This window comes from Siccirubricoccus phaeus (genome assembly GCF_008360935.1).
Taxonomy (GTDB): domain Bacteria; phylum Pseudomonadota; class Alphaproteobacteria; order Acetobacterales; family Acetobacteraceae; genus Siccirubricoccus; species Siccirubricoccus phaeus.
The window spans coordinates 166,110-212,184 of record NZ_SRXO01000011.1 but is presented as its reverse complement, the minus strand read 5'-3'; the positions used below and the strand labels follow the sequence as shown (position 1 = coordinate 212,184).

At 73.2% G+C, this 46,075-nt stretch carries 35 protein-coding genes (1 of these 35 running past the window's edge); 11 read left to right on the top strand and 24 right to left on the bottom strand.

All coding sequences use genetic code 11. The annotated features are described in order from the left end of the window. Positions 1–196: 196 nt before the first annotated feature. Positions 197–790, bottom strand: coding sequence for an ABC transporter substrate-binding protein (locus tag E5N76_RS16945; protein WP_149538489.1), 594 nt, complete (start codon positions 788–790; stop codon positions 197–199). A 116-nt stretch (positions 791–906) separates the two neighbouring features. On the opposite strand from E5N76_RS16945, the gene hpnA reads away from it, so the two are divergent. The 7 genes from hpnA to E5N76_RS16910 all read left to right on the top strand — a co-directional run bounded on the left by hpnA (position 907) and on the right by E5N76_RS16910 (position 9,544). Further along, positions 907–1,899, top strand: a complete 993-nt coding sequence (gene hpnA / locus E5N76_RS16940; protein WP_149538488.1) for a hopanoid-associated sugar epimerase — start codon at positions 907–909, stop codon at positions 1,897–1,899. Beyond that, entirely contained in the window at positions 1,896–3,236 is a 1,341-nt protein-coding gene (locus E5N76_RS16935) for a glycosyltransferase (RefSeq protein ID WP_235907742.1), read from the top strand. Before hpnA ends, E5N76_RS16935 begins: the two co-directional genes overlap by 4 nt. 45 nt (positions 3,237–3,281) lie before the next feature. Continuing rightward, positions 3,282–5,282 carry a squalene--hopene cyclase gene (gene shc, locus E5N76_RS16930; protein ID WP_149538512.1) on the top strand — a complete coding sequence of 667 codons (2,001 nt, stop codon included), beginning with the start codon at positions 3,282–3,284 and terminating at the stop codon, positions 5,280–5,282. 69 nt (positions 5,283–5,351) lie between these two features. Next, the gene (locus tag E5N76_RS16925; RefSeq protein ID WP_149538487.1) at positions 5,352–6,014 is read left to right on the top strand and encodes a phosphorylase family protein; all 663 of its coding nucleotides are present in this window, start codon (positions 5,352–5,354) and stop codon (positions 6,012–6,014) included. Between the two features lie 293 nt (positions 6,015–6,307). Then, on the top strand, positions 6,308–7,714 hold the full coding sequence (thrC, locus tag E5N76_RS16920; RefSeq protein ID WP_149538486.1) for a threonine synthase: 1,407 nt from the start codon (positions 6,308–6,310) through the stop codon (positions 7,712–7,714). Positions 7,715–7,746: 32 nt separating this feature from the next. After that, positions 7,747–8,220 (top strand): DUF29 domain-containing protein, encoded by a 474-nt coding sequence (locus tag E5N76_RS16915; protein ID WP_149538485.1) that lies wholly within the window; start codon positions 7,747–7,749, stop codon positions 8,218–8,220. 58 nt (positions 8,221–8,278) lie between these two features. Continuing rightward, positions 8,279–9,544: a M16 family metallopeptidase gene (locus tag E5N76_RS16910; protein WP_149538484.1), complete on the top strand. Its 1,266-nt coding sequence runs from the start codon at positions 8,279–8,281 to the stop codon at positions 9,542–9,544. Between the two features lie 389 nt (positions 9,545–9,933). Here the strand turns inward: E5N76_RS16910 and E5N76_RS30085 are convergent, their stop codons facing one another. Further along, positions 9,934–10,926 (bottom strand): glycosyltransferase family 2 protein, encoded by a 993-nt coding sequence (locus E5N76_RS30085; protein WP_149538483.1) that lies wholly within the window; start codon positions 10,924–10,926, stop codon positions 9,934–9,936. A 426-nt stretch (positions 10,927–11,352) separates the two neighbouring features. Between E5N76_RS30085 and E5N76_RS16900 the strand changes: the two genes are divergently transcribed. The 3 genes from E5N76_RS16900 to E5N76_RS16890 all read left to right on the top strand — a co-directional run bounded on the left by E5N76_RS16900 (position 11,353) and on the right by E5N76_RS16890 (position 17,116). Further along, on the top strand, positions 11,353–13,626 hold the full coding sequence (locus tag E5N76_RS16900) for a glycosyltransferase (RefSeq protein WP_149538482.1): 2,274 nt from the start codon (positions 11,353–11,355) through the stop codon (positions 13,624–13,626). Next, positions 13,626–14,852 (top strand): glycosyltransferase family 4 protein, encoded by a 1,227-nt coding sequence (locus tag E5N76_RS16895; protein WP_149538481.1) that lies wholly within the window; start codon positions 13,626–13,628, stop codon positions 14,850–14,852. Before E5N76_RS16900 ends, E5N76_RS16895 begins: the two co-directional genes overlap by 1 nt. 146 nt (positions 14,853–14,998) lie before the next feature. Beyond that, positions 14,999–17,116: a hypothetical protein gene (locus tag E5N76_RS16890; protein WP_149538480.1), complete on the top strand. Its 2,118-nt coding sequence runs from the start codon at positions 14,999–15,001 to the stop codon at positions 17,114–17,116. A gap of 542 nt (positions 17,117–17,658) precedes the next feature. Here E5N76_RS16890 and E5N76_RS16885 read toward each other — a convergent pair. The 14 genes from E5N76_RS16885 to E5N76_RS16820 form a co-directional block, all read right to left on the bottom strand. Next, positions 17,659–18,696 carry a Bug family tripartite tricarboxylate transporter substrate binding protein gene (locus E5N76_RS16885; RefSeq protein WP_149538479.1) on the bottom strand — a complete coding sequence of 346 codons (1,038 nt, stop codon included), beginning with the start codon at positions 18,694–18,696 and terminating at the stop codon, positions 17,659–17,661. A gap of 805 nt (positions 18,697–19,501) precedes the next feature. Beyond that, positions 19,502–20,116 (bottom strand): DUF1826 domain-containing protein, encoded by a 615-nt coding sequence (locus tag E5N76_RS16880; protein WP_149538478.1) that lies wholly within the window; start codon positions 20,114–20,116, stop codon positions 19,502–19,504. Next, complete coding sequence (radA, locus tag E5N76_RS16875) at positions 20,116–21,579, bottom strand: DNA repair protein RadA (protein WP_187830216.1); 1,464 nt, start codon at positions 21,577–21,579, stop codon at positions 20,116–20,118. Before radA ends, E5N76_RS16880 begins: the two co-directional genes overlap by 1 nt. Before the next feature lie 128 nt (positions 21,580–21,707). Then, on the bottom strand, positions 21,708–22,595 hold the full coding sequence (locus E5N76_RS16870) for a TauD/TfdA dioxygenase family protein (RefSeq protein WP_149538476.1): 888 nt from the start codon (positions 22,593–22,595) through the stop codon (positions 21,708–21,710). Positions 22,596–22,678: 83 nt separating this feature from the next. Next, positions 22,679–24,265 (bottom strand): ABC transporter substrate-binding protein, encoded by a 1,587-nt coding sequence (locus E5N76_RS16865; protein WP_149538475.1) that lies wholly within the window; start codon positions 24,263–24,265, stop codon positions 22,679–22,681. Positions 24,266–24,636: 371 nt separating this feature from the next. Then, complete coding sequence (locus E5N76_RS16860) at positions 24,637–25,971, bottom strand: ABC transporter substrate-binding protein (protein ID WP_149538474.1); 1,335 nt, start codon at positions 25,969–25,971, stop codon at positions 24,637–24,639. Positions 25,972–26,086: 115 nt separating this feature from the next. After that, a complete protein-coding gene (locus E5N76_RS16855) occupies positions 26,087–26,902 on the bottom strand; it encodes an ABC transporter ATP-binding protein (RefSeq protein WP_235907741.1) in 816 nt (271 codons plus the stop codon). Further along, positions 26,899–27,687: an MlaE family ABC transporter permease gene (locus E5N76_RS16850; protein WP_149538473.1), complete on the bottom strand. Its 789-nt coding sequence runs from the start codon at positions 27,685–27,687 to the stop codon at positions 26,899–26,901. Before E5N76_RS16850 ends, E5N76_RS16855 begins: the two co-directional genes overlap by 4 nt. Beyond that, on the bottom strand, positions 27,687–28,745 hold the full coding sequence (alr, locus tag E5N76_RS16845; protein ID WP_149538510.1) for an alanine racemase: 1,059 nt from the start codon (positions 28,743–28,745) through the stop codon (positions 27,687–27,689). Before alr ends, E5N76_RS16850 begins: the two co-directional genes overlap by 1 nt. A gap of 339 nt (positions 28,746–29,084) precedes the next feature. Then, positions 29,085–30,074, bottom strand: coding sequence for a tetraacyldisaccharide 4'-kinase (gene lpxK, locus E5N76_RS16840; protein WP_149538472.1), 990 nt, complete (start codon positions 30,072–30,074; stop codon positions 29,085–29,087). A 676-nt stretch (positions 30,075–30,750) separates the two neighbouring features. Next, positions 30,751–32,073: a 3-deoxy-D-manno-octulosonic acid transferase gene (locus E5N76_RS16835; protein WP_149538471.1), complete on the bottom strand. Its 1,323-nt coding sequence runs from the start codon at positions 32,071–32,073 to the stop codon at positions 30,751–30,753. Further along, positions 32,070–32,786 carry a lysophospholipid acyltransferase family protein gene (locus E5N76_RS16830; protein WP_149538470.1) on the bottom strand — a complete coding sequence of 239 codons (717 nt, stop codon included), beginning with the start codon at positions 32,784–32,786 and terminating at the stop codon, positions 32,070–32,072. Before E5N76_RS16830 ends, E5N76_RS16835 begins: the two co-directional genes overlap by 4 nt. Positions 32,787–33,256: 470 nt before the next feature. Then, positions 33,257–34,285 (bottom strand): glycosyltransferase family 4 protein, encoded by a 1,029-nt coding sequence (locus tag E5N76_RS16825; RefSeq protein WP_235907740.1) that lies wholly within the window; start codon positions 34,283–34,285, stop codon positions 33,257–33,259. A gap of 125 nt (positions 34,286–34,410) precedes the next feature. Further along, entirely contained in the window at positions 34,411–35,280 is an 870-nt protein-coding gene (locus E5N76_RS16820; protein WP_149538469.1) for a UDP-2,3-diacylglucosamine diphosphatase, read from the bottom strand. A 239-nt stretch (positions 35,281–35,519) separates the two neighbouring features. Here E5N76_RS16820 and E5N76_RS16815 point away from each other — a divergent pair, with 239 nt between their 5' ends. Further along, positions 35,520–36,395, top strand: a complete 876-nt coding sequence (locus E5N76_RS16815; protein WP_149538468.1) for a diacylglycerol/lipid kinase family protein — start codon at positions 35,520–35,522, stop codon at positions 36,393–36,395. Positions 36,396–36,613: 218 nt separating this feature from the next. Here E5N76_RS16815 and E5N76_RS16810 read toward each other — a convergent pair whose 3' ends face one another. The 8 genes from E5N76_RS16810 to prsR all read right to left on the bottom strand — a co-directional run. Next, positions 36,614–37,252 (bottom strand): phosphoribosylanthranilate isomerase, encoded by a 639-nt coding sequence (locus E5N76_RS16810; protein ID WP_149538467.1) that lies wholly within the window; start codon positions 37,250–37,252, stop codon positions 36,614–36,616. Beyond that, the gene (gene pyrF, locus E5N76_RS16805) at positions 37,249–37,962 is read right to left on the bottom strand and encodes an orotidine-5'-phosphate decarboxylase (protein WP_408021711.1); all 714 of its coding nucleotides are present in this window, start codon (positions 37,960–37,962) and stop codon (positions 37,249–37,251) included. The genes E5N76_RS16810 and pyrF overlap by 4 nt, the downstream gene beginning before the upstream one ends. A gap of 9 nt (positions 37,963–37,971) precedes the next feature. Beyond that, a complete protein-coding gene (locus E5N76_RS16800; protein ID WP_149538466.1) occupies positions 37,972–38,325 on the bottom strand; it encodes a LapA family protein in 354 nt (117 codons plus the stop codon). Between the two features lie 3 nt (positions 38,326–38,328). Continuing rightward, on the bottom strand, positions 38,329–38,646 hold the full coding sequence (ihfB, locus tag E5N76_RS16795; protein WP_149538465.1) for an integration host factor subunit beta: 318 nt from the start codon (positions 38,644–38,646) through the stop codon (positions 38,329–38,331). 21 nt (positions 38,647–38,667) lie between these two features. Then, positions 38,668–39,582 carry a signal peptide peptidase SppA gene (sppA, locus tag E5N76_RS16790; protein ID WP_149538464.1) on the bottom strand — a complete coding sequence of 305 codons (915 nt, stop codon included), beginning with the start codon at positions 39,580–39,582 and terminating at the stop codon, positions 38,668–38,670. A gap of 369 nt (positions 39,583–39,951) precedes the next feature. Further along, on the bottom strand, positions 39,952–41,670 hold the full coding sequence (gene rpsA / locus E5N76_RS16785) for a 30S ribosomal protein S1 (protein WP_149538463.1): 1,719 nt from the start codon (positions 41,668–41,670) through the stop codon (positions 39,952–39,954). Between the two features lie 733 nt (positions 41,671–42,403). Further along, positions 42,404–45,223: an XrtA/PEP-CTERM system TPR-repeat protein PrsT gene (gene prsT, locus E5N76_RS16780; RefSeq protein ID WP_187830215.1), complete on the bottom strand. Its 2,820-nt coding sequence runs from the start codon at positions 45,221–45,223 to the stop codon at positions 42,404–42,406. Positions 45,224–45,368: 145 nt separating this feature from the next. Further along, positions 45,369–46,075, bottom strand: the 3' portion of a protein-coding gene (gene prsR / locus E5N76_RS16775; RefSeq protein WP_149538461.1) for a PEP-CTERM-box response regulator transcription factor. The gene runs 691 nt beyond the window's last position; only the last 707 of its 1,398 coding nucleotides appear in the window; its start codon lies off the right edge, out of view; it ends in the stop codon at positions 45,369–45,371.

Genomic DNA, 46,075 nt, shown 5'->3' with positions numbered 1-46,075 from the left:
GCACGCTCACGCAGATCCTCGGAGTATGGCCGCATCCTGGCTGGCCTCCATCGCCCAGCCCAGAGCTTGAATCAGATCTCAGCCCGTTTCGGAACCCCCGATTCAGAGCAAACACAGCATGCTCTAGTGTTCAACCTGCCAACCAGGGGTCCGAAGCGTTGGCGGCAGCGCCGCCAAAGGGGCAAAGCCCCCATCTTCACCGCAACAACGCCGCGGTGCGCTGGCGCAGCTCCTCCAGCAGCCGCTCCGGCCCGCCCTCCCGCAGCAGGATGGTGAATTCGGCGCGGCGGCTGGCCAGCTCGCTCACCGAGCCGGTCAGGTAGATATCCACGATGCGCCAGGCGCCGCCGCCATCCCGTACCAGGTAGTTGAGCTGCACCGGCGCGTCGTTCGGCCGCTGCAATTGCGTGCGCACCAGCCGGTCGCCATTCGCCAGGGTCTGCTCGCCCTGGGTGACGAAGCGCTCCCCGCCATAGCCGTCGAAGCGGCTGGCATAGGTGGCGATGGACCAGTCGGCGAAGGCGCGGGCCAGCGCCTGCTGCAGCGGGGGCGCAATGCCGGTCCAGGCCGGGCCGATCGCGATGCGCGCCATGGCCGGCAGGTTGAAGGCCGCCTCCATCGCCGGCCGCAGCCGCGCCTCCCGCCCCTTCACGCCGAGGGCGCGGGCATTGCGCATCACCTCCAGCAAGGTCGCATGGAAGGCTTCCACCACCGCGGCCTGGGCATGCGCCGGCCGGAATGGCAGAAGGGAGAGGAAAAGCAGGGCGGGGAGGTCTCGGCGCAGTCGCATGACGGGGGCATAACATGCTGCCCATCGGCGCGCGATCAAGGCCGGGCTACTACACCGCCGGCATCGTTGCGCAGCCTGAATTGCCGGGCCTGGGCCGGCCGAAGAGCGGGAGATCCATGCCAGAGACCGTCATGCTCACCGGCGCCACCGGCTTCCTCGGTTCGGCCATCGCGCTGGCGCTGCGGGCGGAAGGCCATGCGGTGCGCGCCCTGGTGCGGGAAGGCACGCCGCGCGACGTGCTGCAGGGCGCGGCGGTGGAGTATGTCCCGGGCGACCTGACCGACGCCGCCTCCATCGCCGCCGCCCTGCGCGGCGCCGATACGGTCATCCACTGCGCCGCGGATTACCGCATCTTCGTCCCCGATCCGCGCCGCATGTGGGCGGTGAACGTCGCCGGGACGGAGGCGGTGATGCGCGCCGCCCTGGCCGCGGGCTGCCGCCGGGTGGTGCATGTCTCCTCCGTCGCCACGCTGAAGCCGCGGGCGGACCACCTGCCGGCGACGGAAGCCGATGCGGCGCTGCCGGAACAGACGATCGGCCCCTACAAGCGCAGCAAGACGGAGGCGGAGCGGCTGGTGCTGAAGCTGGTGGCGGAGGCGGGGCTGCCAGCCGTCATCGTCAACCCCTCCACCCCCATCGGCCCGCGCGACCGGCGGCCGACGCCGACCGGCCGCGTCATCCTGGAGGCGGCACGCGGCCGCATGCCGGCCTATGTCGATACCGGGCTGAACCTGGTGCATGTGGATGACGTGGCGCGGAGCTGCGTCGCCGCGCTGCAGCGGGGCAAGATCGGCGGGCGCTACATCCTCGGCGGGCAGGATGTGTCGCTGGCGGAGCTGCTGGGCCATATCGCCGCGCTGCAGGGCCGCCGCCGCCCGGTGCGGCTGCCGCGCGCGCCGCTCTGGCCGCTGGCCCTGGCTTCGGAGGGGCTGGCGCGGCTGACGGGGCGGGAGCCGATGCTGACGCGGGACGGGCTGCGGATGGCGAAGACGCCGATGTATTTCTCCTCCGCCAAGGCGGAGCGGGCGCTGGGCCATAGGGCGCGGCCCTGGCAGGCGGCGGTGGCGGAGGCCATCGCCTGGTTCCGCGGCGCGGGGATGCTGGCATGAGTCTGTGGCTGGGGCTGGCGGCGTTGCTGGCCTGGGCGGTGCTGCTGCTGGGCCGCGGCTTCTTCTGGCTGGCGCGGGACGATGATTCGGACGCCGCGGCGCTGCCCGTGCCGGCGGCCTGGCCCGCCGTGGTGGCGGTGGTGCCGGCGCGGGACGAGGCGGCGACCATCGGCGAGACGGTCCGCTCCCTGCTGGCGCAGGATTATCCAGGGGAATTCCGGCTGGTGGTGGTGGATGACCGCTCGACCGACGGGACGGGCGAGGTGGCGCGGGCGGCGGGGGATGAACGGCTGGCCGTGCTCCGCGGCGGGGCGCGCGAGCCGGGGTGGACGGGGAAGCTCTGGGCGCTGGAGCAGGGGGTGCGGTGGGTAGTGGCGGACTCGGCGGCCTCCGTCCGCTCGCCCGGCTCTCCGCCCTTGGCGGCGCCCGCGCCCCCGCCCCGTTGGACGCAGCGCGTCCACCCGCCCGCCAGCGAGGCAGCGGCAGACGCCTCCCTTCCCCGCCCTGCAGGGGAGGGTGGGGGTGGACATGCGGGTGGGGATGGACGGCCGGACGCCGGCTCCGCCGCACCCCCTCCCTACCTCCTCTTCACCGATGCCGATATCCGGCACGCGCCGGACAGCCTGCGCCGCCTGGTGCAGCGCGCCTTGGCCGGGCGCCTGGTCCTCGTCTCCCTGATGGCGAAGCTGCGCTGCGAAAGCCCGGCGGAGCGCTGGCTGATCCCCGCCTTCATCTTCTTCTTCCAGATGCTCTACCCCTTCCGCTGGGCCCGCGACCCTGCCGCCCGCACCGCCGCGGCAGCGGGCGGCTGCGTGCTGCTGGACCGTGCTGCCTTCGCGCGCGCCGGCGGCCTCGCCGGCATCCGCGGCGCGCTGATCGACGATTGCGCCCTGGCGGCCGAGATGAAGCGCCAGGGCCCGATCTGGGTCGGGCTGACGGAGCGGGTCGAGAGCCTCCGCCCCTACGAAACGGTGGGGCCGATCCGCCGCATGGTGGCGCGCACCGCCTATGCCCAGCTCCGTTACAACCCGCTGCTGCTGGCCGGCATGCTGCTGGCCCTGGCGCTGGTCTTCCTGGCGCCGCCGCTGCTGGCGCTGTTCGCCGGCGGCGCGCCGGCGCTGCTGGGGGCCGCCGCCTGGGCCGCCATGGTGCTGGCCTATGCCCCCACGCTGCGCCGTTTCGGACTATCTGCCGCGCGTGGCCTGGCCTTGCCAGGAATCGCCGCCGCCTATATGGCCTTCACCCTGAATTCGGCGCTGGCGGAATGGTGCGGCCGAGGCGGGATGTGGAAGGGCGAGGCGGGACCGCGCGCCGACCGCCCCGCCGGCCCGGGCTGAGTCTCCGCCGGCAGAGAGGACCTGACCGTGTCGCTGACCGAGGGGATGAGGGCGGCCGCCGGGACGCCGCTGGATGCGGCGATCGACCGGGCCACCGCGCATCTGCTGGGCCGCCAGCAGGCCGACGGGCATTGGGTGTTCGAGCTGGAGGCGGATGCCACCATCCCGGCCGAATACGTCATGCTGAAGCGCTTCTTCGGCCGCCACGACAAGGCGCAGGAAGCCCGCATCGGCCGCTATCTGCGCCGTGTCCAGGCGGAACAGGCGGCGCGCTGCGCCGGCGGCTGGCCGCTGTTCCATGGCGGAGCGCTGGATATTTCCTGCTCGGTAAAGGCCTATTTCGCCCTGCGGCTGATCGGCGACCCGGCGGATGCTCCGCACATGCGGCGGGCGCGGGAGGCGATCCTCGCCGCCGGCGGGGCGGAGAAATCCAACGTCTTCACCCGTGCCACCCTGGCGCTGTTCGGCCAGGTGCCCTGGCGCGCCGTGCCGGTGATGCCGCCCGAGATCGCCCTGCTGCCGCGCTGGTTCCCCTTCCACCTGAGCAAGGTCAGCTACTGGGCCCGCACCGTGCTGGTGCCGCTGACCGTGGTGATGGCGCGAAGGCCGCTGCCGGTGGCGCCGATCGGCGTCTCGCTGGGGGAGCTGTTCCGCACGCCGCCGGAGCAGGTGAAACGCTGGCCCGCCGGGCCGCATGCGGCCGAGCCCTGGAAGACCCTCTTCGCCGGGCTGGATGCGGTGCTGCAGCGGGCGCATGGCCTCTTCCCCCGCGCCACCCGCGCCCGCGCCGAGGCCAGGGCCGAAGCCTTCGTCACCGAAAGGCTGAATGGCGAGGACGGGCTCGGCGGCATCTACCCGGCCATGGCGAATGCCATCTGGATGTATCACTGCCTCGGCATCCCGGAGAGCGATCCGCGGGTCGTCACCGCCTGGCAGGCGGTGGAGAAGCTGGTCTGCGACCGGCCCGCCGGCGTTGCCGGCTCAGACGAATCCGGTGAGACTTACGTCCAGCCCTGCCTTTCCCCGGTCTGGGATACCAGCCTCGTCGCCCATGCCCTGCTGGAGACCGGCGCGCCCGAGGCGGCGGCGGCGGCCCGCCGCGGCCTGGACTGGCTGCTGGACCGCCAGGTGACCGATGTGGTCGGGGACTGGACGGAGTCCCGGCCCGGCCTCCGCCCCGGCGGCTGGGCCTTCCAATACGCCAACCCCCACTACCCGGATGTGGACGACACCGCCGCGGTGGTGCTGGCGCTGGACCGCGCCGCCAGGGAATGCGGCGAGGCCGATCCCCGCACCCCGCACGCCGTGGCGCGGGCGACGGAATGGATCCTCGGCATGCAGTCCAAGGGCGGCGGCTGGGGCGCCTTCGACGCCGACAACACCCATCACCACCTGAACTCCATCCCCTTCGCCGACCATGGCGCGCTGCTGGACCCGCCCACCGTCGATGTCTCCGGAAGGTGCCTGGCCATGCTGGCGCAGCTCGGCCACCCGGCCGAGAGCAAGCCGATGCAGGACGCCGTGGGCTACCTGCTGGCGGAGCAGGAGCCGAATGGCGCCTGGTACGGCCGCTGGGGGGTGAACTACGTCTATGGCACCTGGTCCGCGCTGACCGCGCTGAACGCCGCCGGCCTGCCGCACGACCACCCCGCCATGCGCCGGGCGGTGGAATGGCTGGCCCTGGCGCAGAACCCGGATGGCGGCTGGGGCGAGGATGGCGACACCTATCCCCGCCGCGGCGGCACCCGGGCCGATGCCGATCTCCGCATGGGGCCGAGCAGCGCCAGCCAGACCGCCTGGGCGCTGCTGGCCCTGCTGGCCGCCGGCGAATCGGACCACCCGGCGGTGGCCAGGGCCGAGGCCTGGCTGCTGCGCCACCAGGGCATGGATGGCGCCTGGCCGGAGCAGGATTATACCGGCACCGGCTTTCCCCGCGTTTTCTACCTGCGATATCACGGCTATGCGCGGCTCTTCCCGCTCTGGGCGCTGGCCCGGCTGCGCAAGATGCGGCAGAGCAACACGAAGCGCGTGATGCACGGCCTTTGAGCCGCCAGCCCTTCCGATCACCGGCATTGATGCCCTAGTGTGCGGCGCAGCATAACGGGAGGCGCCGCGATGACTCCGTCCGCCATCCTTGCCGTGGTGGGCATGCAGTCCGAAGCCCGGCTGCTGCCGCCGGGCATGCCGGTGGTGGTGAGCGGCGGCGACCCGCTGCGCCTGCCCGCTCTGCTGGAAGCGGCGCCGCGGCATATCCGGGCCGTGCTGAGCTTCGGCATCGCCGGCGGGCTGGACCCGGAATTGCTCTGCGGCGACCTGGTGGTGGCGACCCGGGTGCGCGGCCCGGGCGGAGCCTATGCGGCTCATCTCGGCTGGTCCGCGGCGCTGGCCCGGGCCTGCGGGGCGCGGCTGGGCATGGTGGCCGGGGCGCCGGCGGTGGTAGGGGAGGTGGCGCGGAAGCGCGCCCTGCACGCCGCGACGGGTGCCATGGTGGTGGATCTGGAAACCGAGGCGGCGGCGGCCTTCGCGGCGCGGCGCGGCCTGCCCTTCGCGGCGCTGCGGGCAGTGGCGGATACGGCGGAGGAGGTGCTGCCCGGAGCCGCGGCGGTGGGGCTGACCTCGGATGGCCGGCCGGCGGCGGGGCGCGTGGCGCTGGCGCTGCTGAAGCGACCGCGGGAGCTGCCGGCGCTGCTGACGGTGGCGAAGCGCAGCCGCATGGCGCTGGACGCGCTGGGCGGCGCGGCCAGGCGGGCGGGGCCGGGGCTGGGGCTCGCGGCGTGAAGGAATGGGGGCTCCGCCCCCATACCCCCGGCAGAGGGCGCTGCCCTCTGCACTCCCGCCGGGGCCAGGACCTGGCCCCGGACCCCGGTCCGAGTTTTGGGCCCGACAGTAGAACCTGCCGACTCACGGCGGGGTCGGGGGGAAGCCTTCCCCCAGGCGGAGGTGCAGGGTCGCGGGCACTGCCCGCGACGCCCTCCTGCTGAGGGTTTGGGGGCGAAGCCCCCACCCCTGGTTTCACCTTTGCCTCCCTCGCTGATTTCGCCCCGCCCCGATCTGCACTAGCTTCCGCCGCCATGCGCTATCTCAGCACCCGCGGCGAGGCCGCGCCCCGCGGCTTCGAGGACGTCCTGCTCGCCGGCCTGGCCGAGGATGGCGGGCTGTTCCTGCCCGCCGCCTGGCCGGTCCTCTCCCCCGCCGAATGGCGGGGGCTGCGCGGGCTGCCCTATCCGGAACTGGCCGCAAGGCTGATCCACCCCTTCGTCGGGGAGGAGGCGATGAGCCTCGCCACCCTGCGCGGCATGACAGAGGCCGCCTATTACGGCTTCGGCCACCCCGCCGTGGCGCCGCTGGTCCAGCTCGACCACCGCGCCTTCGCGCTGGAGCTGTTCCACGGCCCGACCTTGGCCTTCAAGGACATGGCGATGCAGCTTCTCGGCCGGCTGTTCGACCATGTGCTGGCGAAGCGCGGGGAGCGGGTGACGATCGTCGGCGCCACCTCCGGCGACACCGGCTCGGCGGCCATCGAGGCCTGCCGGGACCGCGAGGCGATCGACATCGTCATCCTCCACCCGGAGGGCCGCACCAGCGAGGTGCAGCGCCGGCAGATGACCACGGTGCTGGCGCCGAACGTCGCCAACCTCGCCATCCAGGGCAGCTTCGACGACTGCCAGGACCTGGTGAAGGCGATGTTCAACGACGCGCCCTTCCGCCGGGAGATGCAGCTTTCAGCGGTGAATTCCATCAACTGGGCGCGGATCGCGGCGCAGATCCCCTATTACGCCGCCGCCGCCCTGGCGCTCGGCGCCCCGGACCGGCCGGTGGGTTTCAGCGTGCCGACCGGCAATTTCGGCAATGTGCTGGCGGCCTGGGCGGTGCGGCAGATGGGGCTGCCGGTGGAGCGGCTGATCATCGGCAGCAACCGCAACGACATCCTGCACCGCTTCCTGGCGGCGAACGACATGACCATGCGGCCGGTGGAGCCGAGCCTTTCCCCCAGCATGGACATCCAGGTGAGCAGCAATTTCGAGCGCCTGCTGTTCGAGCTGCTGGGCCGCGACGGCGCCGCCACCCGCGCCACCATGGAACGCTTCCGGGCGGAGGGCCGCATGCCCGTGCCGGATGCCGCCTGGCGCAGGGCGGCCGCCCTGTTCCACGGCTTCACTCTGGACGATGCCGGGACGCTGGCGGAAATCCGCCGGCTATGGGAAGGCGCCGGCTACCTGGCGGACCCGCACACTGCCATCGGCACCGCCGCCGCCCGCGCCCTGGCGCCGGCCGACCACGCCATTCCGGTGGTGGTCGCCGCCACCGCCCATCCGGCGAAATTCCCGGATGCTGTGGAACAGGCCACCGGCCACCGCCCGCCCCTGCCCGCCCGACTGGCCGATCTGTACGAGCGCGAGGAGCGGTTCAGCCTGCTGCCCGCCGACCTGGCCCAGGTGGAAGGCTTCGTCCGGGCCCATGCCCGGCGGAATGCCTGAGGCGCGGCGGGCCGTGCTAAGCTTGCCCCGCCATGCCCGATGACCTCTACCGGACCGACATCGTCACCTGGTCCCGCCAGCAGGCGGAGCGCCTCCGCCGGCACGTGGCCGGGGAAAGGGTGAACGACCTCGACTGGGCGCATGTGATCGAGGAGATCGAGGATTTGGGTCTCTCCGAGATCGCCGCCGTCCGGTCGCTGCTGATCCAGGCCATGGTGCATGCGCTGAAGCTGGCGCGCTGGCCCGAAAGCCCGGCCCGCATGCATTGGAGCAGCGAGGCGGCAACCTTCCTGGAACAGGCGCAGGACCGCTACCGGCCCAGCATGGCCCAGCAGATCGAGGTGGAGCGCTGCTTCGCCCGCGCCCGCAGGGCCGTGCTGGCGATCGAGGGTGACACCCCCGCCCACCCTATCCCCGACCGCACCGACCTCACCCTCGCCCAGCTCATGGACGAAGCCGCCGATCTCCGCACCCTGATCGAGACCCTGGGCCGCGGCCCCGCCTGACCCCATATTACCGTTCCGCGGCACCCCCCGCCGCCCCTCCTCACGCACAAGGCTTTTCATGTCCGACGCCGTCCGCCTCACCCGCCTGCCCAATGGCCTCACCGTGGTCTCCGAGGTCATGCCGCGGGTGGAGACCGTCTCCTTCGGCGCCTATGTCGCCACCGGCACCCGCAACGAGACGGCGGCGGAGAACGGCGTCTCTCACTTCCTCGAACACATGGCCTTCAAGGGCACGGAGAAGCGGGACGCCGCCGCCATCGCGCGGGAGATCGAGAATGTCGGCGGCCATCTCAACGCCTACACGGCGCGGGAGAACACCGCCTATTACTGCAAGGTGCTGAAGGAGGACCTCCCCCTCGCCGCCGACATCATCGGCGACATCCTGACGCATTCCACCTTCGCGCCGGAGGAGCTGGAGCGCGAGCGCGGCGTCATCCTGCAGGAGATCGGCCAGGCCAACGACACGCCGGACGACATCGTCTTCGACCATTTCCAGATGACCGCCTATCCGGACCAGCCCATGGGCCGCCCGACCCTCGGCACCGAGGACGTCATCCGCGAGATGCAGCGGGAGACGCTGGTGGAGTACATGCGCCACCATTACGGCCCGGAGCGCATGGTGGTGGCCGCCGCCGGCGCCCTGGACCATGACCACCTGCTGGACCTGGTGCAGAAGCACTTCGCCGACCTGCCCCAGGTCGCCCCCGCCCCGCCGGAGGCCGCCCGCTATGTCGGCGGCGAGTTCCGCGAGGAGCGGGACCTCGACCAGGTGCATATCGTCCTCGGCTTCCCCGCCACCGGCTACAAGGACCGGCTGCACTACCCCTCCCTCCTGCTGAGCACGCTGCTCGGCGGCGGCATGTCCTCCCGGCTGTTCCAGGAGATCCGGGAGAAGCGCGGGCTGGTCTACTCCATCTATTCCTTCGCCCATCCCTTCCGCGACGGCGGCCTGTTCGCCGTCTATGCCGGGACCGGGGAGAAGGAGGCGGAGGAGCTGGTCCCCGTCACCTTGGAGGAGCTGCGCAAGGTGCAGGTGGATGTGACGCAGGAGGAGCTGGACCGCGCCAAGGCGCAATTCCGCGCCTCCCTGCTGATGTCCCTGGAAAGCACCGGCAGCCGGACGGAGCAGTTGGCGCGGCAGATCCAGGTGCATGGCCGCGTCATTCCGGTGGAGGAGACCAAGGCGAAGATCGCCGCCGTCACCATCGAGCAGGTGCAGGAAGCCGCCGCCGCCGCCTTCCGCGGCGCGCCGACCCTGGCGGCGCTGGGCCCGGCCGGCAAGGTGCCGGGCCTGCCGCTGATCATGGAGCGGCTGGCGGCCTGAGGCGATCGGGGGCTCCGCCCCCGACACCCCCGGCAGAGGGCTCTGCCCTCTGCACTCCCGCCGGGGAGGATACTCCTCCCCGGACCCCGGTCTGGGCTTCGGACCCGACGGCTGAACCCGCCGGCCAGGCGGAAAGCGCCTTGAATGCAATGTCCCCGGGGCGGGACATTCTTCATCCGCAGGGGGACGGCTAGAGCGGCTTCACGCTGACTGTGCAGCGCGAAACCGCTCTAGCTTATGGATTGTAGAGCAGATTCACGCCTCCGGGCGATGCCGCCCTCCGGCGATCTGCTCTAGCCGGTGCGCAACTCACGCCGGGGTCCGCGGGGGCAGTCCGCCCCCCGGCGGGGGTTGGCGGCGCTGCCGCCAATGGGCGGAGCCCCCATGCTCTACCCCCTCACCCTCCCCTTCAGCGTTCCGGCCACCAGCAGCGCCCCGGCCAGCGGCCCGCGCAGCGGCGCCGGCAACGCCGCGATGGCCGCCTTCAGCGCCGCCCGCCCCGGCAGCCGCCCCGGGCCCAGCAGCGCCCGGATTTCCTCCACCCCCGCGTAGTCCCGGCGCGCGAAGGCGGTGTCCAGTGCCGCCAGCCGGCGCTTCGCGATATCCGCCCGGATCAGCCCGGCCAGCGGTGCCAGGCTTGGCCGGGTGCGCAGCGCGTAGTCCAGGATGGCGGCATCGCCGAGATTCATCTTCTGCACGTCGCCGGAGAAATTCCCCGCATGCTTGCGCACCGCGACCGTCGGCTGCAGGGAGATGCCGATCGGCGGCTGTTCCGCCAGCAGCAGCGTGGTGGCGAAATCCATGCTCATCACCCGCCCCACCACCTCGTCCCAGCCGCCCAGGGCGCGGAACCGCGCCGCCTGCACCATGGTGGCGGAGGGGAAGAAGGGCGTGAAACCCACCATGCGCGCCACGATGGCTTGCCGGAACAGGCCGAAGCCGGGCTCCGGCCGCTCCATCCCCTCCCAGTAGCCCGGCGGGGCGGTGGCGAATTTATCCCCCTCCTCCAGCCCCCCTTCGCGCAGGATGCGGAAATTGCCGAAGGCGGCGGTCACCCCCGGCTCCAGCAGGAACAGCCGGCCGAGCCGCGCCAGATGGTCCGGCAGCCAGAGATCGTCGCTGTCGCAGAAGGCGACCAGCTCGCCCCGGGCGCGGCGCAGCCCGGTGTTCATCGCCACGTGCTGGCCGGAATTCGGGATGCCGAACCAGGTGATCCGCGGGCCGAAGCTTTCCAGCACCGCCTGGGTGCCGTCGGTGGAGCCGTCATCGACGACGATCACCTCTGCCGGCGGCTGCGACTGGCCGAGGACGCTCTCCAGCGTTTCGCCGATCAGCGCCGCGCGGTTGTAGCTGGGGATGACGACGCTGATGGCGGGCGGCATGGGCCGGGGCTCCCTCGCTCAGGCGCCGCGGCGGGCCGGGCCGCCGCCGATCCGCCGCCGCCGCACCATTCCGTCCTGCCGCATGCCGAATCCCGCCTCGCCCGCCGCCGCCCGCCCTGCCCCGGGCCGGACGGGCGCGCGACCAAGCCTCGCTCCGGCTTTTCCGCCCTGGCTGCGCCGGGCGCGCCAGATTAGAGCAGCCGCGGCCTGGCGGGAACGGCGATCGTTCCGGTCAGGCGGAGGCCGTTCCGGTCATAAAATTCCACAGCAGGTGCATGCTCTAGCCGCGCCCTTCGCCCAGGGCTAGAAGCCCTGTACCGCGAGCCGAACGAAGGCCGCAGCCGGGGCCCCACCGGCCCGGGGCCCGCCCGCCACCACCTTCCCGCCTGCCGGCCAGGCAGGCGACCAGCCGAGGAGAGGACGCGCGTGCCGAGCGGAACTTCCCTGGCGGAAGCCGCCACCCTCCCGGCCCAGGCCGAGGCCGTCCCGCGCCGGCTGCGAGTGCTGCACCTCTATCGCCGCTTCCACCCGGACTATACCGGGGACGGCATCTACTTCATGCGCCTCATCCCGCTGCTGCGGGCGCTGGGCAGCGAGCATGCGGTCCTCGCCTACGAGACCCGGCCGGCGGACGGGGCTGCCAGCGCGCTGCACCAGGGCGTCCCGGTCCACTACCTCGGCGCCCGGCCGGACCGGCGGGGCTGGCTGGCGCTGATGCGCTGGCTGCTGCTCCATCTCCGGCACTACGAGGTGCTGCACCTCCATTCCCATGTGGACCGCCACTGCGCCGCCTATCTGCTCGCCCGCCTGCTCGGCGTCCGGGTCATCTTCTCCTGCACGCTGAACGACAGCCCGACCGAGCTGCTGGAACAGTACCGCCCGCGCAACCGCGGGGTGATCCGCCTGCTGCTGCACGCCATCAGCGCCTATGTCGTCATCAGCCCGCAGCTCCTCCGCCGGGCGCTGGAGACCACGGGGCCGGCACGGCTGCGCTTCATCCCCCAGGGGGTGCAGCCCGGCCCGCGCCGCCGCCCCGGGGACCGGCTGGCGGCGCGCCAGGCCCTCGGCCTCGCGCCGGGGGACACGCTGCTGCTCAATGTCGGCTCCGTCTCCCGCCGCAAGAATATCGGCTTCCTGGTGGAGGCGCTGGCCGGCATCCCCGATCCCCGGGTCCGCCTCCTCGTCGTCGGCCCGGCGCTGGAGCCCGACTACTCGGCGGAGCTGGCGGCGGCGATCGCCGCGCATGGGCTGGGCGAGCGGGTGGTGCTGGCCGGCTTCCAGGCCGATCCGCGGCCCTGGTACCTGGCGGCCGACCTCTTCGTCTTCGCCTCCACCTCCGAGGGCTTCGGCAATGTCTTCCTGGAGGCGATGGACAGGAGCCTGCCCATCGTCACCTGCTTCCTGCCCGGCATCACCGATTTCATCATCGACCACGGCCGCACCGGCTTCCTCGCCGCGACGCAGGGGCAATTCGTCGCGGCGGTCGAGCGGCTGCGGGCCGACCCGGCGCTGGCCGCGCGCATCGGGGAGGCGGGGCGGGATTTCGTCGAGCGCAACCTGGACATGGCGCAGCTCGCCGCCCGCTACGCCGCGCTGTACCGGGACCCGGCCCAGGACCCGGCTGGGGCCGCAGCGCCGCCGCCCATCCCGGAGCTGCCGGTGCGGTTCAGCGGCGGGCTGGCCGCCGGCCCCGCCGCCATCGGCCTCAGGGAGGTGGACACGCCCCGCGACTGGCGCCCGCTGCTGCAGGTGGTGATCGACACCGAGGCGGATTTCGACTGGGACCGCGGCATCGCGACGGATACCGGCCGCGTCGTCTCCATCTCCGGCATCGAGGAAAGCTTCCCGCTCTTCGAACGGCTCGGCCTGCGCCCGACCCTGGTCATCGACCACCCGGTGGCGACGCATGCGGAGGGCGGGCGCATCGTCCGAAAGCTGGCGGCAGCGGGCTGCGAGGTGGGGGTGCACCTGCATAGCTGGACCACGCCGCCCATCGTCGAGCCGAAGGATGATTGGCACTCCTTCTCCGGCAATATCGGCGCCTGGCTGGAACGGCGGAAGCTGGAGACCCTGACCTGCCGCGTCGCCGAGCTGACCGGCCAGGCGCCGCGGATCTTCAAGGCCGGGCGCTACGGGCTCGGCGCCAATACCGTGGCGGCGCTGGAGGCGCTGGGCTTCGAGATCGATCTCAGCATCTGCCCCTGGTACGACTACTCCGCGCTCGGCGGGCCGGATTTCACCCGCTTCACCGCCCGGCCCGGCTGGTTCGGCAGCGGCGGCCGGATGCTTTCCCTGCCCACCACCGCGGCGCCGCTCGGCTGGCTGCATGGCCAGGCGGGGCGGGTGGCGCCGCTGCTGCGCAGCCGCCCCGGCAAGCGGCTGGGGCTGGACCGGCTGGCGGCCCGCGCCAACGCCTTCTACCCCATGCGCCTCTCGCCGGAGGGCGCCGAGCTGGCCCAGATGCGGCGCGTGGCGCGGCAGCTGCACGCGGGGGGGCTCCGGGTCTTCACCCTCAGCCTGCACAGCCCGACGCTGCAGGTGGGCAATACGCCCTATGTCCGCTCTGCGGCCGATCTCCGCGCCGTGCTCGGGCGGATCGAGGGGTTCTGCCGCTTCTTCCGGGAGGAGCTGGGCGGCGAGTTCACCACCCCTTCGGCGCTGCTGGCGAAGCTGCGCGCCCTGCGGGACGGGCCGGCGTGATGGCGGCGGAGAGGCTGCGGCTGCTGACCTTCAGCACGCTCTACCCCAACCCGGCACAGCCCAATCACGGCGTCTTCGTCGAGAACCGGCTGCGCCACCTGCTGGCCTCCGGGCAGGCGGAGAGCACGGTGCTGGCGCCGGTGCCCTGGTTCCCCGGGCATTGGCCGGCGGGCCGCGCGGTGCCGGCGGAGCGGGTGGGGCATGGCATCCGCGTGCTGCATCCGCGCTTCCTGGGGCCGCCCGGCATCGGGCTGTGGGCGAATGTCTGGACCCTGCACCGCGCCGCCCGGGCCGTGCTGCGGCGATTGCTGGCGGAAGGGCTGCGGCCGCAGGCGATCGACGCGCATTACCTCTACCCGGATGGCGTCGCGGCGGTGTGGCTGGGGCAGGAATTCGGCCTGCCGGTGGTCATCACCGGCCGCGGCTCGGACACCAGCCAATTGCCGAATTACCGCATACCGGGGCGGCTGATCCGGCAGGCCATCGCCGGCAGCGCGGCGCTGATCGCGGTGAGCGCGGCGCTGAAGGAGGGGCTGGTGGCGCTCGGCGCGCCGCCGGAGAAGGTGACGGTGCTGCGCAACGGCGTAGATCTGGCGCTGTTCCGCCCGCCGGCGGACCGTGCCGCGGCGCGGGCGGCGCTGGGGCTGGAGGGGCCGACGCTGCTCTCGGTGGGGCTGCTGATTCCGCGCAAGGGCCATCGCCTGATCATCGAGGCGCTGCGGGGGCTGCCGGAACACCGGCTGCTCATCGCCGGCGAGGGGCCGGAGCGCGGGGCGCTGGAGGCGCAGATCGCCCGGCTCGGCCTGGGCGGGCGGGTGCGGCTGCTGGGCGCCCGGCCGCATGCGGAGCTGCCGGCGCTGTACGGCGCGGCGGATGCGCTGGTGCTGGCCTCCGCGCGGGAGGGCTGGGCGAATGTGCTGCTGGAGGCGATGGCCTGCGGCACGCCCGCCATCGCCAGCCCCGCCTGGGGCAGCCGGGAGGCGATCGCGGCGCCGGAAGCAGGGCTGGTGCTGGCGGACGATTCGCCGGGCAGCATCGCCGCGGGGGTGCGGGCGCTGTTCGCCGCGCCGCCCTGCCGGGCGGCGACGCGGGCCTATGCCGAGGGGTTCGGGTGGGAGGCGACCACGGAGGGGCAATTGGCGCTGTTCCGGCGGGTTTTGAGGGAGGGCTCTGCCCTCCCTCAAGCTCCCACCCGCAAAGGGCCGAAGGGCCCTTGTGTCTTGTGAGTATGGTTAGGATGGGGCTTTGAACCCTTGAGTTTTGCGCCTCGACCGACGGGTCCGAGGCTCATGGTTTCCAAAGGCCCTTCGGCCTTTGGCGGGTGGAGCTCGAGGAGGGCAGAGCCCTCCTCGAACGGCCGAAGGAGCGCCCGATGCCCATAACCCGCCGCCACCTCCCGCTCCTCGCCAGCGCGCTCAGCCTGCCCGCCCAGGCCCAGGCCGCCACAGTCCGCCAGGTGGCGATGCCCTGCCCCAGCCGCCCCGGCGAGTTCCTCGGCATGGTGCTGGAGGGCAATGGCACCACCGCCGGGACCGCCCTGGTCTTCGGCCAGGCCTTCCGTCCCGGCGACCTGCCGCGGGACCGCGCCATCCATGCCCGCACCACCGCCGGCCAGGCCCTGCGCGCCCAGGCGGATGTGAAGACCCGGCACCCGGACGGCTCCGCCCGCTTCGCCGTGCTGAGCCTCGCCGCCCCGCCGCTTCGCCGCGGGGAGAAGCTCGGCGTCGTGCTTGCCGCCCGGCCGCCTGAGGCAGCACCCGCCCTCGACCTCGCCCGCCTCGCCGCGCCGCGCCGGCCGCTGGTGGAGATCGCCCCGCCCCAGGGGGCGCCCTGGCAGGCCGACCTCGCCGCCCTGCTGGCCGGGCTGCGCGGCGGCCCTGCGATATGGCAGGCCGGGCCGCTCGCCGCCCAGGCGCGCATCGCCGCCTGGGTGCCGCCCGCCGCCTGCGGCGGCGCCACCTCCCTGCGCCTGGTCGTGGACCTCGCCGCCCGGGCGGATGGCAGCCTGTGGCTGGATGTCTGGCTGCGCAACGACGCCACCATGCGGCCGGGCGGCGGCGATGCCGCCTATTCCCTGCGGGTGCTGGTGGATGGCCGGGAGGCGCTGCGGGCAGAAGGGCTGCGGCACCGGCTCTACACCGCCTGGGGCCGCCAGCTCCGGGTGCTGGCCGGGGCGTCGGCGCCGGCGCCGCCCTACCCCCGCCAGGATGCCGGCTACCTGGCGGAGGCCGGCGCCATCGCCCGCTACGACCTCTCCCTCGGGGTGGAGGAGGCGGTGCTGAGCCGCTACGCCGCCCTGCTCGCCGCCCCGGACTGGGCGCCGCCCTTCGGCAGCCGGGGCATCGCCCAGCGGATGGGCGCCACCGGGAACCGGCCGGATATCGGCCCCACCACGGAATACCAGGCGGCCTGGCTCATCTCCGGCGACCGCCGGGCCGCCGCGGTCTCGATCGGCCAGGCGGAGGCGGCGGGCAGCATCCCCTGGCACCATTGGGACCCGGAGGGCGGGGCGGATGGCCAGGGCGGCTGGCTGGAGCAGCGGCGCTGGCCGCGCCTCTGGACCGATCCCCGCGGCGGCCGCCCGCCCGGCGGGCTGCTGCAGCCCGTGCCCGCGGATACCGGCTGGCAGACCGATGCGGCACACCAGCCCGCCCTGGGCTTCATCCCCTTCCTGCTGACCGGGCGGCGCAGCGCGCTGGATGCACTGCAGGCCCAGGCGGCGTGGAACGTCATCGGCATCTGGCCCGGTGCCCGCCGGGCCCCGGGCGATCCGGGCGACGGCGCCATCATCCTGCAGAACCGCCAGGTGCGCGGCGCCGCCTGGGGAATGCGGGAGCTGGACCAGGCTGCCTGGATCGCCCCGGAGGACGACCCCCAGCAGGGCTATTTCCGCTGGCTGGCCGACCGCAATTGGGCCTGGCTGCGGGCCCGGCTGCCGGCCCTGACGGCCGAGCAGGGCGAGGCGCATGGCCGGCTGCCCGGGGAATATGGCGCGCCGGGCAACATGGCGCCCTGGCAACAGGACTACTTCACCACCTCCGCCGCGGCGGCGGCGCGCCGCGGCAACCCGGATGCGCTGGCCGTGCTGCGCTGGATGGAGAATTTCCTCGCCGGCCGGTTCCTCGCCGCCGGGCAAGGCTTCCCGCCGCATGACGGGGTTGCCTACAACCTCGCCGACAGCAGCCTCGGCCCCGGTGCCCGGGCGCTGCGGAGCTGGGCGGAGATCGGCGAGGCGAGCCGGGCCCGCGGCCTCTCCAATGGCGAGGGCTGGCGGCAGAGCGAGGGCTATTACGGCCGGCTCGGCCTGGCGAGCCTGGCCCTGTTGATGGAGACGCTCGGCTCCGCCCGGGCGGCGGCGGCCTATGCCTGGCTGAAAGCGGCCGGGGCGCCCTTCACCGATGCCACGGCCTTCGCCCGCACGCCGACGCTCAGCATCGTCCCGCGCGGGCAGCCGCTATCGCCGCGGGACGTGCCGCGCTGCGAAGGGTGATGGGCGCCGCCGCGGCGGCGCCGGCTGCCGGAAACGGTCGGGGCTTGCCCGCTGGACGCCTGCGTCCAACCCCCGGCCGGGATGGGCCGGTCCCGGGCCACGGCAGGAGTCCCGGCCCCGGTTGAACCTGCAGCCCGGTTCAGAGCGCGGGGGCGGAGCTCGAAGGCAGCGTCTGGAGCAATATCCGATCAGGTGGGATCACCTGATCGGAGGCTGCTCTAGTGTCCCGCTTCCGAAGTCCTGCGGACTTCGTTCTCGGGCCACTAGAGCGGGATCGGTTGAGCTGCGCTCACCCGCCCCGCTCTAGCTCTTTGTTCGGTCGCGTGATTCAGGGTTTCGGTCGATTCGACTTCAGCCGATCACGCTCTAGCTTTTGTTTTCAGTGGCCTGCTTGTCCGCTGCGTTCGCTGGAAATCCAGCGAACTTCGCGGGCAGGACACTAGAGCGTCTTCAGGCTGACTGCGCAGCGTGAAGACGCTCAATCTTATTGATGGCAGAGCAGATTCACGCCTCCGGGCGATTCCGCCCTCCGGCGATCTGCTCTAGCTCGGCCGCAGCCCGGCGCGCTCCGCCGCCGCGCGGGTCCACGCCGATTCCCGCACCAGGAAGGCGGCGAAGCCGGCCGGCGTCGCTTCCTCGCGGCTGGCCATGATGCTGCCCATCTCCTCGAAGCGCTTGCGCGTCGGCGGGTCCGCCACCGCCGCCGCCATGGCGTCGGCCAGCTTGGCCAGGATGTCGGGCGGCGTGCCCGTCGGCACCACCAGGCCCAGGAAGGCAGCGGCGCGGAAGCCGCGCACCCCCTGCTCCTCCATGGTGGGGATATCCGGTGCCACCGGCAGCCGCTCGGCGGAGCCGGCGCCGAGGATGCGGATCGCCCCCTCCCGGTGCAGCGGCAGGGCGGTGGAGATCTCGGTCATCCCGGCCTCCAGATTGCCCGCCACCAGGTCGGGCGCCATGGCGCCGCCGCTGCCATAGGGCACGTGCTGCAGCCCGGCGCCGGTCATGGCGTTGAAGGTCTCGATCGCCAGATGCGCCGTGCTGCCGGTGCCGGAGGAGCCGCAGGCGATCTGCCCCGGCTTCGCCTTGGCCAGCGCCAGCAGTTCCGCCAGATTCTGCGCCGGCACCGCCTTGTGCACCGCCAGCACGTTGGGCGTGCGCACGGCGAGGCCGAGCGGGGCGAAATCCCGCACCGGGTCATAGCCGAGATTGGCCTGGATGACGGGGTTCACCGCCAGCGGCCCGTTGCTGCCGAGCAGCAGGGAATAGCCGTCCGGCTTGGCCCGGGCGAAGGCGGTGGCGGCGACATTGCCGGCGGCGCCGGCGCGGTTCTCCACCACCACCGGCTGGCCCAGCACCTCGGAAAGCTTGGGGGCCAGCACCCGCCCTACCGTATCGGCATTGCCGCCCGGGGCGAAGGGCACGACGAGGCGGACGGGTCGGTCCGGGAAGCCGGCGGCGCGGGCCGGGTTAGGCAAGGTGAGCGCAGGCAAGGTGAGGGCGGGCAAGGTGAGGGCGGGCAAGGTGAGGGCGGGCAAGGTGAGGGCGGGCAAGGCAAGCAGCAGGCGGCGGGGCAAAGTCACAGCATTTCCTCCATCTGCCGGCGAAGATGCGGCAGGGGCCGCCCGGGCTCAAGGCGCCAGCGCCGCGGCGGCCGGGCGGGCCGTCGCAGGACGGCCCCGCGACGGCCGGACGCGACGCCGTGCCGCAAGACGCGCCTGATGCGCGCCCTCCCGGGCTCGCCGCATCAAACCCTGGAATGCCTTTGGAAAACGTGAATCGGGTGGGGGATATGGGGCCGTTCGGTCCAGGCTGGGGTGGCGCAGTCGGGGGTGACACGGCCCGAGTTCCGTGGCCCGGCTTGGCGCGGCCAGGGCGCCACGGCCGGGGCAGCACAGCCGGTGCTGACGCGGCCGGGGAGCACGGTTGCAAGTGGCACGACCACCGGTCGCACAGCCGGAGGTCACGCGGCCAGGGGTCCACGGCTGGCAGTGGCAGGAACATGCCGCGGCCTTGGGGGCGCCACGGCCGGGGCAGCACAGCCGGTGCTGACGCGGCCGGGGAGCACGGTTGCAAGTGGCACGACCACCGGTCGCACAGCCGGAGGTCACGCGGCCAGGCGGCCACGGCTGGCAGTGGCAGGGACATGCCGCGGCCTTGGGGGTGCCACGGCCAGGGCAGCACGGCCGGAGCTGACGCGGCCGGGGAGCACGGTTGCAAGTGGCACGACCACCGGTCGCACAGCCGGAGGTCACGCGGCCAGGGGTCCACGGCTGGCAGTGGCAGGGACATGCCGCGGCCTTGGGGGTGCCACGGCCAGGGCAGCACGGCCGGAGCTGACGCGGCCGGGGTCCCGTGACCAGGAGCCGTCACGCCGCCGGCCGCAGCCTATCCCCCGCCGCCCTGCTCCAGGCACAGCAGCAGGCGCGGCGGCGCGCCCGCGGCGTGGCCGGCATTGGCGGCGGGCTGGCCCGGGCAGGCGGGGCCTTTCAGCGCCCAGACGGTGCCGCGCGGCAGGCGCCGCACCGCGCCGGGGCCGCCGGCCTCCGGCGGCAGGCGCGCCGCCAGGCCGGGCCCGGCATAGGCGGCGAGCAGCCGGCAGCCCGCCGGCTGCACCGGCCAGCGCGGCGCGGCGCCGCCCGCCAGCGCCGCCAGGTGCAGCACGCCCTCGCCACCGCCCACCGCCATGGCGAAGAAGGCGCCGAGCACGGCGCAATTCGCCAGCAGATCGGGCGGCGCCGGCGCCGGCAGCAGCGGTGCCAGCATGGCCGCCGCGCCATTGCCGGCGAAGCGGCAGCTTCGGTGGAAGGGGCCGGCGGCCAGCAGCGCAGCCAGCAGGGGGGCGGTGACACCGGCCAGCCCGCCCGGCAGCGGGCGGTGCCAGAGCACCGCCGCAACCTCCGGCCGGCCGAGCTGCATCACCACCGCCGGCAGCGCGGCCGAGAGCAGCACGCCCTCGGGCGCCTCCCCCACCGGGGGCCTGTAGCTTTCGATCAGGAGCATCAGCCCGCCGGGCCGGCCTCCACGGCCTCGGCTTTCGCCGCGCCGGGCTTCGCAGCCTCGGCCCGGCCCGCCCGCCTTTCCGCCCGCGCCGCAAAGGGGGCGACGAGATCGGCGATATGGCCGATCTCGGTGGGCCGCAGCCCGTCCAGCGCCGCGGGCGCGCGGCCGCCGCGCGCCAGGCGCCGCGGCAGGGTGGCGGCGGTGAAGCCCAGCTTCTGCGCCTCGCGCAGCCGCGCCTCCGCCTGGCTCACCTGGCGGATTTCGCCGGACAGGCCGACCTCGCCGAAATAGACCATGCCCGGGTCCGTCGGCCGGTCGGTGGCGGCGGAGACCAGCGCGGCGGCAACCGCCAGATCGGCCGCCGGCTCGGCGATGCGCAAGCCGCCGGCGATGTTGAGATAGACGTCGTTCATGCCGAGCGTCATGCCGCAGCGCGCCTCCAGCACCGCCATCAGCATGGCGAGCCGCCCGGAATCCCAGCCCACCACCTGGCGGCGCGGGGAGCCGCCGGCGGAGGGCGCCAGCAGCGCCTGCACCTCCACCAGCACCGGCCTTGTGCCCTCGATGCCGGCGAAGACGGCGCTGCCGGCGACATTGCCGCGGCGCTCGGCGAGGAACAGGGCGGAGGGGTTCAGCACCTCCACCAGCCCGCGCTCCGTCATCTCGAAGACGCCGATCTCGTCGGTCGCGCCGAAGCGGTTCTTCACCGCGCGCAGGATGCGGAATTGGTGGCCGCGATCGCCTTCGAAATAGAGCGTGGCATCCACCATGTGCTCCAGCACCCGCGGGCCGGCGAGCGTGCCTTCCTTCGTCACATGCCCGACCAGGACAAGCGCGAAGCCACGCGACTTGGCCAGCCGGATCAGCTCGGCCGCGCAGGTGCGGACCTGGGCGACGGTGCCGGGGGCGCTGTCCAGCGCGTCCAGCCACAGGGTCTGGATGGAATCGATGATGACGAGGGCGGCCTCGCGCTCCTGCTCCAGGCTCGCCACGATGTCGCGCAGCGCCGTCGCGGCGGCGAGCGCCAGGGGGGCGGTCTCCAGGCCAAGGCGGCGGGCGCGCAGCCGCACCTGCTCCACCGCCTCCTCGCCCGAGATGTAGAGGGTGCGGCGGCCGGCCGTCGCGATGCGCGCCGCGGCCTGCAGCAGGATGGTGGATTTGCCGATGCCGGGATCGCCGCCGACCAGCACGGCGGAGGCGGGGACGATGCCGCCGCCCAGCACCCGGTCCAGCTCCGCGAGCTCGGTCGGGATGCGGGCGGGGGGCGGCGCCTCGCCCTGCAGGCCGACGAATTCCACCCGGCGCCCCCCGCCGGCGCGGGCGGCGGGGCCGGGGCCGCGCGGGGTTTCGACGGCTTCTTCGGAGAGGGTGTTCCACTCGCCGCAGCCATCGCAGCGGCCCTGCCATTTCGGGAAGACGGCGCCGCAGGCCTGGCAGACGTAACGGGTGCGGTCCTTGGCCAAGGCGGTCCCCCATGGACGAAAGGCGAACATCCCGGGTGTAGCGCAACGCCGCCGCCTTGTCCCGCGCCTTCGGCCCCCAGCGCCTGCACCTCCGCCCGGGGGGGACAACCCCCGACCCCGGCCTGAGTTCAGGCGGCTATCTGCTGCTCCAGCGTCGGCGCCACATCCATCAGGGTGACGCGGCGCATGTCGCGCGGATAGGTGTGGTCCTCATAGGGGCGGGCGCGGTGCATGGTGCTGCGGTTGTCCCACATCACAATGTCCCATTGCCGCCAGCGATGCGTGTAGACGAAGTGGCGCTGGGTCGCGAATTCCTCGAGCTGGCGGATCAGCGCCATCGCCTCCGGCACCGGCCAGCCATGGATGCGGCCGATATGGGAGGACAGATAGAGCGAGTGGCGCTGCGAGCGCGGATGCCAGCGCACCAGGCGCTGCGGCACCGGGGCGAAGTCGCGCCGCTCCTGCTCGGTATAGTCGGTGAAGCCAAGCTTGCCGCGGGAAAAGATCAGGCTGTGATCGGTGACCATGTCGCGCAGCTTCGCCTGCATCTTCGCCGGCAGCGCATCCCAGGCGGCGCGCATATCGGCGAATTCGGTCTCGCCGCCCTCGGGCGGGATGACCCTGGCATGCAGCATGGAATACTTGGCCGGCGTCGCCTTGAAGCTGCTGTCCGAGTGCCAGAGCTGGTTGCCGAGGTTGAACATGCGGCGGCGGTCATCCGCGCCCAGCAGCTTGCCATCCAGGTCGATGTTGGAGATGTCCGCCATCTGGTTGTGCTTGAGGCGCTGCTTGTGGACATCGACCACGCCGCGGGTCTGTTCCAGCGGGCCCAGCGCCTGGCCGAACGCCATCTGCTGCTCGTCCTCGATCTGCTGGTCGCGGAAGACGAGGACGGCGTAGCGGTCCATCGCCTGGTGGATCTCCTCGCAGAGTTCCGGCCCCGGCGTGGTGCGCAGGTCGATCCCTCGCACCTCGGCAACGAAAAGCGGATGCAGCGGCGTCAGGTGCAGCGTCATGTCCGTTCCTCCCGGAGGAAGTGTAAGGCTGCGGGCCGGGCGGGGGTCAAGCGCCAGGGATCCCCAGCCCGGCCCCAGGGGCGTCAGCCCTTGCGCAGGTTGGTGAAGACCGGGGCGCCGTCCAGCATGCCGGTCAGGGTGCGGCGATAGGCCACCGGCTGGATGAACTGGCCCAGCGGCACATAAGGCACGTCCTGCCAGAGCTGGAGCTGCAGCTTCTCCGCCGCCGCCTTCTGCGTCGCCAGGTCGGGGGCGGCGAAGAATTCGGCGCGCAGCGCCTCCAGCTTCGGGCTGGTCAGCCAGCCGGGGGAGCCGCCGGCCACCCCGCCGCCGCGCAGCATGCCATGGGTCGCCGGCGTCATCATGTCGAGCCCGCCGACATAGGTGCAGTAGCAGCTCCAGCCGCCGCGCTCGACCGGCTCCTTGCTCGTCGTCCGGGCGTTGAGCGTGCCCCAATCGGCCGAGACGTAATCGACATTGAGGCCGAGCCGCACCAGCACGTCGCGCGTCACCTCGCAGACCGCGGTGATGCGCGGCACCTCGGCCGCGGCCAGCATCACCACGCGCTCCCCCTTGTAGCCGGCATCCAGCACGGCCTGCTTCAGCCTGGCGAAATCCGGCTTCGGGCGCGCCAAGCCGGCCTCGCTCGCCAGGGGGGAGCCGGGGGTGTAGGCGCCGACATGCGGGTTCATGTTGGCGCGCTCGCCGCCCACCACGGCGGTCATGCAATCCTGCTGGTCGATCGCGGCCAGCACGACGCGGCGGAGCGCGACATTGTCGAAGGGCGGCTGGATGTGGTTGAATCGGAACTGCCCGACATAGCCAGTGCGGTCCTTCACCTCGACCACGATGTCGCGGTTGCGGCGCAGCAGCGGCACCAGATCCATCAGCGGCTGCTCCACCCAATCCACCTCCCCGGCCTGCAGGGCAGAGGCGGCGGCGGCGGGGTCCGGCATCACGTTGAAGACGATGCGGTCCAGATAGGCGAGGCGCGGCCCGGCGGTGAAGCTCGGCTCGCCCTCCTCGCGCGGCTGGTAGGCGGCGAATTTCTCGAAGACCGCGCGGGCGCCGGGCACGCGCTCCGAGTCCAGGTAGCGGAAGGGGCCGCTGCCGATGGTCTCCGGCATGCGGGTATAGGCATCGGTCTTCGCCAGCCGTTCCGGCACCATCACCGGCACCAGGGAGGAAGCGCGGCCGAGCGCGTCCGGCAGCATGGGGAAGGGGCGCTTCAGGCGGAACTGGATGGTGCGGTCATCCGGCGCCGAAAGCTCCTCGGTCGCGGCGAGGAGCTGCTGGCCGAAGGCGTCCCGCCTGCCCCAGCGGTTGATGGAGGCGACGCAGTCCCGCGCCAGCACCTTCTCGCCATCGTGGAAGCGCAGGCCGTCGCGCAGCGTCAGCTTCCACAGCCTGCCGTCATTCTCCACCACATGGCCGGCGACCATCTGCGGCCGGGTGACGAGGCTGGCATCGGTGCCGTAGAGCGTGTCGAACACCGCGAGCGCCGAGGTGCGGGTGGCGTAGGTGCTGCTCCAGATCGGGTCGGTGACCGCGACATCGGCATAGGGGACGAAGTTCAGCACCTTGGCGCCCCCAGGGGCGCCCTGGGCGGCGGCGAGGCGCGGGGCGGCGAAGGCGAGGGCGGCGGTCTGCAGCAATTGGCGTCGACGCATCGGCAATGCTCCCGGCAGGCAGGGCTGTGGTCCTGGCGGCCCGGGTCCGGCTGGCCCGGGGTGATTGGCCGCGGTGAGAGGCGCTCCGGCATTTAAGCAATTATCGTGCCGAAATCCTGCCCAGCCAGGGAAGATAGGGGCGCGGCCGGTTCGTCGTCGCGCAGTGTGGCCATGCCAGGGCGCGGCTGATCTGAGGGTGGGCTCTGCCCTCCTCGTTGGGTGCAGTGCGCCCGACCCCTCCCGCAAAGGGCCGCAAGGCCCTTCGAACCCTTGAGTTTACAGGTTGAACTGTCGGGTCCGAACTCAAGGTTTCCAAAGGCCCTTCGGCCTTTGGCGGGTGGAGTTCGAGGAGGGCAGAGCCCTCCTCGACCCTAAGCCCGGTAGTACCGCCTCGCCCGCCGCTCCGCCTCCCGCGCCGCCGCTTCCGGCGTCGCCTGGCCCGACGCCACGGAGGAGCACATCTGCACCAGCACGTAATCCGCCGCGACGGCGCCGGAGGCCTGGGTGATCGGCCCCTTATACCCGCTCCAGTACTTATGATTCATCGCGTCCCGGAACAGCACCAGCTTGGGGTCGGAGCGCCAGACCTCGCTCTGCCGGTAGGCGTCCAGCGGCTGCGACCAGTAGCCCAGGCTGCCGGTCAGCCAGGGGTCGTACTGCTCCGCCTCCAGCATGAAGCGGATGAACTCCTTCGCCGCGTTGGGGTAGCGCACATGGCGGAACACCATGGCGTTCAGCACGGTCGCCGATTGCGGCGGGCCGTCCGCCACGCCGCGCGGCAGCGGCGCGTGCTCGGTGTCGTCGGCGATGGGCTTGGTGCGCGGATCGTTCTTCAGCGCGTAGTAGAGCGACACGCCATTGGCGGTGAGCGACACTTCCTGCGAGGCATAGGCGCGGTTGTTCGAGGGATCGAGCCAGGAGAGCGTGCCGGGCGCAAAATTCGGATACAGCTCCCGCAGATAGTTCAGCGCGGTGATGGTCTCGCGGCTGTTGATGGCGATCTTCCCCGCCTCGTCGGTCAGCGCCGCGCCATGCGACCAGAGCAGCCAGTTCGCGAAACCGTTGCCGTCGCCCACGGCATTGCCCAGGGCGAAGCCGGCCGGCTTGCCGATGCGCTTCAGCCCCTGGCAGAGGCGGAGGAAGCCGGCATGGTCCTCCGGCACCTTCTCGAACCCGGCCTCCCGCACCGCGGAGGCGCGGTAGACGATGGGCCCGGTGCCGCCGCCGAAGGGAATGCCCAGCCAGCGCGTGCCGCCATGCTGCATGCCGTATTTGCGTGCGAGGAAGGACCAGCCGCCATAGCGCTCACCCAGATAGGCGGCGAGTTCCGTCAGATCGTGCAGCTTCTCGACATAGAGATGCGGGTCGTCGGCCCAGCCGATGACGACATCCGGCCCGCTGCCGGTATTGGCGATGACGGCGGTTTGCGGCCTTATATCCTCCCAGCCGACGAAATCGACGCGCACCGGCACGCCATGCGCTTCGCTGAAGCGGGCGCAATTCTCGCGGAAGATGATCTCGTCGGCATCGACGAAGCGGGCGGGGCGGATGACGCGCAGCGCGGCGTTCGGCTCGATGGGCTGGCGGGGCGGCGGGATGTCGGCGCGGGGGATGGCGCTGCCATCGGGCCGGGGCTGGGCGTGGGTGCCGGCGGCAAGGCTCGCGGCGCCGAGGGCGAGGGCCGCCCTGCGGGTAACATGTTGCATCTTTGTTCCTCCCTGGCTTGCGCGTGGCCAGGGCGGCGCCCGGGAGCGCGCCCCGGCATCGGGGAGGATGCGCGCGGCCGCGGGTGGAATGCGAGGAAAACCGGCGCGGGTGGCGCTACCGGCGCAACTCCATCTGGATCGGCCCCTCCCGCTCCCCATTGGCGAATTGGTCCACCATCGCATTGCCGGTGTGGCCGAGGCTCCTTGCCTCGCCCGTCCAGACGATCCGCCCCTTGTGGATCATCGCCGCGCTGTCGCCGATGCGCCGCGCGCTCGCCATGTCGTGGGTGATGGAGATCGCCGTCGCGCCCAGCCGCTTCACGCAATCGACGATCAGCCCGTCGATCACCGCGCCCATGATGGGGTCCAGCCCCGTCGTCGGCTCGTCGAAGAAGATGATGTCCGGCTGCGCCGCGATCGCCCGCGCCAGCGCCACCCGCTTCTGCATGCCGCCGGACAGCTCCGCCGGCCAGAGCTCGCCCACCGACGCGGCCAGCCCCACCTGTTCCAACACCTCCGCCGCCTTGTCCCGCGCCGCGGCACGGGTGAGGCGCTTCTGCGCCAGCAGCTTGAAGCAGACGTTTTCCCAGACCGGCAGGCTGTCGAACAGCGCGCCATTCTGGAACAGCATGCCGATGCGGTCGGCCACCGCCTCCCGCTCCCGCCGCTTCATCTTCAGCACGTCCTGGCCGTCGATCTCGATCACCCCGGCATCGGGCTGGATGAGGCCGAGGATGCATTTGATGGTGACCGATTTGCCGGAGCCGGAGCCGCCGAGGATGACCAGGGAATGGCCCTGCAGCACTTCCAGATCCACCCCGTCCAGCACCTGCTTCGGCCCGAAGGCCTTGTGCAGCCCGCGCACGCGGATCTTCGGCGTGGCGGCGGCCACCGCGCGGTCGCGTCCCGTCGCTGCCATCGCCTCCGTCATTGCGCGAAGAAGATTTCGGTGAGGATGTAGTCGAGGGCGAGGATGAGGATGGAGGCGGCGACCACCGCCGAAGTGGTGGCCCCGCCCACGCCCTGCGCCCCGCCCTTGCTGCGGTAGCCGCACCAGGTGCCCATCAGCGCGATGATGAAGCCGAACACCGCCGCCTTCACCAGGCCGGAGACCACATCCTGGGTCTGCAGATAGTCGAAGGTGGATTTCAGATAGGCGGCGGAGACGAACCCCAGCTTGAAGGTGCCGATCAGCCAGCCGCCCATGACGCCGAGGATATCCGCCACCAGCACCAGCAGCGGCAGGGCGATGATCGCCGCCAGCAGCCTTGGCGCCACCAGATACTTCATCGGGTTGGTGGACAGCGTGGTCAGCGCGTCGATCTGGTCCGTCACCCGCATGGTGCCGATCTCGGCGGCGAAGCTGGCGCCGATGCGCCCCGCCACCATCAGCGCCGCCAGCACCGGCCCGAGCTCGCGCGTCAGCGAGATGACGACGACGCTGGCGATGGCCGATTGCGCGTTGAAGCGGGCGAAGCCGGTGAAGCTCTGCAGCGCCAGCACCATGCCGGTGAACACCGCGGTCAGCGCCACCACGGGCAGGGAGAACCAGGCGATCTCCAGGAAGGCGCGCCAGAACAGCCGGAAGTGGAAAGGCGGCCGCAGCACATGGCTCAGCCCTTCCAGGGCAAACAGCGCGGCATCCCCCGCCACCCGGCAGGCGCCGAGCGTGGCGCGGCCGATGGCCGCCAAAGGGTCGAGCAGGAGGGCGACCATCAGGTGCCGAGATAGTCGCGCCGGTAGCGCGCGCCAAGGGAGGTGAGGATCTCGTAGCCGATCGTCCCGGCGCGCGCCGCCACCTCGTCCGGCGTGTTGCCGGGGCCGAGGAGCTGGATCATCTCGCCAGGGCGGCAGGCAGGCACATCGGTGACGTCGAAGGTGATGAGATCCATGGACACCCGGCCGACCAGGGGCACGGGCCGCCCGGCGAGGATGCCGACCGCCCGCCCCGAAAGGGCGCGAAGGTATCCATCCGCATAGCCCGCGGCAACCGTCGCTATCCGGCTGGGCCGCGCGGCCTGCCAGGCGGCGCCGTAGCCCACCGTCTCGCCGGCCGGAATCTCCCGCACCTGCAGGATGGGCGCGGAGAGCGTGACGACCTGGCGCATCGGGTTCGCAGCGCCCGGGGTGGGGTTGATGCCGTAAAGGGCGCAACCCGGACGGGAAAGGTCGGAAGCGAAATCCGCGCCGAGGAACAGGCCGGCGGAATTGGCGAAGCTCGTCGGCACGCCGGGCAGCCGGGCGCGGGCGGCGGCGAAGCGGGCAGCCTGGACGGCGTTGGCCGGATGCGCGGGCTCATCGGCGGCGGCGAGATGCGTCATCACATAAAGAAGCTGCAGCGGCCCCAGCCGCCCCGGCTCCGCCGCCAGCAGCTCGAACTCGGTGGGAGGGAGGCCGAGACGGGACATGCCGGTATCGACATGCAGGATGACCGGGCGGCGCCGCCCGGCTGCGGCATGGGCGGTGAGGTCCGCCAACCCGTTCAGCACGGGGACCAGGGCGGCATCCTCGTCCCCGCCCGGCGCAAAGCCGCTCAGCACGGCAATCATCGGGCCGGGGCCGAGGACGGCCCGCAGCGCCATGCCCTCCGCCAGATCGGCGACGAAGAAATGCCGGCAGCCGGCGGCCAGCAGCGCCCGGCCGACCGGGGCGGCGCCGAGGCCATAGCCATCCGCCTTCACCGCCGCGGCCACCAGGCCCGGGGCCGCGCGGTCCCGCAGCATCGCCCAATTCGCCGCAATGGCGCCGAGATCGATGGTCAGCACCGCCTGCATCGCCACCCCCGCCCGTGACGGTAAGGGGATGCCGGGAAGCGCGGCGGGTCGCAAGGGGGCTCCGCCCCCCAAGCCCCCGCCAGGGGCTCTGCCCCTGGACCCCGCCGGGGAGGATACTCCTCCCCGGACCCCGGTCCGAGTCCTGGACCCGACGCTTGAACCTGCTGACCAGACAGAAATGGCATCGTATTGCGGCGCCCCTCATCTCCGGCAGGTTGGCGCCAGCCGGTGAGCAACTCGCACCGGGATCCTGGGGAGGAGGCCCCCCGGCGGAGGTGCAGGGTCCGGGGCACTGCCCGCAACGCCTCCGGCTGAGGGTTCGGGGACGAAGCCCCAACGCTATGCGGGCATCGGCACGCGCTGCGCCAGCGGGTCCAGCAAGGCCTCGATGGCCACGGTATCCGCCCATTCCAACCGCACCGTCACCACCGTCACGCGGCTGCGGAAGGCCGGCGGGATGCGGACGTAATCCTTGCGCGTCGTCACCGGCATGGCACGCAGCCCATCGGCCTCGGCCAGCAGGTCGCGCATATCGCCCTCGTCGAAGGGGTAGTGGTCGGCGAAGGCCATGCGCCCGGCCAGCACCGCCCCCGCCTCCTGCAAGGTGGCGAAGAATTTCCGCGGATTGGCGATGCCGCAAAAGGCATAGACCGGTTGGCCCGCCAGCAGCTCCGCCTCCGGCCCCGGCCGCAGCCTGGCCTGCAGCACCGGCATCCGGGGCGGCAGCAGGGCGGCGGCGCCGGATTCATCCGCGCCGATCATCACCGCGGCGCGGCAGCGGGCGGCGGCGGCCGCCACCGGCTCCCGCAACGGCCCCGCCGGGATGATGCGGTTATTGCCGAAGCCGAAGCTGCCATCCACCACCAGCAGGGAGAGGTCCTTCTCCAGCGTCGGGTTCTGCAGCCCGTCATCCATGACGATGGCCTGCGCCCCCGCCGCGACGGCCGCCCGGGCGCCGGCGGCGCGGTCGGCGGAAATCCAGGTCGGGCGCTCGGCCGCCAGCAGCAGCGCCTCGTCGCCCACCGCCCGGCTGTCATGCACCGCAGGGTCCACCCGCACCGGGCCTTTCAGCCGCCCGCCATAGCCGCGCAGCAGGAAATGCACGGCGACGCCGCGCCGCGCCAATCTTTGGCCAAGATCGAGCGCCACGGTGGTCTTGCCGGCGCCGCCCGCCGTGGCATTGCCGCAGCAGATGACCGGTACCGGCGCCTGCCAGCCCGGCCGCGCCATCCGCCGCGCGGTGGCGCAGCCATAGAGGGCCGCAATGGGCGAAAGCAGCAGGGGCAGCAGCCCCTTGCCATCCCCGCCCCAGAATTCGGGAGCACGCATCGTCTCTCGACCGGTCCTCGCAGCTCGGGTTTCGTCTTCCGCCCCGGCAGGGGCAGAAAGGCGCGGGCGCCCATCTTCACCCGCCGCCCCTGAACGCCCGGGGCCGCGCCCGGGCATGGCAGGAATCGGCCAGCCACCGAAGATAGCGGCCAGTGGCCCGGGACCGAAGCCTCTCCGGCTGCGGGCCCGGGCCGCTCGCCCGCAAACCGATTGGCGCACCGGTCGCGTCCGGGCGGTCGGCGGGGCAATCCCGCCGTCTCCGGCCCATTCGATCCGGCCCGCACCCCAGCCCGGCACCGGCCGCGCCCAAGGGGGCTAGCAGGGCATCCCGCCCGTCTGGCCCATTCGATCCGGCCCGCACTCCGGTCTGGCACCGGCCGCGCCCAGGCGGGCCAGCAGGGCATCCCGCCCGTCCGACCCGATTCGATCCGGCCCGCACCCCGGTCCGGCGCCGGGCGTGCCGGGGCGGGTTAGCTAGGCGTACCCCGCCCGTCCGACCCCATTCGATCCGGCCCGCACCCCGGTCCGGCGCCGGGCGTGCCGGGGCGGGTTAGCTAGGCGTACCCCGCCCGTCCGACCCCATTCGATCCGGCCCGCACCCCGCCCCGGCACCGGGCGTGCCGGGGCGGGTCAGCAAGGCGTACCCCGCCGTCCGGCCCGGCACCGGCCAGGCGGGTCAGCAGGACAAGTCCCGCCCCGCCCCGCCCCATTCGACCCGGCCCGCGGCCGGCCCGGGCGGCAGCAGGGCCAGCAGCCTGTCCGCCACCTGGTCCGGCAGCCCGGCCCCGGCGGCGGCCAGGCGGGAGGCCGTCGCCGCCATGGCCCGGCCCAGCGCCGCATCCGTTAGCACGCCCATGACCGAAGCCGCCAGCGTCGCCTCCGTCACCGCCCGGGCGCCGCCCTCCGCCAGCAGCGCCGCGGCCGGCTCGGCGAAATTCCAGTGATGCGGCCCGATCAGGATCGGGCAGCCCAGCCGCGCCGGCTCCAGCGGATTCTGCCCGCCATGCGGCACCAGGGAGCCGCCCACCAGGCACACCCCGGCCAGGCGGTAGAACAGGCCCAGCTCCCCCAGCGTATCGGCGATATGCACCGCCTGCCCCGGCCCCGGCAGCGCGCCGGCGGCGCGGCGGGAAAGCGGCAGGCCGCCGGCCAGGGCGGCGATGGCCGCCCCGCGCTCCGGATGGCGGGGCACGATGATGGTCAGCAGCCCGGGCAGCAGCGGCGCCACGGCCCGGTGGGCGCCGAGCACCATCGCCTCCTCCCCCGGATGAGTGCTGGCGGCGAGGAAGACCGGCCGGTTGCCGATCGCCTCGCGCAGCGCCCCCAGGGCGGCGGGCTCGGCCGGCAGAGGCGGGGCGGCGTATTTCAGGTTGCCCGGAACCTCCACGCAACGCGCGCCCAGGGCACGGAGCCGCGCCGCATCGGCGGCGGATTGCGCCTGCACCAGGCGGAGGCCGCCCAGCATCTCCCGCGCCAGGCCGGGGGCCCAGCCCCAGCGGCGGGCGGCGCGGGTGGAGAACCGGGCATTCACCAGCGCCGCCGGCACCCCGCGGGCGCGCAGCGCGGCCAGCAGGTTGGGCCACAGCTCGGATTCCACCAGCGCCACCGCATCCGGCCGCCAGCCCTCCAGGAAGCGCTCCACCCAGGCCGGGACGTCCAGCGGCAGAAAGCGGTGCAGCACCTGCGCCGCCAGGGAGGGCGGCAGGCGGCGCATCAGCAGCTCCGCCCCGGTCACCGTCACCGTCGTCACCAGCAGGGTCAGATCCGGGGCGCGGGCCGCCAGGGCTTCCAGCAGGGGCAGGATGGACATGGTTTCGCCCACGCTCGCCGCATGCAGCCAGAGCAGGCGCCCGGGCGGCCGCGCCGCCCCCTCGCCCCGCCTTTCCCCCAGCCTTGCGGCGATCTCCTTCCCCCGCCGCACCCGGCGGTGCAGCCAGGGGCCCAGCAGCGGGGCCAGGCCGGCGGTGCCGAGCCGCCAGAGCGGGCCGGCCAGGCTCATCCGGCGCGCATCGCGGGCACGGCCCCAAGGCGCCGTCCCAGCGCGCCGGCATCGGCGGCGTCGCAGGCGGCGCTGAGTGCCGCCTCGATGGCGGGCAGCGCCGCCTCCGGCGCCTCCCGCGCCACCGGGACGAGCGGGCCGAAGGCGATGACGCCGCGGGCGAAGGGCAAGGGCAGCACCATCCGGTCCCAGCTCCGCAGCGTGATGCCGCGGCTGCTGCGGGCGGCACAGGGCAGCACGGCGAGGCCGGACAACGCGGCAAGCTGCGCCACCCCCGGCGCGGCGATGCGGCGCGGGCCGCGCGGCCCGTCCGGCGTGATCACCACCACCTCCCCCGCCGCCAGCAGGCGCAGCAGCACCCGCATCCCGGCGGCGCCGCCGCGATTGGTGGAGCCATGCACCATCTCCATCCGGAAGGGCCGGCACACCTCGCCGATGAAGCGCCCGTCGCGGTGGCGGGAGACCAGCACCCGCGCCTGCTTCGCCGCCAGCCCCGGCACCACGCGGGCGGAGGTCAGCCAGGCCGCCGGCATCAGCGGCAGCCGCTCATGCCAGAAGGCGGCGAGGATGGGGCCGGCCTCGGCCGCGGCGCGGAGATGCCCTTCCCCCTCCACCCGCCAGCGCGTGGTGGCGAAGACCAGGCGGAGATAGAGGCCGAGCAGGCGCGCCAGCACCGCCTGGGTCGTCGGGTGGCGAAGCGCGCGCCGCAGCATCGGGGCCGGAGGGGCGGCAGCGAAGCGAGGAGCCGGCCGGGCCTAGCGCGCGCCGCAGGCGCCGGGCCGGCGGCCCTGGCCGCGCCCCATGCCATTCCCGCCCGCGCCATGCCGATTCATGCCCCTGCCTCGCTCTTCCTCGCCCGGCACCGCGGCCCAGGCCATGGCCATGCCCGGCCTTGCCGATGCCGCCCGGGCCATGGCCCGGCCGCGCAGGTCACGCCTTCCGGCGACGCCGCCGCGGACCTTCCTGTCCCGGGCCGTCACCTGGCCACGCGAGTCGCGTGCCCGGCCGTTCCAGCCGCCCAAGGTTACGCTCCGGTGGCCTGCCCGCGAAGTTCGCCGATTTCCGGCGAACGCAGCGGACAAGCAGGCCACTGAAAATAAAAGCTGGTGTCCCGCTTCCGAAGCCGCAGGACTTCGGAAGCGGGACACTAGCATGGAGGCGGGGACGGAGAAAGCCGGTAACCTCACGTGATCGCGAGTGGCACGAGCTGGCGGCGGAAGCCCATGGCACAGGCCTCCCAGGAGAACCGCTCGGCATGGGCGCGGGCCACCGCCCGGTCGCAGTGCAGCGCGGCCAGCGCCGCCGCCCGCAGATCCTCGTCCACCACCCCGGCGCCGGAGCTGGGGATGACGTCCAGCGGCCCGGTGACCGGATAGGCGGCGACCGGCGTGCCGCTCGCCATCGCCTCCAGCATCACCAGGCCGAAGGTGTCGGTGCGGGAGGGGAAGACCAGCACATCCGCCCCGGCATAGGCCCGGGCCAGCGCCGCGCCCTGGCGCCAGCCGGCGAAATGCGCCTCGGGGAATTTGCGCTCCAGCGCGGCGCGCAGCGGCCCGTCCCCGACCACCACCTTGGAGCCGGGGAGGTCGAGGCGGAGGAAGGCCTCGATGTTCTTCTCCACCGCCACCCGGCCGACATGGAGGAAGATGGGCCTGGGCAGCCCGGCCCATTCCTCCCGCCCCTCCCCGTTGAAGAGGGAGAGGTCGACGCCCCGCGTCCAGGGCCGGATCTTGGTGAAGCCGCGGCGCGCCAGTTCCTCCCGCAGGCTGTGGGTGGCGGCGAAGGTGCCGCCGCCCGCCTCGTGGAAGCGGCGCAGCACCGCCCAGGCGAGGCTGGGCGGCAGGCCGGTGCGGGCCTGCAGGTATTCCGGGAATTTGGTGTGGAAGCTGGTGGTGAAGACCCAGCCGCGCTTCAGGCAGAGCGCGCGCATCGCCCAGCCCAGCGGGCCCTCGGTCGCGATATGCACGGCGTTCGGCCGGTAGGCATCCACCAGCCGCCGCAGCTTCCGGCGCGGCGCCAGGGCCAGGCGGATTTCCCGGTAGCTCGGCATGGCCATGGTGCGGAAGCGGTCGGGGCCGATCACCTCCACCGTGTCGTCCCTTTCCCGCAGCACCTGGGCCACGGTGGACAGAGTGCGGACCACGCCGTTCACCTGCGGGGCCCAGGCATCGGTGACGATCAGCAGGCGCAGCTTGGCATCGTCCGGCAGCATCACGGGCGCATCCCAAAGGGGGCGCCAGGCCGGCGCGGCAGGGCTGAGCTCAGCGGGAGCGGCACCGCTCGGGGCCACGGCCTCATCGAACAGCATGGGGGGGGGCGGGGCGGGCCTGGGAAGGCTCAGGGGCGCGCCGGGGCGCGGCGCGTGTCCGGCGGCTGCACCCGCGCCAGCACATCGGCCGCGACGGTCGGCTGGGACGCGTTGCGCCGTTCCATCTGGCGCCAGAAGGAGAGGCGGTTCTCCTCCGCCCAGTCGATCAGCTCGAATTTCCCGTCCGCATGCTCGACCAGGGCAGTGCAGCTTTCCACCCAGTCGCCGTCGTTCATGTACATCACGCCCTGGACGGTGCGCATTTCCGCATGGTGGATATGGCCGCAGACCACGCCGTCCAGCCCGCGGCGCTTCGCCTCCGTGGCCAGCGCCACCTCGAAGCGGTCGATCGCCTTCACCGCTTCCTTCACCTGCCGCTTCAGCCATTGGCTGAGCGACCAGTAGGGGTAGCCGAGGCGGCGGCGGGCGGCGTTGAAGACGCGGTTGAGCGTCAGCGCCCAGTCATAGGCCCAGTCGCCGAGATGGGCGAGGAACTTGGCGTAGCGGATGACGCCGTCGAATTCATCGCCATGGATGATCAGGTAGCGGCGGCCATCGGCGGCCTCATGCACCGCTTCCCGTTCCAGCTTCACGCCCGCGACTTCCAGGCCCAGCCAGTCGCGGAACATCTCGTCATGATTGCCGGGGATGTAGGTGACCTCGACGCCCCGCCGCGCCATGGCGAGGATGTGGCGCACCACCTCGTCGAATTCCTCGGTCCAGTACCAGGATTTGCGGAGCCGCCAGCCATCCACTACATCGCCGACCAGGAAAAGCCGCTCGCACTCCGCCCGGCTGAGGAAATCCAGCAGGAAATCGGCGCGGCAGCCACGGGTACCGAGATGGATGTCCGAGAGGAAGATCGTCCGGTAGCGGCGCTTGGTATCCGTGGTCTGCATTGTCCCGCCTTCCAGGCAGGCGGCGCGTCCTGCCGCCCGCGGCGCCGCCGAGTCGCCGGCCGTCGCGCGACGGGCAAGTAACTCGGCAACACCGGCGCGGTTGTGAATCTTGCATGACTTGTCCTAATTACATGGTTGCTTCCGGGAAGTGTCACGGCCTTGCGGGCGAATCGAAGCTTGATTGTCATGCCGGGCGGCTACCGGCGGCGCCTCCGGGCCAGGGGGCCGTGCCCAGGGGCATGCTGATCGTCTTCAATCCTACCGCGGGCGGGCGCCGCCGCCGCCGGCTGGCCCAGGCGCTGGGCGTGCTGCGCGCCAAGGGCGTGGCGGCGGAGCTGGCGGAGACCGAGCGGCCCGGCCACGCCACCACCCTGGCGCGGGAGGCGGCGGGGCGGGGCTGCCCCCTGGTGGTCGCGGCCGGCGGCGACGGCACCATCGCGGAGGTGGCGGCGGGGCTGGCCGGCAGCGCCGCGGGGCTCGGCATCCTGCCGCTCGGCACGGCGAATGTGCTGGCCTGGGAGCTGGGGGTGCCGCTGGCGCCGGAAGCGGCGGCGGCGGTGGTGGCAGAGGGCGCACCGCGCTGGCTGCGCCCCGGGGTGGCGCGGTTCGGCGATGGCAGCCAGCGGCTCTTCGTGCAGATGCTGGGGGCCGGCTTCGACGCGGCGGTGGTGCACCACCTGGATCTGCGCTGGAAGCGGGCGCTGGGGCGCTTCGCCTATGTGCTGCAGGGGGCGCGGGAGCTGGGGCGCTACCCCTTCCCGCGCTTCACCGTGACGCTGGATGGCGGGGCGGCGGAGGAGGTGGCGAGCGTGATCGTCACCAAGGGACGGCTTTATGCCGGACGGCACCTGCTGGCGCCGGCAGCACGGCCGGGGGAGCCGGGCTTCCAGGTGGCGCTGTTCCCGCGCGGCGGGGCGCTGGCGGCGGCGCTGTACGGCGCGGCGCTGCCGCTGGGGCTGCTGCCGAGGCTGCCGGGGGTGGTGCTGAAGCCGGCCCGGCGGGTGGTGCTGCGTGGCGAGGGCGTGCCGGTGCAGGCGGATGGGGATGCCGCAGGGATGCTGCCGGTGGAGGTGGAGGAGGCGGCGGCGCCCATTCCGGTGGTGCTGCCACGCTGAAGACGGGGGTTCCTCCCCCCGGCAGGCGCGCTGCCCCCTGCACCCCCCCGGGGTTGCCGGCACTGCCGGCAAGGTTTCCCCCCGGACCCCGCCCTGAGTCCGCCGGTTCAAACGGCAGGGCTGGAACTCGGCCGGGGTCCGGGGAGGGGCTCCCGTCCCCGGAGGCGGCCGGGGTCAAAGCCCCCGATCTTCCGCCTTGTTCTTTTTCCGTTTCTCCCTCATCCGCCCCTGGCCGCCGCCACGAATTCCCTGATCCGCGCCGGATCCTTCACCCCCCGCGCCCGCTCCACGCCGGAGGACACGTCCACCCCCGGCGCGCCGCTCTGCCGCAGCGCCTCCGCCACGCTCTCCGGCGTCAGCCCGCCCGCCAGCAGCCAGGGGCGGGGGATCACCCGCCCCGCCGTCAGCCGCCAGTCGAAGGGCGCGGCATTGCCACCGGGCAGGCTCGCCCCGGGCGGCGGCTTGGCGTCCAGCAGGAAGCGGTCCGCGACGGGCGCGAACGCCTCCAGCACCGCCAGATCCTCCGGCGCCGCGATGCCCAGCGCCTTCATCACCGGCAGGCCGAAGCGCGCCTTGATCGCCGCCACCCGCGCCGGGTCCTCGGCCCCGTGAAGCTGGATGAGGTCCAGCTTCAGCGCCGCCAGCACCGCCTCGATCAGCGCGTCCTCGGGGTCCACGAACAGCCCGGTGCGCAGCGGCCCGCCCGCCGCCCGGGCGGAGAGCCCGGCCGCCACCGCCGGCGTCACCGCCCGGGGCGAGGGCGGGTAAAAGACGAAGCCCAGCAGATCGGCGCCCGCCGCCACCGCGGCGTCGAACCCCGCCGCATCATTCACCCCGCAGATTTTGACCAGCGTCATCCCGGCAGCCCCGCCGCGATCTCCGCCAGCGCCGCAACCGGGTCCGCCGCGCCGGTGATGGGCCGGCCGATCACCAGCCAATCCGCGCCCGCCGCCACCGCCTCTGCCGGCGTCGCGGTGCGGGCCTGGTCGCCGGCCGCGCTGCCGGCCGGCCGCAGGCCGGGCACCACCAGCAGCGGCGTTTGCCCGAAGGCGTCGCGGATCGGCCCCACCTCCCGCGGCGAGCAGACCAGCCCATCCACCCCGGCGGAGAGCGCCAGCCGCGCCAGGCGCAGCACCTGCTGCACCGGCCCGCCGGCAACGCCGGTCTCGGACAGCGCCGCCGCATCCAGGCTGGTCAGCACGGTGACCGCCAGCAGGATGGGCCGCGCCTCGCCGGCCGCCTCCGCCGCCTCCCGCGCCGCGGCCAGCATCGCCGCGCCGCCCGCCGCATGCAGCGTCAGCATCGCCGGCCGCAGCGGCAGCAGGCTGCGCACCGCGCCAGCCACGGTGTTCGGAATGTCATGCAGCTTCAGGTCGAGGAAGACCGGCGCCAGCGGCGTCACGCGCCGCACCGCCTCCGGCCCCGCAGCGGTGAACAGCTCCAGCCCCAATTTCACCGCGCCGCTGCCCGGCCCCAGCGCCGCGGCCAGCGCCACGGCCCGCGCCGCGTCCGGCGTATCGATCGCCGGGATGATCCGGGCGGCAGCGCTCCGCGGGCGGGGCAGCACGGGCCTGGCTCAGGCGGCGGGGCGGGAGAGCCGCACCACCCCATTGGCCGCGCCATTGGCCGGCGGCGGCACCGGGCCCAACTGCCGCGCTTCCCTGGCGCGCAGCTCGGCCAGCTCCCGCTCCAGGATGCGCGTCGTGTTCTCCAGCGCCTTCGCCCGCCGCCGATAGGGCAGCGCCGCCGCCCAGGCGATGAAGGCGCCGAACAGGAAGAACACCGCCGCGATCAGCAGCACCGCGACGGAAAGCGGCGCCGCCCAGGCGAGGTCGAAGGGCCAGAGGCGCAGCGCCACCTCCTCCCGGTTCGAGAGCCCGAACAGCACCAGCAGGATGAGCAGCGGCGCCAGCAGGATCAGCCGGACCATGCGCTACTCCGCCGCCCGGGCGCGCAGGGGCGCCTGCGGTTCACCGCCATTCACCCGCTCCCGCAGCTCCTTCCCCGGCTTGAAATAGGGCACGGCCTTGCCGGCCACCGGCACGGCCGCCCCGGTGCGCGGGTTGCGGCCGGTGCGCGGGTCCCGCTGCTTGGCGGAGAAGGCGCCGAAGCCGCGCAGCTCCACCCGATCCCCGCGCGCCAGGGCCGCGGTGATTTCCTCGAAGATCGTCGCCACGATCAGCTCGATATCCGGCTGGCGCAGATGCGGATTCTCCGCCGCCAATTGCGCGATCAGCTCGCTCTTCGTCATGGCGCCCGTCCCCAATCTCCCTCACCGGGGAAGCTGCCAGAGCAGGCGCGGCCCGTCAACGCCAACCCATTCTGAAATCACGGTTTTCCACAATCCATGGAACAGGGCGCCGAACAGGCGCTGGGCGGGGCCGCGGGTCTCCACCTCCCGCACCGGCAGCTCGGCCGGCACCTGGCGCTCGGCGGCCAGCCAGGCGCGGGCCTCGGCCTCCCCGCCGATGGCGTCGATCAGCCCTTCCGCCAGGGCCTGGCGGCCGGTGAAGACGCGGCCATCGGCCAGCGCCCGGGCCTTGGGCTCCGGCAGGCGGCGGGCGGCGATAACCTTGGCGAGGAACTGCTCGTACATGTCCTGCACCACCGCCTGCAGGGCGGCGCGCCCCTCCGGGCTGAGGGGGTGGAGGGGGTTGGGCTGGTCCTTCAGCGGGCCGGAGACGATGGTCTCGCCGCGGATGCCGAGCCGGGCGGCGAGCTCCGAGGCCTCGACCGATTGCAGCAGCACGCCGATGGAGCCGGTGACGGTGGAATCCCGGGCGAAGATCCGGTCCGTCCCCAGCGCGGCCATATAGGCGGCGGAGGCGGCGGTGCCGCGCATGACGGCAACGACGGGCTTCTTCTCGCGGAGGCGGTTCAGCGCGCCGTACAGCGCCTCCCCGCCGCCGACGCTGCCGCCGGGGCTGTCGATGGCGAGGATGAGGGCGCGGGTGGAACGGTCCTCGCCCAGCGCCTCCAGCGCCTCGAACAGCTTGCGGTCATCGCCGATGAAGCCCTGGACGGCAAGGCGGGCGACATGGTCCCGGGAGGGGAAGGGAAGGTTCGCCTGGCGGGCGGCGACGGCGAGGACGCCGGCGAGCAGCAGCAGGACGGCCAGGGTGCGCCAGAAGGCGAGGCGGCGCTTCAGGCGGCGGCGGTCGATCAGCAGGTCGGCATCGAGGGACATGCGGGTTCCGGCGTTTCGGCGGGATGTTGGGTGGCGGGGGGCCAAGGGCAACGGCTGGGCGCTTCGCCCCGGGCCCCGCCGGCGGCAGCGGCGCCAACGCCCGCCGGGGAGGGCCCCGGACCCCGGCGGCGCCTGGTAGTGCTCTCTTTCATTCCGCCTCGTCCTCCGGAGCGTGATGACCCGGATCGCCCCACCGCGCATGGCGCAAACAAGCAGGCCGCTGAAAACACAAGCCAGTGGCCCGAGAACGACGTCCGCAGGACTGCGGAATCGGGACACCAGTAAGCAAGCAGCCACTTCTCCCAAACGAAAAACGGCCGGCGGGTCGCCCCGCCGGCCGCTTCCCCAGGCCCCCGAAGGGCGCCCGGCTTATTCCTCGCCGGCCATCTCGCGGCGGCGGCGGATGGCGGCACCCAGGATGTCGCCCAGCGACGCGCCGGAGTCGGTCGAGCCGTACTCCTTCATCGCCTCGCGCTCCTCCTCGATCTCCTTGCCCTTGATGGTCAGGGAGAGCCGGCGGGCAGCGCGGTCCACGGCGACGACCTTGGCATCCACCTTCTCGCCCACCGCGAATTTCTCGGGGCGCTGGTCGCCGCGGTCGCGGGCCAGCTCGGCGCGGCGGATGAAGCCGGTCAGCACATCCTCCACCTTCACCTCGATGCCATTCGCCTGCACGGCGGTGACGACGCAGGTGACGATGTCGTTCTTCTTGACCTTGTCCAGCACCTCGGCCGCCGGATCCGCCTGGAGCTGCTTGATGCCGAGGGAGATGCGCTCCTTCTCGACGTCAACATCCAGCACCTTGGCCTTGACCACCTGGCCCTTCTCGTAATGGGCCATGGCCGCCTCGCCGGCCTCGTCCCAGGAGATGTCGGACATGTGCACCATGCCGTCGATATCCGGGCCGATCCCGATGAAGAGGCCGAATTCGGTGATGTTCCGGATCTCGCCCTCGACCTCGGAGCCCGGCGGATGGGCCTCGAGGAACAGCTCCCAGGGGTTGCCCTGGGCCTGCTTCAGGCCGAGCGAGATGCGGCGCTTCGGCTCGTCCACATCGAGGATCATCACGTCCACTTCCTGGGAGGTGGCGACGATCTTGCCCGGATGGACGTTCTTCTTGGTCCAGCTCATCTCGGAGACGTGGACCAGGCCCTCGACCCCCGGCTCCAGCTCCACGAAGGCGCCGTAGTCGGTGATGTTGGTGACGCGGCCGCTGAACTTGGCGCCGACCGGGTATTTGATGGCGACGCCATCCCACGGGTCGGACATGAGCTGCTTCATGCCGAGGCTGATGCGCTGGGTCTCCGAGTTGAAGCGGATGACCTGCACCTTCACCGGCTGGCCGATGGTCAGGGCCTCGGACGGGTGGTTGATGCGGCGCCAGGCGATGTCGGTGACGTGTAGCAGCCCGTCCACGCCGCCGAGGTCGACGAAGGCGCCGTAGTCGGTGATGTTCTTCACCACGCCGTCGAGGATCATGCCCTCCTTCAGGCCCTGGATCAGCTCGGAGCGCTGCTCCGCACGGGTCTCCTCGAGGACAGCGCGGCGGCTGACCACGATGTTGCCGCGGGCGCGGTCCATCTTGAGGATCTGGAAGGGCTGCGGGCTGCCCATCAGCGGCCCGACATCGCGCACCGGGCGGATATCGACCTGGGAGCCCGGGAGGAAGGCCACCGCACCGCCGAGATCGACGGTGAAGCCACCCTTGACCCGGCCGAAGATCACGCCGTTGACGCGCTGGTTGGCCTGGTAGGCCTTTTCGAGGTTGGTCCAGGCCTCCTCGCGCCGCGCCTTCTCGCGCGACAGGACGATGGAGCCGTCCCGGTCCTCATAGCGCTCGACGAAGAGTTCGATGACGTCGCCGGGCTTCACTTCCGGCTTCTGCCCCTGCGGGGCGAATTCCTTGAGGGGGACGCGCCCCTCGCTCTTCAGCCCGACATCGACGACGGCGAAATCGTCATCCACGCGGATGACCCGGCCGGAGACCACGGAGCCGGCGAAGCCGGTATCGGGGCCGAGGGTGGCGTCGAGGAGGGCGGCAAAGTCTTCGGTCCCCGCGTCATGCGCGAGGGTTGTGGCGGATGCCATGCGGTCTCTGGTTCCTGGAAGGGCCCGCCCTTCGGTAAAGAGCGGGTCAGTGTCTTGCGCCCCCGCCTGACGCGGGCACGGCTTGGTCCGGCGGGCTGCGAAAGGTGCCGAGGGACCCGGATTGCTGGGCGGTGTCACGGCCCGTCCCATCCCGGCCCGCCTGGGGGCGGGCGTGGCGGTTACATGCCGCCGGCGGAGTCGCTAATCCTTTGACGCGCTTGGGTCAAGCGGAAAAAACCCCTGCCGCGGCGCAGCATTGCGCCGGGTGCTCCAGGCCCCCCGTCTATCGCCGCTGGCCGAAGGCGGCCATTCGCGCGGGCCATGGTGCCGATGTCCGGTCAAGGACGTCGCCGCGCGGAGCGCGGTGCGCCTCCGGCGCATCGCCTGCATGCGACGCCTCCTCATCACCTCAACGCCATCGCCAAATCCCATTCACCCTGGACCGCCGACACAGTTGCTTGACCCGGCATCGGCACCAGGGCTGGACCTTGAGGTACGCTCGATGAGGTCGAGCGCGCATGTCCGCGCCCGGCCGGAACGGCCGTTGCGGTGGCGGCAGCCAGCCCCCGCAATCACCTGCGCCGCCCGTTGCCCTGCCGCGGCTTTGCCGCGGCAGGCTGTGCGAGGTCCCGGCCATTCAGCCCTTCATGGGCCCCATGGCGGCGCACAGCGCCCGCCCGGGGCGAGGCCGTGCCCCCATGGCGGCGCACAGCGACGTCGTGGGGAACGAAGCTCATGGCGAAAGAAGCTCGCCCCGCAGCCGCTCGGCCTCGGCCCGCTCGGGGAAGGCCGGGATGCGGTCCAGCAGCAGATCGACCAGCCGCTTCGCCTCCACCTTGTCCCCCGCCTCCTTCAGCGCGAAGGCCAGGCGGTAAATGCCGCCGGCATCCTGGGCCGGGCCGCGCCGGCTGACCGCGACGGCGGCCCGCAGCAGCGGCACCGCGCGCCGCGCCTCGCCCTGCCGGGTCAGCACCCAGCCCAGGGTATCGGCGGTCTCCGGCGTCGGCAGCAGGAAATAGGCGCGCTCCGCCAGCTCCCGCGCCCGCGCGACCGCCTCCGGGCTGTCCTGCTGCGCCAGCAGCCAGGCCAGGTTGTTCATCGCCACGCTGTTGTTCGGCGCCCGTTGCAGGGCCGCGCTCAGCCGGTGTTCCGCCAGCTCCGTCCGCCCCGCCGCGATGTCGATCTGCGCCAGCAGGTTCAGCACCTCCACCTCGCCCGGCTCGCGCTGCAGCCATTGCGTCAGCACCGCCTCGGCATCCACCGGCCGGCCGGCGGCCATCCAGGCGCCGGCGGTGCGCAATACCAGGCTGGCGGATGGCACGGCGGCAAGCTGCGCGGCATAGGCCTGGGCCGCTTCCAGCGGGCGGCGCAGGCTCAGCAGCAGCTCCGGCTTCAGCAGCCGGGCGTTCGGCTGCATCCCCGGGTCCTGCCCCATGCGGTCGGCCAGCGCCAGCGCCGCCTCGGCGCCGCGGGCCTCGTTCACCAGCCCGATCAGCCCCTGCTGCAGCAGCGCATCCCGCGGCTGGCTGCGCAGCCCTTCCTGCAGCAGCGCCTCGGCGCCCTGGGCATCCCCGCCACGGGCCAGCAGCGCCGCCAATTGGCGCCGCGCCGGGGCGCTGCTGGCATCCTCGGCCAGGGCGGCGCGGGCAGCGGCCTCCGCCTCCGGCCATTTCTCCGCCGCCGCATAGGCCTGAGACCGGGCGAGCGGCAGGGCCACGCCACGGCCCGGGACCCGCAGCGCCGGGCCGTCCAGCAGCGCAGCGGCGCCGGCGGCATCATTGGCGTTCCGCAGCACCTGGGCCATGGCCAGCGCCAGGGCGGGCTCCCCCGGCGCCGCGGCCTGGGCCCGCTGCAGCACCTGCCGCGCCGCCGGGGCGCGGGAGCCACCGGCGCCGGTCAGCGCCAGCAGCCGGGAAATCGCCTCGCCATGATTCGGCTGGCGCTGCAGCACCTCGCCCAGCAGCCGCTCCGGCTCGCCCTCCACGCCCTGCGCCATCAGGGTGCGGGCCAGCCCCACCCGGGCGCCGATGCTCTCCGGGAAGCGCTTCAGCACATCCTCGAAGCCGGCCCGCGCCTCGGCGGTCTGCAGCCGGGCCAGCCTGATCATGGCGGCGACGGTGGCCGGCACCTCGGCCGCCCGCGCCTCCGGCCCGAGCTGGGCCAGCTCCCCCTCGGCGGCTGCCAGGTCGCCGCGGCCGAGGGCGGCCAGCATCAGCATCTCCCGCGCCCCGGCCTGGGACGGGGCGAGGCGCAGCGCATCCTCCGCCGCCGCGGCGGTGCCGTCGGTGTCGCCCGCGGCCAGCCGCGCCGCAGCCAGGCGGGTACGGATGCCGGCATCCGCCGGCGCCAGCTCGGCGGCGCGGGCGAAGGCCTGGGCGCCTTCCCGCGGCCGGCCCGCCGCCACCCGGGCACGGCCCAGCATGTCCAGCGCCTCCGCATCCACCGCGCCGCGCTGCAGCAGCCGCTCCAGCGCGCCGATGGCGCCGTCCGGCCGGCCGGCCTCCATCTCCATCACCGCCAGCAGCTTGGCGCCGCGCGGATCTTCCGGCCGCCGCGCGGCGTAGCGCCCGGCGGCGTCCAGCGCCTGGGCGTTCTGCCCCAGCGCCCGCTTCACCGTCGCCAGCACCAGGAAGCCTTCCGGAAAATTCCCCACGCCGGCGCCGAGGCGCTGCAGCGACTCATCCGCCCCGCGCCAGTCGCGCTCCCGCGTCGCCAGCACGGCGCGGAGGTAAAGGGCGCCCGGGTTGTTGCCGACGGCGCGCAGCACCGCCTCCACATCCTGCCTCGCCGCCGGCAGGTCGTCGGCGCGCAGCCGCACCTCGGCGCGCAGCAGGCGGCCCTGCACCTGGGCCGGCCATTTCGCCAGCAGCCGGTCGAGCGTCGCCACCGCCTCCGCATGGTCGCCACGGTCGAACAGCAGGGCGGCGCGGCGCAGCAGGCCTTCCGGCAGATCGGGGTCGATCGCCAGACTGCGCTCGATCGCCGCCATCGCCCCCGGCCTGTCGTTCTGCGCCAGGGCCAGGCTGGAAGCGGCGAGATGCGCCTGGGCGGAGCCGGGGGCGAGGCGCAGCGCCTCGGCGACCGCCGCCTTCGCCTGCTCCACCTCCCGCGTCGCCAGCAGGGCGAAGGCGCGGTGCGCCGCCACCTCCCCGGCCAGGGCGGGCGGGGTGCCGTCCGGCGGCATCGGGAAATCCCGCAGCAGCTCCTGGAAGCGGGTGCGCTGGAGGTAGGCGCGCATGACGATGGCGGTGCCAGCGGCCGGGTCGAAGCCCCGCTCCATTGCCGCCCTGGCTTCCTTCTCCGCCGTGTCGGCATCGCCGATGTCAAGGCTGAGCTGGGCGAGGGCGGCGCGCAGGGCGGCGGAATTCGGCTCCTGGCGGACGGCGTTGCGCAGCTCGATCTGCGCCGCGCGCATGTCGCCGCGGGCCTGGGCGGCGCGGGCGCGTTCCAGCGGCTGGGCGGCGGCGGGGGCGGCGGCGAGGCCGGCGCTCAGCAGCCCGGCCAGCAGCAGGGGCCAGCGGGCGTGGCGGCGGGTCGGGGTGGGCGGTGCCATGCTGAATTCTCCGCTACGGCAGGGTGGGTCGCCGGCCGGCCGGCGCGGCATAGGCGGGGGAAGCCGATGTCCTGACAAGCCCGGGTTTGTGACGATGCAGCGCGGCGCAGGGCCGCCCGCGCGCCCCTCCCCGCCGGCCTTTCCGCTACCCCGCATCCGCCGCCCCCTCTGCCGCGCGCGGCAGGCTGGCGCCGAGGCCATGGGTTTCCAGCAGCCCGTAAAGCGTCGGCCGGCTGACGCCGAGCAGCCTGGCCGCGGTGGCGAGGCTGCCATTGCTGCGCGCCAGGGCCCGTTCGATGGTGTCCCGCTCCGCCCGCAGCCGGGCGGCGCGCAAATCCAGGTCCGGCTTCGTCTCCTCCGCCCCCGCGGCCGGGGCCAGTTCCAGATCGGCGGTGGTGACGAGCTGGCCGTCCGCCATCAGCGCGGCGCGGCGGATGCGGTTCTCCAGCTCCCGCACATTGCCCGGCCAGCGATGGGCGGCGATCGCCTCCGCCGCCGCGGCATCCAGCCCGCGCAGCTTGCGGCCGAATTCTCGGGAGAAGCGCGCGAGGAACAGCCGTGCCAGCAGCACGGAATCCGTCCCCCTCTCGCGCAGCGGCGGGATGCGGACGGTGACGGAGTTCAGCCGGTAGAGCAGGTCGCCGCGGAAGCGCCCGGTCTCGATCTGCGCCTCGAGCGGCTGGTTGGTGGCGGAGACGACGCGGACATCGACGCGGATCTGCTGCCGGCCGCCCACCCGCTCGATCACCTGGTCCTGCAGGAAGCGCAGCAGCTTGGCCTGCAGGCTGACCGGCATCTCGCCGATCTCGTCGAGGAAGAGGGTGCCGCCACTGGCGCCCTCGATCTTGCCGA

Excerpts from the sequence above, each read along its gene's own strand:
- alr (WP_149538510.1), bottom strand. The coding sequence starts at position 28,745 with ATGCAGGCGGTGCTGACCATCGATCTCGGCGCCATTGCGGCGAATTGG.
- E5N76_RS16910 (WP_149538484.1), top strand. The coding sequence starts at position 8,279 with ATGTCCGACGCCGTCCGCCTCACCCGCCTGCCCAATGGCCTCACCGTG.
- E5N76_RS16830 (WP_149538470.1), bottom strand. The coding sequence starts at position 32,786 with ATGCTGCGGCGCGCGCTTCGCCACCCGACGACCCAGGCGGTGCTGGCG.
- E5N76_RS16855 (WP_235907741.1), bottom strand. The coding sequence starts at position 26,902 with ATGACGGAGGCGATGGCAGCGACGGGACGCGACCGCGCGGTGGCCGCC.
- E5N76_RS16945 (WP_149538489.1), bottom strand. The coding sequence starts at position 790 with ATGCGACTGCGCCGAGACCTCCCCGCCCTGCTTTTCCTCTCCCTTCTG.
- E5N76_RS16860 (WP_149538474.1), bottom strand. The coding sequence starts at position 25,971 with ATGCAACATGTTACCCGCAGGGCGGCCCTCGCCCTCGGCGCCGCGAGC.
- E5N76_RS16810 (WP_149538467.1), bottom strand. The coding sequence starts at position 37,252 with ATGACGCTGGTCAAAATCTGCGGGGTGAATGATGCGGCGGGGTTCGAC.
- E5N76_RS16800 (WP_149538466.1), bottom strand. The coding sequence starts at position 38,325 with ATGGTCCGGCTGATCCTGCTGGCGCCGCTGCTCATCCTGCTGGTGCTG.
- E5N76_RS16825 (WP_235907740.1), bottom strand. The coding sequence starts at position 34,285 with ATGCTGCCGGACGATGCCAAGCTGCGCCTGCTGATCGTCACCGATGCC.
- E5N76_RS30085 (WP_149538483.1), bottom strand. The coding sequence starts at position 10,926 with ATGCCGCCCGCCATCAGCGTCGTCATCCCCAGCTACAACCGCGCGGCG.
- shc (WP_149538512.1), top strand. The coding sequence starts at position 3,282 with ATGAGGGCGGCCGCCGGGACGCCGCTGGATGCGGCGATCGACCGGGCC.
- ihfB (WP_149538465.1), bottom strand. The coding sequence starts at position 38,646 with ATGACGAAGAGCGAGCTGATCGCGCAATTGGCGGCGGAGAATCCGCAT.
- thrC (WP_149538486.1), top strand. The coding sequence starts at position 6,308 with ATGCGCTATCTCAGCACCCGCGGCGAGGCCGCGCCCCGCGGCTTCGAG.
- E5N76_RS16915 (WP_149538485.1), top strand. The coding sequence starts at position 7,747 with ATGCCCGATGACCTCTACCGGACCGACATCGTCACCTGGTCCCGCCAG.
- prsT (WP_187830215.1), bottom strand. The coding sequence starts at position 45,223 with ATGGCACCGCCCACCCCGACCCGCCGCCACGCCCGCTGGCCCCTGCTG.
- E5N76_RS16880 (WP_149538478.1), bottom strand. The coding sequence starts at position 20,116 with ATGCTCCTGATCGAAAGCTACAGGCCCCCGGTGGGGGAGGCGCCCGAG.
- E5N76_RS16925 (WP_149538487.1), top strand. The coding sequence starts at position 5,352 with ATGACTCCGTCCGCCATCCTTGCCGTGGTGGGCATGCAGTCCGAAGCC.
- E5N76_RS16835 (WP_149538471.1), bottom strand. The coding sequence starts at position 32,073 with ATGAGCCTGGCCGGCCCGCTCTGGCGGCTCGGCACCGCCGGCCTGGCC.
- rpsA (WP_149538463.1), bottom strand. The coding sequence starts at position 41,670 with ATGGCATCCGCCACAACCCTCGCGCATGACGCGGGGACCGAAGACTTT.
- E5N76_RS16820 (WP_149538469.1), bottom strand. The coding sequence starts at position 35,280 with ATGCAGACCACGGATACCAAGCGCCGCTACCGGACGATCTTCCTCTCG.
- E5N76_RS16890 (WP_149538480.1), top strand. The coding sequence starts at position 14,999 with ATGCCCATAACCCGCCGCCACCTCCCGCTCCTCGCCAGCGCGCTCAGC.
- E5N76_RS16850 (WP_149538473.1), bottom strand. The coding sequence starts at position 27,687 with ATGGTCGCCCTCCTGCTCGACCCTTTGGCGGCCATCGGCCGCGCCACG.
- hpnA (WP_149538488.1), top strand. The coding sequence starts at position 907 with ATGCCAGAGACCGTCATGCTCACCGGCGCCACCGGCTTCCTCGGTTCG.
- E5N76_RS16935 (WP_235907742.1), top strand. The coding sequence starts at position 1,896 with ATGAGTCTGTGGCTGGGGCTGGCGGCGTTGCTGGCCTGGGCGGTGCTG.
- E5N76_RS16865 (WP_149538475.1), bottom strand. The coding sequence starts at position 24,265 with ATGCGTCGACGCCAATTGCTGCAGACCGCCGCCCTCGCCTTCGCCGCC.
- E5N76_RS16895 (WP_149538481.1), top strand. The coding sequence starts at position 13,626 with ATGGCGGCGGAGAGGCTGCGGCTGCTGACCTTCAGCACGCTCTACCCC.
- sppA (WP_149538464.1), bottom strand. The coding sequence starts at position 39,582 with ATGTCCCTCGATGCCGACCTGCTGATCGACCGCCGCCGCCTGAAGCGC.
- E5N76_RS16815 (WP_149538468.1), top strand. The coding sequence starts at position 35,520 with ATGCTGATCGTCTTCAATCCTACCGCGGGCGGGCGCCGCCGCCGCCGG.
- E5N76_RS16870 (WP_149538476.1), bottom strand. The coding sequence starts at position 22,595 with ATGACGCTGCACCTGACGCCGCTGCATCCGCTTTTCGTTGCCGAGGTG.
- lpxK (WP_149538472.1), bottom strand. The coding sequence starts at position 30,074 with ATGCGTGCTCCCGAATTCTGGGGCGGGGATGGCAAGGGGCTGCTGCCC.